This is a genomic window from Actinoplanes sp. NPDC023936 (genome assembly GCF_040639325.1).
In the GTDB taxonomy this organism is placed as follows: domain Bacteria; phylum Actinomycetota; class Actinomycetes; order Mycobacteriales; family Micromonosporaceae; genus Actinoplanes.
On sequence record NZ_JBEZZR010000054.1, the window covers coordinates 1 to 48,063 of the forward strand.

The 48,063-nt window shown below is 69.9% G+C and carries 47 protein-coding genes, 3 tRNA genes and 1 pseudogene; 24 read left to right on the forward strand and 27 right to left on the reverse strand.

Annotated features, from left to right (window positions below):
* Positions 1-434: 434 nt before the first annotated feature.
* Together AB0F72_RS38780 and AB0F72_RS38785 are read right to left on the reverse strand one after the other, a co-directional pair.
* Positions 435-737 carry a hypothetical protein gene (locus AB0F72_RS38780; protein WP_360443043.1) on the reverse strand — a complete coding sequence of 101 codons (303 nt, stop codon included), beginning with the start codon at positions 735-737 and terminating at the stop codon, positions 435-437.
* A 28-nt stretch (positions 738-765) separates the two neighbouring features.
* The gene (locus tag AB0F72_RS38785) at positions 766-1,953 is read right to left on the reverse strand and encodes a hypothetical protein (RefSeq protein ID WP_360443046.1); all 1,188 of its coding nucleotides are present in this window, start codon (positions 1,951-1,953) and stop codon (positions 766-768) included.
* Positions 1,954-2,007: 54 nt separating this feature from the next.
* On the opposite strand from AB0F72_RS38785, the gene AB0F72_RS38790 reads away from it, so the two are divergent.
* Both AB0F72_RS38790 and AB0F72_RS38795 read left to right on the forward strand, forming a co-directional pair.
* Positions 2,008-3,000 (forward strand): ADP-ribosylglycohydrolase family protein, encoded by a 993-nt coding sequence (locus AB0F72_RS38790; RefSeq protein WP_360443049.1) that lies wholly within the window; start codon positions 2,008-2,010, stop codon positions 2,998-3,000.
* A gap of 68 nt (positions 3,001-3,068) precedes the next feature.
* A complete protein-coding gene (locus AB0F72_RS38795; protein WP_360443052.1) occupies positions 3,069-3,491 on the forward strand; it encodes a DUF3151 domain-containing protein in 423 nt (140 codons plus the stop codon).
* 4 nt (positions 3,492-3,495) lie between these two features.
* On the opposite strand, the pseudogene AB0F72_RS38800 reads toward AB0F72_RS38795, so the two are convergent.
* From AB0F72_RS38800 to AB0F72_RS38810, 3 genes and pseudogenes are all read right to left on the reverse strand, one after another.
* Positions 3,496-4,422 (reverse strand): annotated as a pseudogene (locus AB0F72_RS38800) (ParA family protein); the annotation flags it as partial.
* Positions 4,423-4,736: 314 nt separating this feature from the next.
* Positions 4,737-5,702 carry a diacylglycerol kinase family protein gene (locus tag AB0F72_RS38805; protein ID WP_360443055.1) on the reverse strand — a complete coding sequence of 322 codons (966 nt, stop codon included), beginning with the start codon at positions 5,700-5,702 and terminating at the stop codon, positions 4,737-4,739.
* A 20-nt stretch (positions 5,703-5,722) separates the two neighbouring features.
* Positions 5,723-7,012 carry an adenylosuccinate synthase gene (locus AB0F72_RS38810; protein WP_360443058.1) on the reverse strand — a complete coding sequence of 430 codons (1,290 nt, stop codon included), beginning with the start codon at positions 7,010-7,012 and terminating at the stop codon, positions 5,723-5,725.
* Between the two features lie 92 nt (positions 7,013-7,104).
* Between AB0F72_RS38810 and purD the strand changes: the two genes are divergently transcribed.
* A complete protein-coding gene (gene purD / locus AB0F72_RS38815; RefSeq protein ID WP_360443061.1) occupies positions 7,105-8,346 on the forward strand; it encodes a phosphoribosylamine--glycine ligase in 1,242 nt (413 codons plus the stop codon).
* A 176-nt stretch (positions 8,347-8,522) separates the two neighbouring features.
* On the opposite strand, the gene AB0F72_RS38820 is transcribed toward purD, so the two are convergent.
* Complete coding sequence (locus AB0F72_RS38820) at positions 8,523-8,975, reverse strand: SCP2 sterol-binding domain-containing protein (RefSeq protein WP_360443064.1); 453 nt, start codon at positions 8,973-8,975, stop codon at positions 8,523-8,525.
* Between the two features lie 159 nt (positions 8,976-9,134).
* Here AB0F72_RS38820 and purB point away from each other — a divergent pair, with 159 nt between their 5' ends.
* Complete coding sequence (gene purB / locus AB0F72_RS38825; protein ID WP_360443067.1) at positions 9,135-10,556, forward strand: adenylosuccinate lyase; 1,422 nt, start codon at positions 9,135-9,137, stop codon at positions 10,554-10,556.
* Positions 10,557-10,625: 69 nt separating this feature from the next.
* Here the strand turns inward: purB and AB0F72_RS38830 are convergent, their stop codons facing one another.
* Complete coding sequence (locus AB0F72_RS38830) at positions 10,626-11,303, reverse strand: trypsin-like serine protease (RefSeq protein WP_360443070.1); 678 nt, start codon at positions 11,301-11,303, stop codon at positions 10,626-10,628.
* Between the two features lie 257 nt (positions 11,304-11,560).
* On the opposite strand from AB0F72_RS38830, the gene purS reads away from it, so the two are divergent.
* The 3 genes from purS to purL are packed head-to-tail and all read left to right on the forward strand — an operon-like array spanning position 11,561 to position 14,975.
* Positions 11,561-11,818 (forward strand): phosphoribosylformylglycinamidine synthase subunit PurS, encoded by a 258-nt coding sequence (gene purS / locus AB0F72_RS38835; protein WP_360443073.1) that lies wholly within the window; start codon positions 11,561-11,563, stop codon positions 11,816-11,818.
* Positions 11,815-12,528 (forward strand): phosphoribosylformylglycinamidine synthase subunit PurQ, encoded by a 714-nt coding sequence (purQ, locus tag AB0F72_RS38840; protein ID WP_360443166.1) that lies wholly within the window; start codon positions 11,815-11,817, stop codon positions 12,526-12,528. The genes purS and purQ overlap by 4 nt, the downstream gene beginning before the upstream one ends.
* Positions 12,525-14,975, forward strand: a complete 2,451-nt coding sequence (gene purL, locus AB0F72_RS38845) for a phosphoribosylformylglycinamidine synthase subunit PurL (RefSeq protein WP_360443076.1) — start codon at positions 12,525-12,527, stop codon at positions 14,973-14,975. Before purQ ends, purL begins: the two co-directional genes overlap by 4 nt.
* A 102-nt stretch (positions 14,976-15,077) precedes the next feature.
* Here the strand turns inward: purL and AB0F72_RS38850 are convergent, their stop codons facing one another.
* Positions 15,078-16,868: a carboxypeptidase-like regulatory domain-containing protein gene (locus AB0F72_RS38850; protein WP_360443079.1), complete on the reverse strand. Its 1,791-nt coding sequence runs from the start codon at positions 16,866-16,868 to the stop codon at positions 15,078-15,080.
* 182 nt (positions 16,869-17,050) lie between these two features.
* On the opposite strand from AB0F72_RS38850, the gene AB0F72_RS38855 reads away from it, so the two are divergent.
* The 5 genes from AB0F72_RS38855 to amcA all read left to right on the forward strand — a co-directional run bounded on the left by AB0F72_RS38855 (position 17,051) and on the right by amcA (position 21,716).
* On the forward strand, positions 17,051-17,383 hold the full coding sequence (locus AB0F72_RS38855) for a sterol carrier family protein (protein ID WP_360443082.1): 333 nt from the start codon (positions 17,051-17,053) through the stop codon (positions 17,381-17,383).
* Positions 17,384-17,499: 116 nt separating this feature from the next.
* Entirely contained in the window at positions 17,500-19,080 is a 1,581-nt protein-coding gene (gene purF, locus AB0F72_RS38860) for an amidophosphoribosyltransferase (protein ID WP_360443085.1), read from the forward strand.
* Positions 19,081-19,111: 31 nt separating this feature from the next.
* A complete protein-coding gene (gene purM / locus AB0F72_RS38865; protein ID WP_360443088.1) occupies positions 19,112-20,263 on the forward strand; it encodes a phosphoribosylformylglycinamidine cyclo-ligase in 1,152 nt (383 codons plus the stop codon).
* A gap of 153 nt (positions 20,264-20,416) precedes the next feature.
* Positions 20,417-21,523 (forward strand): cyclophane-forming radical SAM peptide maturase AmcB, encoded by a 1,107-nt coding sequence (gene amcB, locus AB0F72_RS38870; RefSeq protein ID WP_360443169.1) that lies wholly within the window; start codon positions 20,417-20,419, stop codon positions 21,521-21,523.
* The gene (amcA, locus tag AB0F72_RS38875) at positions 21,492-21,716 is read left to right on the forward strand and encodes a multiple cyclophane-containing RiPP AmcA (RefSeq protein WP_360443091.1); all 225 of its coding nucleotides are present in this window, start codon (positions 21,492-21,494) and stop codon (positions 21,714-21,716) included. The genes amcB and amcA overlap by 32 nt, the downstream gene beginning before the upstream one ends.
* 119 nt (positions 21,717-21,835) lie before the next feature.
* Here amcA and AB0F72_RS38880 read toward each other — a convergent pair whose 3' ends face one another.
* Positions 21,836-22,051: a DUF3073 domain-containing protein gene (locus AB0F72_RS38880; RefSeq protein WP_014440246.1), complete on the reverse strand. Its 216-nt coding sequence runs from the start codon at positions 22,049-22,051 to the stop codon at positions 21,836-21,838.
* Positions 22,052-22,308: 257 nt separating this feature from the next.
* The gene (locus AB0F72_RS38885) at positions 22,309-23,373 is read right to left on the reverse strand and encodes a Glu/Leu/Phe/Val dehydrogenase dimerization domain-containing protein (RefSeq protein ID WP_360443094.1); all 1,065 of its coding nucleotides are present in this window, start codon (positions 23,371-23,373) and stop codon (positions 22,309-22,311) included.
* A gap of 152 nt (positions 23,374-23,525) precedes the next feature.
* Between AB0F72_RS38885 and AB0F72_RS38890 the strand changes: the two genes are divergently transcribed.
* A complete protein-coding gene (locus AB0F72_RS38890) occupies positions 23,526-24,365 on the forward strand; it encodes a hypothetical protein (RefSeq protein WP_360443097.1) in 840 nt (279 codons plus the stop codon).
* A gap of 281 nt (positions 24,366-24,646) precedes the next feature.
* Positions 24,647-24,856: a BldC family transcriptional regulator gene (locus AB0F72_RS38895; RefSeq protein ID WP_014687221.1), complete on the forward strand. Its 210-nt coding sequence runs from the start codon at positions 24,647-24,649 to the stop codon at positions 24,854-24,856.
* 129 nt (positions 24,857-24,985) lie between these two features.
* Here the strand turns inward: AB0F72_RS38895 and AB0F72_RS38900 are convergent, their stop codons facing one another.
* The gene (locus AB0F72_RS38900; protein ID WP_360443100.1) at positions 24,986-25,357 is read right to left on the reverse strand and encodes a PPOX class F420-dependent oxidoreductase; all 372 of its coding nucleotides are present in this window, start codon (positions 25,355-25,357) and stop codon (positions 24,986-24,988) included.
* Positions 25,358-25,370: 13 nt separating this feature from the next.
* Here AB0F72_RS38900 and AB0F72_RS38905 point away from each other — a divergent pair, with 13 nt between their 5' ends.
* The 4 genes from AB0F72_RS38905 (at position 25,371) to AB0F72_RS38920 (ending at position 28,636) form a co-directional block, all read left to right on the forward strand.
* Complete coding sequence (locus AB0F72_RS38905) at positions 25,371-26,153, forward strand: methyltransferase domain-containing protein (RefSeq protein WP_360443103.1); 783 nt, start codon at positions 25,371-25,373, stop codon at positions 26,151-26,153.
* Positions 26,150-26,716, forward strand: a complete 567-nt coding sequence (locus AB0F72_RS38910; RefSeq protein WP_360443106.1) for an RNA 2'-phosphotransferase — start codon at positions 26,150-26,152, stop codon at positions 26,714-26,716. The genes AB0F72_RS38905 and AB0F72_RS38910 overlap by 4 nt, the downstream gene beginning before the upstream one ends.
* 82 nt (positions 26,717-26,798) lie before the next feature.
* Entirely contained in the window at positions 26,799-27,380 is a 582-nt protein-coding gene (locus tag AB0F72_RS38915; protein ID WP_360443109.1) for a hypothetical protein, read from the forward strand.
* The gene (locus AB0F72_RS38920) at positions 27,377-28,636 is read left to right on the forward strand and encodes a PrsW family intramembrane metalloprotease (RefSeq protein WP_360443112.1); all 1,260 of its coding nucleotides are present in this window, start codon (positions 27,377-27,379) and stop codon (positions 28,634-28,636) included. Before AB0F72_RS38915 ends, AB0F72_RS38920 begins: the two co-directional genes overlap by 4 nt.
* A gap of 660 nt (positions 28,637-29,296) precedes the next feature.
* Here AB0F72_RS38920 and AB0F72_RS38925 read toward each other — a convergent pair.
* The 5 genes from AB0F72_RS38925 to AB0F72_RS38945 form a co-directional block, all read right to left on the reverse strand.
* Positions 29,297-29,686, reverse strand: coding sequence for an AlpA family phage regulatory protein (locus AB0F72_RS38925; RefSeq protein WP_360443115.1), 390 nt, complete (start codon positions 29,684-29,686; stop codon positions 29,297-29,299).
* 9 nt (positions 29,687-29,695) lie between these two features.
* Positions 29,696-30,058 (reverse strand): hypothetical protein, encoded by a 363-nt coding sequence (locus AB0F72_RS38930; protein WP_360443118.1) that lies wholly within the window; start codon positions 30,056-30,058, stop codon positions 29,696-29,698.
* Positions 30,059-30,490: 432 nt separating this feature from the next.
* The gene (locus AB0F72_RS38935) at positions 30,491-31,624 is read right to left on the reverse strand and encodes a helix-turn-helix transcriptional regulator (RefSeq protein ID WP_360443121.1); all 1,134 of its coding nucleotides are present in this window, start codon (positions 31,622-31,624) and stop codon (positions 30,491-30,493) included.
* Positions 31,625-32,139: 515 nt separating this feature from the next.
* Entirely contained in the window at positions 32,140-33,741 is a 1,602-nt protein-coding gene (locus tag AB0F72_RS38940; RefSeq protein WP_360443124.1) for a calcium-binding protein, read from the reverse strand.
* 352 nt (positions 33,742-34,093) lie between these two features.
* The gene (locus AB0F72_RS38945) at positions 34,094-34,528 is read right to left on the reverse strand and encodes a permease-like cell division protein FtsX (RefSeq protein ID WP_360443127.1); all 435 of its coding nucleotides are present in this window, start codon (positions 34,526-34,528) and stop codon (positions 34,094-34,096) included.
* A 150-nt stretch (positions 34,529-34,678) separates the two neighbouring features.
* Here AB0F72_RS38945 and AB0F72_RS38950 point away from each other — a divergent pair, with 150 nt between their 5' ends.
* A complete protein-coding gene (locus AB0F72_RS38950; RefSeq protein ID WP_360443130.1) occupies positions 34,679-34,987 on the forward strand; it encodes a hypothetical protein in 309 nt (102 codons plus the stop codon).
* Here AB0F72_RS38950 and AB0F72_RS38955 read toward each other — a convergent pair.
* The 3 genes from AB0F72_RS38955 to AB0F72_RS38965 form a co-directional block, all read right to left on the reverse strand.
* A complete protein-coding gene (locus AB0F72_RS38955; RefSeq protein WP_360443133.1) occupies positions 34,974-35,648 on the reverse strand; it encodes a DUF2786 domain-containing protein in 675 nt (224 codons plus the stop codon). The genes AB0F72_RS38950 and AB0F72_RS38955 overlap by 14 nt on opposite strands.
* Before the next feature lie 36 nt (positions 35,649-35,684).
* Complete coding sequence (locus AB0F72_RS38960; RefSeq protein ID WP_360443136.1) at positions 35,685-36,074, reverse strand: hypothetical protein; 390 nt, start codon at positions 36,072-36,074, stop codon at positions 35,685-35,687.
* An 84-nt stretch (positions 36,075-36,158) separates the two neighbouring features.
* Positions 36,159-36,557 carry a hotdog fold thioesterase gene (locus tag AB0F72_RS38965; RefSeq protein ID WP_014440262.1) on the reverse strand — a complete coding sequence of 133 codons (399 nt, stop codon included), beginning with the start codon at positions 36,555-36,557 and terminating at the stop codon, positions 36,159-36,161.
* 132 nt (positions 36,558-36,689) lie between these two features.
* Here AB0F72_RS38965 and AB0F72_RS38970 point away from each other — a divergent pair, with 132 nt between their 5' ends.
* Complete coding sequence (locus AB0F72_RS38970) at positions 36,690-36,938, forward strand: hypothetical protein (RefSeq protein WP_360443139.1); 249 nt, start codon at positions 36,690-36,692, stop codon at positions 36,936-36,938.
* Between the two features lie 435 nt (positions 36,939-37,373).
* Here AB0F72_RS38970 and AB0F72_RS38975 read toward each other — a convergent pair whose 3' ends face one another.
* The 8 genes from AB0F72_RS38975 to AB0F72_RS39010 all read right to left on the reverse strand — a co-directional run bounded on the left by AB0F72_RS38975 (position 37,374) and on the right by AB0F72_RS39010 (position 42,989).
* Positions 37,374-38,162 (reverse strand): calcium-binding protein, encoded by a 789-nt coding sequence (locus AB0F72_RS38975; RefSeq protein WP_360443142.1) that lies wholly within the window; start codon positions 38,160-38,162, stop codon positions 37,374-37,376.
* Positions 38,163-38,406: 244 nt separating this feature from the next.
* A tRNA-Phe gene (locus tag AB0F72_RS38980) sits at positions 38,407-38,483 on the reverse strand.
* Positions 38,484-38,496: 13 nt separating this feature from the next.
* Positions 38,497-38,570 (reverse strand) — tRNA-Asp (locus AB0F72_RS38985).
* 41 nt (positions 38,571-38,611) lie between these two features.
* Positions 38,612-38,684: transfer RNA gene (locus AB0F72_RS38990), tRNA-Glu, on the reverse strand.
* A gap of 170 nt (positions 38,685-38,854) precedes the next feature.
* Positions 38,855-39,892 carry a MerR family transcriptional regulator gene (locus AB0F72_RS38995; RefSeq protein ID WP_360443145.1) on the reverse strand — a complete coding sequence of 346 codons (1,038 nt, stop codon included), beginning with the start codon at positions 39,890-39,892 and terminating at the stop codon, positions 38,855-38,857.
* A complete protein-coding gene (gene idi / locus AB0F72_RS39000) occupies positions 39,882-40,451 on the reverse strand; it encodes an isopentenyl-diphosphate Delta-isomerase (RefSeq protein WP_360443148.1) in 570 nt (189 codons plus the stop codon). Before idi ends, AB0F72_RS38995 begins: the two co-directional genes overlap by 11 nt.
* Positions 40,448-41,929 carry a phytoene desaturase family protein gene (crtI, locus tag AB0F72_RS39005; RefSeq protein WP_360443151.1) on the reverse strand — a complete coding sequence of 494 codons (1,482 nt, stop codon included), beginning with the start codon at positions 41,927-41,929 and terminating at the stop codon, positions 40,448-40,450. Before crtI ends, idi begins: the two co-directional genes overlap by 4 nt.
* A 31-nt stretch (positions 41,930-41,960) precedes the next feature.
* Positions 41,961-42,989: a polyprenyl synthetase family protein gene (locus AB0F72_RS39010; protein WP_360443173.1), complete on the reverse strand. Its 1,029-nt coding sequence runs from the start codon at positions 42,987-42,989 to the stop codon at positions 41,961-41,963.
* Positions 42,990-43,096: 107 nt separating this feature from the next.
* Here AB0F72_RS39010 and AB0F72_RS39015 point away from each other — a divergent pair, with 107 nt between their 5' ends.
* The 4 genes from AB0F72_RS39015 (at position 43,097) to AB0F72_RS39030 (ending at position 47,694) form a co-directional block, all read left to right on the forward strand.
* Positions 43,097-43,984 (forward strand): phytoene/squalene synthase family protein, encoded by an 888-nt coding sequence (locus AB0F72_RS39015; RefSeq protein WP_360443154.1) that lies wholly within the window; start codon positions 43,097-43,099, stop codon positions 43,982-43,984.
* Entirely contained in the window at positions 43,984-45,324 is a 1,341-nt protein-coding gene (locus tag AB0F72_RS39020; RefSeq protein ID WP_360443157.1) for a deoxyribodipyrimidine photo-lyase, read from the forward strand. The genes AB0F72_RS39015 and AB0F72_RS39020 overlap by 1 nt, the downstream gene beginning before the upstream one ends.
* 130 nt (positions 45,325-45,454) lie before the next feature.
* A complete protein-coding gene (locus AB0F72_RS39025; protein WP_360443160.1) occupies positions 45,455-46,804 on the forward strand; it encodes an NAD(P)/FAD-dependent oxidoreductase in 1,350 nt (449 codons plus the stop codon).
* A 35-nt stretch (positions 46,805-46,839) separates the two neighbouring features.
* Entirely contained in the window at positions 46,840-47,694 is an 855-nt protein-coding gene (locus AB0F72_RS39030) for a Rieske 2Fe-2S domain-containing protein (RefSeq protein WP_360443163.1), read from the forward strand.
* The last annotated feature ends 369 nt before the right edge of the window (positions 47,695-48,063 follow it).

Below are 48,063 nucleotides of genomic sequence, written 5' to 3' on the forward strand. Positions count from 1 at the left end.
GTCTTGGAGTGACAAACCTCTATACCGAGACCCCGCCGCCTTCGTCTCGCGACACTCTTGACACCCGCCGCGAATCCTTAACTACCCGGCATTGGCCCTAGCCTTGGGCGTGGGCGAGGTTCGACGGAAGCTCAGCGGCAAAGCGGGACGGCCCGGAAACCGGCCTGCGCTACGGCTCGCGTGACTCGGCCGTAGCTGGTGCAGGCAAGACGGCCCGGTTACCTGCGTGCGCTACGGCTCGCGTGACCCGGCCGTAGCTGGTGCAGGCAAGACGGCCTGGATACCTGCGTGCGCTACGGCTCGCGTGACCCGGCCGTAGCTGGTGCAGGCAAGACGGCCCGGTTACCTGCGTGCGCTACGGCTCGCATCCGCCGGCCGTAGCGCACGCATGTGATCAGGCGGGCGAAGTCAACCGGTGGTTGCCACCCACGGTTTCAGTCCCCGCCGCCACCACCGCCGCCTCCACCACCACCGCCACCGTCCCCGCCCCCACCGCCGGAGTCCGAGGAACCCCAGCCGCCGCCGGAATCCGAGCTCCCCGAATCCCACCAGCCCCCCGAGTCCGACGATCCGCTGCTCGAGTGCGACGACCCGCCGCTTCGCGACCGGGTGTGCCGCGCCGGCCCGTAGTCCCGCCCGCGCCGCGCGGCCCGGAAGACCAGGACCGATGCGGTGATCAGGATGCCGACGACGAAGAGCGCCACGAGGGCGATGAAGACGACCACGAAGCTCACCATGTCCGCAGTGTGCGGCATGCCCGCCAGGTCACCGGCGCAACGCCGCGGCGGCCTCGTCCAGCGAGTCGGTGACCACGATCAGACCGGACTGGTCGCCGTGCGGCGAGCGGGCCAGCAACGGCCGCAGCAGGTCCACCACCGGCAGCGCGGACCAGTGCTCGACGCCGAGGAACACGTACGCCCCGGAGGGCCCGTCGGTGGCGTAGAACGTCTTCGTCGCGGCCTGGAAGATCTCCTGAACGGTGCCGGCCCAGCCGGGCGCGAAGACGATGCCGCCGCGGGCCAGGCGCAGGATCGAGTCCTCGCGTACGGCGTTGGAGAAGTACTTGCCGATCTGCCCGGCGAACAGGTTGGCCGGCTCGTGACCGTAGAGCCAGGTGGGCAGGGCCAGCCCGCCGTGCTGGAGGCGGCCGGCCAGATCCAGTTCGGGCAGCGGGTACGTCGCGCGCACCGCCAGCGCCGCCGCCGTGTACGGGTCGTGGTCGAGGAAGTGCGGCGCCGCGGAAAGCGTGTCGATCGCCGCGGCGAGCTCCGATCCGGTACGGGACGCGAAGTACGCACCGAGGTTCGCCGCCTCCATCACGCCCGGCCCGCCACCGGTCACGATCAGCCGTCCGTCGGCGGCCAGCCGGTGCGCCAGCGAGGCCGCCATCCGGTACGCGTCGGACCCGCGCGGCGCCGCGTGCCCGCCCATGATGCCGATCGCGCCCTCGTGGCCGTGCACCGCTGCCCACGCCGCGAGCGCCTTGCCCAGCGCGTTGTCGATGCCGGCGTCGTGCAGCCGCTGCGCGAGCGCCTCCCGGATGTCCGGCACCGCGCCGCCGTGCCGGCCGAAATGGCGGTAGACCTCGGTGTCGTACATCCCGGCGAAGCCGGACTCGGCGAAGCCCGCGGAGAGGTCCTCGGGCGTGTAGAGGACCGCCGGGTGGGTGGGGTAGGGCAGGCCGTCGAGTGGCGGCACCACGTGCGCGCCACGGCGGATCAGGTCGGTCTCGACGTCCGGCCCGGAGAACTCGCAGCCGACGAAGAGCGTGTCGTGCACGTCGACGCCGGACAGGTCGGGTGGGTCGTGGTCCAGCCGCAGGCCGAGGACGACCAGGCCGGCGAGGCTGCGCTTGCGGAGCAGGGCGTCGAGTTCGGCGCGGGACTCGACCTCGGACTCGGTCGCGTCGAACGGTTCGTCGCCACCCAGGACGGGTTGGAGGGGATCGGGCATGTGGTCCATCTTCCGCGATCCCCACCTTGTTGACGGACTACCTAGAGTTGTCCCATGCGTGCTGCGTCGGGATCGCTCTTCGGGCTGGCCTACGGGGATTCACTCGGCAAACCGACCGAGTTCCAGAAGTACGCGGACATCGTGGCGAGGTACGGCCCGGCCGGCCCACGGCAGCTCGACGGCGAGCCGGCCCTGGTCACCGACGACACCCAGATGGCGCTGGCGGTCGGTGAGGCGCTGCTGGAGGTGCGTGGGGCGCTCACCCCGGCGACGTTCGAGCCGGTCCTGCGCCGCCGGTTCCTGGAGTGGGCGGCCAGCCCGGAGAACGACCGTGCCCCCGGCATGACGTGCCTGCGGGCCTGCGCGGCGCTCGCCGACGGGCGGCCGTGGACGAAGGCGACCCAGGCCGACTCGAAAGGGTGCGGCGCGAACATGCGGGTCACCCCGGTCGGTCTGATCCCGGGGCTGACCGGCGAGCAGCGGTCCGGCGCCGCCCAGCTCCAGGCCGCACTCACGCACGGCCACCCGACCGGACTCGCGGCGAGTGAGCTGACCGCGTACGCCTGCTTGTGGTTGAAAGACGGCCTGGCGCCGAATCGCCTGCTCGCCGCCCTGCGGGAGCGCTGCGCCGAGCAGCGTGAGGTCTACCACGGTGACTGGCTCGGCGAGTTGTGGCAGCGACCCACGGTGACCTCGCCGGAGGAGTTCATCGCCCGTGGGTGGGACGAGTGCGCGGCCGCGCTGGACCGGGTGGAGGCGGCGCTCGCGAGCGGCGACCATGACGGCGACCCCTGCCTCGTGACCGGCGCCGGGTGGATCGCCGAGGAGGCGCTGGCCACCGCGCTCTACGTCTACCTGATCTCGCCGGATGATCCGGTCGCGGTCCTCGGCCGCGGTGCGGCCTCGTCCGGCGACTCGGACTCGATCGCCTGCCTGGCGGGCGCGTTCGCCGGCGCTTCGCTCGGCCTGGCTGCCTGGCCGGCCGAGTGGCAGACCCAGATCGAGTACGCGGATCGGCTGTTCCGTCTCGGCAAAGCCTGGGATTGATCAGCGATTCACCGGCGAAACGCCTGTCGTAGCGGAATTAACCCCCGTGAGACGGGTTGAATGAGGTCATGCAGAACCTCCTTCCCGAGCCGCCGGCCACCCTCCTGCCCGCCGACGCGGAGGCCGACAAGGCCCTCGCCGCCGCCGCTGCGGCAGGCACCGCCGAGGCGCACAAGGCGGTCGCCGCCAAGTACCCCGCTTACAGCGCTGCCTGGGCGCCGCTGGCCTCCGAGGCGTTGGCCAAGGGCGACCCGGTGACCGCGTACGCCTTCGCCCGCACCGGTTATCACCGCGGACTGGACGCCCTGCGCCGCAACGGCTGGAAGGGCCACGGCCCGGTGCCGTGGGCGCACGAGGCGAACCAGGGTTTCCTGCGCTGCTTGCACGCGCTCGCGCTGGCCGCCGCCGCGATCGGCGAGGCGGACGAGGCGGCCCGCTGCGCCCAGTTCCTGCGGGACAGCGACCCGGCCGCGGCCGACGCCCTGACCTGACCCCCTACAAACCCTCCGCGACCGCTGCGGCGATCTTGAGCCAGGCGTCCCGGGTGTTCGTGGAGAGCGCGCTGTAGCGCAACGGCTCACCTGAGTCGATCAGCTTCTCGTACGGCGCCAGCAGCACCGAGCGGGTCCGCGCCGCGAAGTGCTGCTGGATCGCCGGAAGGTCGATGTCCTTGCGGGTCGGCGGCATTGTCACCACCGTCACCGCCTGGCGGACCAGGCGCCGCCGGCCGCTCTGCTCCAGATGGTCGAGCATCCGGGCGGCGGTCTCGGCCGAGTCGTTGCGGGCCGACATGGTGATCACCAGCTGATCGGTGGCGTCCATGGCGGCCTGCCAGTTCTCCGCCCGGACGTTGTTCCCGGTGTCCACGAAGATGAGCTTGTAGAACCTGCTCACCACGTCCCGGATCTCGGCGAAGGCCCCGGCGGTCAGCATCTCGCCGGCCGTCGCGGACTCGTCCGAGGCGAGCACGTCGAACATCCCCTCGCCCTGCGAGCGGACGTACTGGGAAAGATCGCCGACCCGGCCCTGCGCACCCTCGAAGAGGTGCAGGTCGCGCATCATGTCGCGGACCGTCCGGGAGTGGAAGTCCTGCTGCGCGCGCATCCCGAGGGTGCCCTGCGTCTCGTTGTTGTCCCAGGCCAGCACGTAACCGCCGCGCTTCTGGCCGAACGTCATCGCGAGCAGCAGCACCGCGACTGTCTTGCCGGCGCCACCCTTCGGATTCACCACGGTGACCTGGCGCAGGCCGCCGAAGTTGCGCCGGACCGTCTCGACGTCCTGTCTGTACTCCAGCTCACGCTTGCCGGGTGGCAGCTTGACCAGGCCGAGCGTGCCTTTCTGGAGCAGCGCCCGTGCGCCCATCGACGCGGTCTGCTGCGCCGGCCGGACGAGCCGGCGACGGGCGAACTCGTCCGCGGTCGGTGTCTCGCCGTCGCCGTCACCCAGCTCGGGGAACGGGTCGTCCACTGGGGACGGTTTGCCGGGCGGCGCGGGTGCCGGCCGCTGCAACGGCTGGGACCACGGTGAGGCCGCTGCTGGGGGCCGCTGAGCGGGCACGCCCGGCCGGTACACCCCGGGCTGCGCCTCCGGCGCTGCGGGATCGGGCTCCCCGGACCAGAACGGTTCGACGTCCCGGGCCTGAGGAGCCTTCTCGGTGAGCTCGTCCTCCACGGATGCGACCTCCCGTACAGACAGTCGGAATCTTCACCGAATGTCCGGTCAGCGTCGCACAGAGATCAGCCCGCGTACACCGCCCAGGCGCCCGGTTCGGTCCACCAGGATCGCTTGCGGCTTGTCGATCCCGCCACCCCGTCGTCGAGAAACTGCAGGTCACCCTCGCGAGGAAGGACCGAGACAGCCCGGCCACGAGCGCGACGAACCTCGATGCGTACGGTCGTGCCCTTGAACCGTTTCTTCACCACGACGGGAACGGCGACCGCGACCTCGACCCGGCCGTCGGTGGGGTCGCCGTCGGCCAGCAGGCGGAAGCCGTCGAACTCGGCGTAACCACCCGCGTTGCCGACCGCGCAGGCCAGCACCGGCTCCTCGCCGTTGGTGAGCAGAGCGTCGTCGACCTCGACCCGGCCACGCCACGGGACGGCGCGGCCGTTGTCGTCGGAGCCGCCGAGCAGGGCGCCGTCCAGCGTGACCGAGCCACCGTCGTTGCGCAGCAGGTCGAGCCGGCGGACCGGGCCGTTCAGAACGGCCGCCGCCACCTCCTCCGGCGTGCGGGGCAGGCCCAGCTGAGCGGCGAGGTCGCCGGTGTTGCCCGGATCGAGCGGGAGGATGGCGAGCGGCGGCAGGTCCGGGACGGTCCGGGCCATCGACAGGTCGGCCGGTCGCTTGCTGGGCGGCGGAGCGTACCTCCGGACCAGCCGGCGCACGACGGCGCGCAACTGGCCGTCAGTGGCGCTCGCCACCACCAGCCTGAGCTTGGTGTCCGGGTCGGGCCAGGTGAGGCCGTCCGGCCGGGCCGGGCCGTCGAAGCGGGCCAGGACCGCGTCGATCTCCTGGTCAGAAGCGGCCATCACCGTCTCGACCCGAGCGCCGGCCTTGCGCAGCGCGTCGGCGCAGGCCAGAACCGGGGTCCGCGGAGCGCAGACGGTCGAGGAGGCGGCCGAACCGCAGCCGCCGCACCCGCCACCGCAGGCGTCCGCCGAGCCGGATCCCTCGACCAGGCTGAGGAGCACCACGTCGTACATGTCAGGCCCCTTCGTACTCGTCAGGACCCGAGGACCGAGTGCCGCTCGATGACCGCCTCGCGGCCGGGGCCGACGCCGACGATCGAGATCCGCGCGCCGATCCGCTGCTCGACGAACTCGACGAAGCCCTGCGCCTCCTTGGGCAGCTCGTCGAAGGTGCGGCAGCCGGAGATGTCCTGCTTCCAGCCGGGCAGCGTCTCAAGGATCGGCTTGGCGTGGTGGAAATCGGTCTGGTTGACGGGCATCTCGTCGTGCCGCACACCGTTGACCTCGTAGGCGACGCAGACCGGGATCTCGTCCAGCCCGTCGTAGTTGTCCAACTTGGTCATCGCGAAGTCCGTCACGCCGTTGATCCGCTGGGCGTACCGGCCGATCACCAGGTCCAGCCAGCCGATCCGGCGCGGGCGGCCGGTGGTCGTCCCGTACTCATGGCCGACCTTGCGCAGGTAGTCGCCGATCTCGTCGTGCAGCTCGGTCGGGAACGGGCCCTCGCCGACGCGGGTGGTGAAGGCCTTGAGCACGGCCACCACCCGGTCGATCCGGGTCGGCGGGATGCCGGAACCGGTGCAGGCGCCGCCGGCCGTCGCGTTCGAGCTGGTCACGAACGGATAGGTGCCGTGGTCGACGTCGAGCAGCGTGGCCTGGCCGGCCTCGCAGAGCACGACCTTGCCGTCGTCGATCGCGTTCGCCAGCTCCAGGGCGGTGTCCGCCACGTAGGGCCGGAGCCGGTCGACGTAGGACAGAAGCTCCTGGACCACGTCCTCGGCCTTGACCGCGCTGCGGTTGTAGATCTTCGACAGCACCTGGTTCTTCAGGGCGAGCGCCGCCTCGACCTTCTGCCGCAGGATCGACTCGTCGAAGAGGTCCTGGACCCGGATGCCGACCCGGTTCATCTTGTCGGCGTAGGTCGGGCCGATGCCCCGGCCGGTGGTGCCGATCCGCCGCGCGCCGAGGAACCGCTCGCTGACCTTGTCGAGCGACCGGTTGTAGGACGCGATGACGTGCGCGTTCGCGCTGATCCGCAGGCGCGACGTGTCGATGCCGCGGGCCTCCAGGACGTCGATCTCCTGGAACAGCACGTTGAGGTCGACGACGACACCGTTGCCGATCACGGGTACGACGCCGGGGGAGAGAATTCCGCTCGGCAGAAGGTGGAGCGCGTACTTCTCGCCGTCGATGACGACGGTGTGGCCCGCGTTGTTGCCACCGTTGAACTTGACCACGTAGTCCAGCCGGTCGCCCAGCAGGTCCGTGGCTTTGCCCTTGCCCTCGTCGCCCCACTGGGCGCCGACCAACACGATCACCGGCACTTTGAGTGATGCCCTTCCTCAAGGTTGTACCTGGAGGAGACCCGGGTACTGCCGAAGTTTACGCGACGGTGACACCGGTAGGATGGGCCGTCGTGCGCGTACTTCTGATCGGCTCCGGTGGGCGCGAGCACGCGCTTGCCGTCGGGCTTGCCGCCGACCCGTCCGTCGACTTCCTGGCCGCCGCGCCGGGCAACCCGGGCATCGCCGGGGTTGCCGAGCTGCACGAGGTGAATGCCACCGACCCCGCCGCCGTCGCCGCGCTCGCCGTCGAGCTGAGCGCCGACCTGGTCGTGGTCGGTCCCGAGGCCCCGCTGGTGGCGGGTGTCGCCGACGCGGTCCGGGCCAAGGGGATCGCCGTGTTCGGCCCGTCCGGCGCCGCCGCGCAGCTGGAGGGGTCGAAGACGTTCGCCAAGGACGTGATGGCCGCCGCGGGTGTGCCGACCGCCCGCTCCTTCACCTGCTCCTCGCCTGAGCAGGCGCGGGCCGCTCTCGAGGAGCTGGGCGCGCCCTACGTGGTGAAGAACGACGGCCTGGCCGCCGGCAAGGGCGTCGTGGTCACCGACTCCTTCGACGCGGCGCTGAAGCACGCGGAGGAGTGCGGCAAGGTCGTCATCGAGGAGTACCTGTCCGGCCCTGAGGTCTCCCTCTTCGTGGTCACCGACGGCACCGCCGTCGCGCCGCTGATGCCGGCACAGGACTTCAAGCGCCTCAGGGACGGCGACGAGGGCCCCAACACCGGTGGCATGGGTGCGTACGCGCCGCTGGACTGGGCGCCGGCCGACCTGGTCGAGCGGGTCGTCCGGGAGACCGTCGAGCCGACGCTGGCCGAGATGCGCCGCCGGGGCACGCCGTTCTCGGGCCTGCTCTACGTCGGGCTCGCGCTCACCCCGGCCGGGCCGAAGGTGATCGAGTTCAACGCCCGCTTCGGTGACCCGGAGACGCAGGTGGTGCTGGCGCTGCTGGACACGCCGCTCGCCGGCCTGCTCACCGCGGCGGCCACCGGCCGGCTGGCCGAGCACCCGCCGCTGGCCTGGAAGCCGGGCGCGGCGATCACGGTCGTGCTGGCCAGCCACAACTATCCGGGCACGCCGCGTACCGGCGACGTGATCGAGGGCGCCGAGGCGCCCGGAGTGATCCACGCCGGCACCGCCCGGCGCCCCGACGGGGCGCTGGTCTCGGCCGGCGGCCGGGTGCTCAGCGTGACGGCCGCGGGCGCGGACCTGCGTGCGGCACGCGAGGCGGCATACGCCCTGGTCGATCGGGTAGGCATGGAGGGCGCCCAGTACCGGACCGACATCGCCCTGAAGGCGGTCGAGGGCCAGATCACCCTGTGACAGCGCCGCGGCTCCCGGCCCAACCCTGAGCGTGTCGATTTCGGGTGCGGTGCGCACCTCAAGTCCACACGCGCGAAGTGCCGCACGCCCAGCACGCGACTTCGTAGGGGTTGGGTCTGCCGGGTCCGGCGGGGTGGGGTTCGGCCGGGTGCGCGACGGAACCCCACTCGCGTACGTCAGCTCTTGGGGAGGTCGAAGAGCTTGGCGATGCTGGCGGCCAGCGACAGGTCGCCCTTTGCCTTGATCTTGCCGGTCATGAACAGCATCATCGGGTTGCCGTCGCCGGAGACGGTCTTCAGGAACGTGACCGCGTCCATGGTCATGGCCAGCTTCGGCTCGCGCACCGGCTGGTTGGTGACGGTGCAGGCGCCGTTCTCGATCACGGTCTCGTAGGTGTCGCTCGCGCCGTCCGGGCCGCCGGTGATGATCCAGTGGATGACGGCCGAGGTGTTGCCGGCCTTGTCGGCGCGGAACAGCGTGGGCATCCGGTTGAAGACCTCGTCGAGGATCTTCGAGCGCGTGTCGGAGGCCATCACTTCAGCGATCTTGGCGTCCGGAGTGGACTTGACGAGCTGGGAGAACTCCTTGGGGCCGATCGACGAGAGCGACTCGGGGCTGAAATCAGTCATCAGTGGACCTTTCGGAATGATCGTCTACCTACTCGCCAGTAACCTTAGCGAGGTTGCTCGGCCTTGTGCAGTGTGCCACTCAAGAAGCGGCGGGCCGCCCCGGCCGGGTGCGGCGCAGGCAGGGATAACCGCCCGGGCGGCCGTGAAAGAATCGGCGGCGTGACCATCCCGAACGTGCTTGCCGCCCGCTACGCCTCCGCCGACCTCGTCGCGCTCTGGTCCCCGGAGGAGAAGATCCGGATGGAGCGGCGGCTCTGGCTCGCCGTCCTGAAGGCCCAGCGCGACCTGGGCGTCTCGGTGCCCGAGGGCGCCGTCGAGGCGTACGAGGCGGTGCTGGACCGGGTCGACCTTGCTTCCATCGCCGAGCGCGAGCGGGTCACCCGGCACGACGTGAAGGCCCGCATCGAGGAGTTCAGCGAGCTGGCCGGCTTCGAGCAGATTCACAAGGGGATGACCTCCCGTGACCTGACCGAGAACGTCGAGCAGCTGCAGATCCGGGCCTCGCTCGAGCTGATCCGCGACCGGGTGGTCGCGACGCTGGCCCGGCTCGCCGCCCTCGCGGTGGAGCACTCCGACCTGGTGATGACCGGCCGGTCGCACAACGTGGCGGCGCAGGCCACCACGCTCGGCAAGCGGTTCGCCTCGGCGGCGGAGGAACTGCTGATCGCGTACGAGCGGCTGGACGACCTGATCGGCCGGTACCCGCTGCGGGGCATCAAGGGCCCGGTCGGCACCGCTGCCGACCAGCTCGACCTGCTCGACGGCGCGGCGGAGAAACTCGCCGAGCTGGAGTCGCGGGTCGCCGGGCACCTCGGCTTCGCCCGGGTGCTCTCCAGCGTCGGCCAGGTCTACCCGCGCTCGCTCGACTTCGACGTGGTCTCGGCGCTCGCGCAGATCGTCGCCGGCCCGTCCTCGCTGGCCACCACGATCCGGCTGATGGTCGGCCAGGAGCTGGTGACCGAGGGCTTCAAGCCCGGCCAGGTCGGCTCCTCGGCGATGCCGCACAAGATGAACACCCGATCGTCGGAGCGGGTCAACGGGCTCGCGGTGATCGTCCGCGGTTACCTGTCGATGGTCGGCGAGCTCGCCGGCGACCAGTGGAACGAGGGCGACGTCTCCTGCTCGGTGGTGCGCCGGGTCGCGCTGCCGGACGCGTTCTTCGCCGCCGACGGGCTGTTCCAGACGTTCCTCACGGTGCTTGACGAGTTCGGGGCGTACCCCGCGGTGATCGGCCGTGAGCTGGACCGGTTCCTGCCGTTCCTGGCCACCACGAAGATCCTGGTGGCGGCGGTGCGCAAGGGCGTCGGCCGGGAGGTCGCGCACGAGGTGATCAAGGAGCACGCGGTCGCTGTGGCGCTGGCCATGCGGGAGAAGGGCGTGGCGGTCAACGACCTCTTCGACCGGCTCGCCGACGACGGCCGGCTGCAGCTCTCGCGCGCCGAGATCGACACCCTGGTGGCGGACCGGGCGGCCTTTGTCGGCGCCGCGCCGGCGCAGGTGCAGGCGGTCGCGGCCCGGATCGCGGAGATCGTCGCGGCGAACCCGTCGGCGGCCGGTTACGCCCCCGCGCCCATCCTCTGACGCGGATGGCGCCCGGCTGCTGCCGGGCGCCATCCCAGGCGCCGTGTACACGGCTGCCTCTCGCGAAGATCAGACGCCGGCGACAGACGTGATCCACGCGCGGTTGTAGGCCACCGACCCGTAGTACTGGCGGCTCGTGCCGTCAGCTGTCGACGCCACGCCGACCTGGGCCCCGTTGTAGACCTGGGGACCCCCGGAGTCGCCGCGCCAGGCGTTTCCGTTGATCCGGGTGCTGCCGATCGCCCGTCCGCCGTACGCGTCAGTCTGGTTCGTCGAAGTGACCCGGACCGTGGCGGTCTTCAGGACGGTGGAGGCGGAACAGCCCGAGTAGCAGGTCATGCCCCATCCGTAGATCGAGTTGGTGGAGCCGACCGGCGGGTACGCGCTGGAGAGCGGCATGTACGTGGTGCTGACCGACTGGCTCAGCCGCATCAGCGCGAGGTCGTAGCGGGTCGAGGTGGCCGCGACGGTACGGGTGACCCCGCCGCTCGTCCGATTCACGCTCCCGACCCGGACCGACATCGTGCCGCTGATGCAGTGCCGCGCGGTGAGCACGTAGTTCGCCGAGATGATCGTCCCGGAGCAGGTGAAGTTGCCGTTGCTGAGCACGGCAGCGGCCCACGGCGCGGAGGAGACGGTGCCCCCGCCGATGATGTACGGGGTGATGTCGTCGTCCGCGTGTGCGGCCGCCGGCGTGACTAGCGCGGCGGCGAGGCCCGTAACGGCGGCCAGGAGTCGAATGCGCACGTCGAGATTCCTTTCTGGGGATCGGGTCGACGGGGCGCGCGCGGTGGTGAATCGAATTCGATGGATGCACGGTAAGGCACCGTCAGGCTCCGCCCTACCATTCAATCGACACCTATCACAGTGTGATGACCCGCGGATCAGTGGGAGATTCCCTGCTCAATGACCGTTACGTCGGTTGTTCGGGACCGGCCCGTGGGTCGCGGGACGACTTGACCAGGTAGGCTTCGCGTGCTTACACCTATCAGTCAGGAGTGCCCGTGGCTCGCGTCGTGGTCGACGTCATGCTCAAGCCGGAGATCCTGGACCCGCAGGGTCAAGCAGTGGCAAACGCACTGCCCCGGCTCGGCGTCACCGATGTCTCCTCCGTCCGTATCGGCCGCCGAATCGAGATTGATTTCGCCGGCGAGCCCGACCTCGATCGGGCTCGTGAAATCGCCGACAAGCTGCTCGCCAACCCGGTGATCGAGGACTTCGAGATCCGTGTGGTCGAGAGCGCGGCGGCGGAGGTCGTCTGACCATGCGGATCGGTGTGGTGACCTTCCCTGGCTCGCTGGACGACGGGGACGCCGCCCGCGCCGCCCGGATCGCCGGCGCTGAGGCCGTGCGGCTCTGGCACGGCGACCCGGACCTGCACGGCGTCGACGCCGTGGTCCTGCCCGGCGGCTTCTCGTACGGCGACTATCTGCGCTGCGGCGCCATCGCGCGATTCGCTCCGGTCATGGAGTCGATCATCGACGCGGCCCGCGGCGGACTGCCCGTTCTGGGCATCTGCAACGGTTTCCAGGTCCTGTGCGAGGCGCACCTGCTGCCCGGCGCGCTGACCCGGAACCAGCACCTGCACTTCCGCAACCGGGACCAGTGGCTGAAGGTCGAGGCGACGAACACCGCCTGGACCAACCGGTTCACGCCCGGCCAGGAGATTCTCATCCCGGTGAAGAACGGCGAGGGTTGCTTCGTCGCCGACCAGCGCACGCTGGACTCGCTGGAGGCCGAGGGCCGGGTGATCGCGCGCTACGTGCGCGGCAACCCGAACGGCTCCCAGCGCGACATCGCCGGGATCACCAACGAGGCCGGCAACGTCGTCGGCATCATGCCGCACCCGGAACACGCCGTGGAGGCGCTGACCGGCCCGTCGCTCGACGGCCTCGGCTTCTTCACCTCCGTCCTGCAGGCCCTGGCGGGGGCGTCCGCGGACGGTCAGCTCGCAGGGGGACAACAGCGATGACCACGCAGCCGGAGACTGTCTCCAGCGACGCGGCACCGACCAAGCAGAGTGGCTTCGCCGCTACAGACGTGCTGGTCAACGAGTTCTCGGACGGTCCGGACACGGTCGAGAAGGCGCAGGCCTCGCCCGACGAGTTGCAGCCGCACGCCGAGCTCGGCCTCAAGGACGACGAGTACGAGCGGATCCGTCAGATCCTCGGACGGCGGCCCACCGCGTCCGAGCTCGCGATGTACTCGATCATGTGGAGCGAGCACTGCTCCTACAAGTCGAGCAAGGTGCACCTGCGCCAGTTCGGCGAGAAGACGCCGGCCAACACCCGGATGCTCGCCGGCATCGGTGAGAACGCCGGTGTGGTGCAGATCTCCGACAAGCTCGCGGTGACCTTCAAGGTCGAGTCGCACAACCACCCCAGCTACGTGGAGCCCTACCAGGGCGCCGCGACGGGCGTCGGCGGCATCGTCCGGGACATCCTGGCGATGGGCGCCCGGCCGATCGCGGTCATGGACCCGCTGCGGTTCGGCGCGGCCGACCACCCGGACACCGCCCGGGTGCTGCCCGGCGTGGTGGCCGGCATCGGCGGGTACGGCAACTGTCTCGGCCTGCCGAACATCGGTGGCGAGATCGTCTTCGACCCGTCCTACCAGGGCAACCCGCTGGTCAACGCGCTCAGCATCGGCGTGCTGCCGGTCGAGCGCCTGCAGAAGAAGGAAGCCACCGGCACCGGCAACATCGTCGTGCTGCTCGGCGCGCGGACCGGCCGGGACGGCATCGGCGGTGTCTCCGTGCTGGCCTCGGCGACCTTCGACGAGGAAGCCGAGCAGCGCCGCCCGTCGGTGCAGGTCGGCGACCCGTTCATGGAGAAGCTCCTGATCGAGAGCTGCCTCGAGCTGTACGACGCCGGCCTGGTCAGCGGCATCCAGGACCTCGGTGGCGCGGGCCTCACCTGCGCGCTCACCGAGACCGCCGCGGCGGCCGGCACCGGCATGCGGGTCTGGCTGGAGCGGGTCCCGCTGCGCGAGGCCTCGATGTCCCCGACCGAGATCCTGGCCAGCGAGTCGCAGGAGCGCATGCTCCTGATCGTCACGCCGGAGAACCTCGACAAGGTGCTCGCCATCGCCGAGAAGTGGGGCGTCTGGGCCACCGCGATCGGCGAGGTCACCCCGGCCGGCGCGGACGGCACGCCGGGCCGCCTGGTGATCAGCTGGAACGACCACGTGGTGGTCGACGTGCCGCCGGGCTCGCTCGCCGACGACGGGCCGGTCTACGCCCGCCCGCTGCGCGAGCCGGGCGACCTGATCCTGCTCCAGGCCGACCGCGCGGAGACCCTGCCGCGCCCGTCGACCGGTGACGAGCTGCGCGAGACCGTGCTGCGGATGGTCGCCTCGCCGAACCTGTGCGACAAGACCTGGGTCACCGAGCAGTACGACCGCTACGTCCTCGGCAACACCGTCCTGGCGCAGCCGGAGGACTCCGGCGTGCTCCGGATCGACGAGGAGACCGGTCTCGGTGTGGCGCTCTCCGTCGACGGCAACGGCCGGTTCGCCCGGCTCGACCCGTACGAGGGTGCTCGTCTCGCCCTCGCCGAGGCGTACCGGAACGTCGCCGTCACCGGCGCCGAGCCGGTCGCCGTGACCGACTGCCTGAACTTCGGTTCGCCCGAGGACCCGGCCGTGATGTGGCAGTTCGCCGAGGCCGTCCGTGGCCTCGCCGACGGTTGCCTGCAGATGGGCACACCGGTCACCGGCGGCAACGTCAGCTTCTACAACCAGACCGGCGCCGCGGCGATCCACCCGACCCCGGTGGTCGGCGTGCTCGGCGTCTTCGACGATGTGTCCCGGCGCATCCCGATGGGCTTCGCGTCGCCCGCCAAGGCCGGCGGCGACCTGGTCTACCTGCTCGGTGAGACCCGCAACGAGCTCTCCGGCTCGGAGTGGGCGTGGGTGACCCACGGGCACCTCGGTGGCAAGCCGCCGAAGGTCGACCTCGCGGCCGAGCAGGCGCTCGGCGCGCTGATGGCCCGCGCCTCGAAGGCCGGGCTGGTCAGCTCCGCGCACGACCTCTCCGACGGCGGCCTGGCTCAGGCGCTGGTGGAGAGCTGCCTGCGCTACGACGTCGGCGTGAAGGTGAGCTTCCCGCAGGACGGTGTGTCGCCGTTCGTCCAGCTGTTCAGCGAGTCGGCCGGCCGGGCCGTGGTCGCCGTTCCGCGTGGGCACGACAAGGCGTTCCACGCCCTGGCCGCCGAGTTCGGCGTGCCGGTGACCGCGCTCGGTGTGACCACCGAGGAGCAGTCGCTGCAGGTGCAGGACCAGTTCACGATCGGCCTCGGCGAGCTGCGCGAGGCGTGGTCGGGAACGCTGAAGAAGCTCTTCGGCGGCCCGGCGGAGGCGACTCCGGCCGGGGGCGAGGTCCGCTCGGTCACGCTGGAGCTGACCGACCCGAACGGCTGATCGATCGTTGCCGGGGGCCGCGAGCCCCCGGCAACATCAGAACGCGACATCAAGAAAGGCCCTGTGCGAGTGATCGCACAGGGCCTTTCTCAGTACTGCGGGTCAGCCGTTCCAGTCGCGGTTCTGCGGCGGACGCTGCTGGCCGTAACCGTTGTAGCCGTCCGGGTCGTCGTCGTACGCCGGGGGCTGCTGGTCGTATCCACCACCCGGCTGGGCGCCGTAACCGCCCTGAGGCGGCTGCTGGTTGCCGTAGCCACCCTGCGGCTGGTCGTACCCGCCCTGCTGAACCCCGTAGCCACCACCGGGCTGGTCGTAGCCGCCGTAACCGGTGCCCTGGTCGTACCCGCCCGGCTGGGCGGGGTAGCCACCGGCCGGCTGGTCGTAGCCGCCGTATCCGGCCTGCTGGTCGTAGCCGCCGTAACCGCCGCCCTGCTCGGGCTGGTAGAGGCTGGTGTGCTCGTCGTAGCGCTGGGGCTGCTGCGGCTGCTGCGGCTGCTCCGGCTGGTACAGGCTGGTGTGCTCGTCGTACCGCTGCTGCGGTGCGGCCTGGCCGCCGGCGCCGTAAGCGCCGGGCTGCTGCCCGTACTGCTGCTGCTGACCGCCGTACGCCCCGCCGCCGTAACCGCCGCCCTGCTGCTCGGCGGCACCCCACTGGCTGGTGCCCGCGTATCCGCCCTGCGGCGGGATCGGAGCGCCGTACGGGTCCGGGAACTCGTCCTCGACCACCGGCCGATGCACCATCGTCGGGGCGTCGCCGATACCGCCGCCGCCCATCGGGGCGACCATCGTGGCGTCCCCGGGGCGACCGGCTCCGACCGGAGCGGCCACCCGGGTCGCGTCGAACGGGCTGCCGCCCGGCGGGCCACCGGCTGCGCCGGCGCCGCTGAGCGGGCCGTCCGGGTCGTCGGCGCCGGCGGCGTTCTTACGCCGCATGATCACCAGGACGATCGCGCCGATACCGGCGGCCACGAGCAGCACGCCCATGACGATGAGCAGCCAGTTGATGCCACCGTCGGACTCGTCGGAGACCGGGGCCGCGGCGACCGGCGCCTCGGTCTCGGCGGTCTCCTCGTCGGTCGGGTCCTCGGCGACCTCCTCGGTCGGCACGGCGCTCGCCGAGACGCTTGCCGACGGGCTCGGCGACGGGCTCTCGGCGGCCAGCTTCTTCAGCGTGATCGGCACGTTGACCGACCCGCCGGCCTTGCCCCGGACCGTGACAGTGGTGGAGGCGTAGCCGTCCTTCAGCGCGCCGACGGTGATGCTGCCGGGCTCGATCGGCTTGTCGTCCGAGGAGATGAACGAGTAGCTGCCGCTGCTGTTGGTCGTGGTGCCGTACGAGTGGCCGGCCGCGTCCTGCATGGCCACGTCGACTCCGGCGATCTTGTCGCCGTCGCCGTCCTTGATCTTGCCGGAGACCCGGGTGACGAGCTGCGGCTTGTCGGCGCCCTTGACCGTGACGGTCTGGCTCGCCGAGTTGGACACGCCGTTGATCGTGGCGGTGACCTGGACGGTGACGTCCTTGCTCTCGCCGGCGGCCACCGACGGGGCGGTCAGGTTCGCGGTGAAGCTGGCCGGCTCACTGCCGATCTGCTTGACCGAGCTGCAGTCACCGCTGCAGCTCATCCCGCTGACCTTGATGGTGGCGCTGCCGGCCTGCTGCTGGCCGCCACCCTCTTCTTCGCCTTCTTCGCCGCCACCACCGGACCCGGGGTTACTGATGGTGTACTGCATGGTTACAGTACTTCCCGTGGCCACCTCGGTTGACGAGAGGTTCGTGATCTGCACGTCCGGTGGTTCTGCCAGGGCAGCCGTCTGCACGCCGGCAACGAGGCCGACGACCAGGGCCAGGAACGCACCGGCCTGGGTCGTCCTGGCGCGTAGGTGCGTTGTCACATCCACCACCTTCCGGGTCGCGCGGTCCCCGGTTTCGGCGACCGGCAGATCCCGCGACTTGAACACCGTCGGCCACTATGCCTTGTCGCACGTCACTTTCGCGACCCAGGGCGGTGTGCCGTTGTCTACAAACCGAGTCGTATCGTCCCGACGTGTCCCCTGCGCACTCTAAATCCGAGTCGGTGAACCAGGCCCTGGACGCGCTGGACCAGGGCCTCGAACCTGATCGTCCGGTCTTGCGTGATGCTGTCCGAGCACTGCTGGCCGAGTTGTCCCAACGAGCTCCTGGCCGTTCGGTCGAGGTGCGAATTCCACCTTTCGGCGCGATTCAGTGCGTCGCCGGTCCCCGGCACACCCGCGGCACACCGCCCAATGTGGTCGAAACGGATCCGTTGACCTGGCTGCTCCTGGCTACCGGACGCCTGGAGTGGGCGGAAGCGGCGCGTGACGGTCGTCTCCGGGCGAGCGGAATCCGCACCGATCTCTCCGAGTTCCTGCCCCTCGGCGGGGAATGAGCAAGGGGTCGCTGTCCTTTACCTCGCGTACACTGGTCCGTCGGAGCGGACCAGCTAGTTCGAGCAGATCAGCGCTTCGAGCGTTTCAAGCAGATCCGACACGAGGGAGCAAGCAGGTGCCCCGAGGCGACGGCCTACTGACCGACGATCTCGACCCCCAGGAGCGCGGCCCCCAGGATGCCTGTGGCGTCTTCGGCGTCTGGGCTCCCGAGGAAGAGGTCGCGAAACTCACGTACTTCGGGCTCTACGCCCTGCAGCACCGAGGTCAGGAAGCTGCCGGCATCGCGGTGAGCGATGGCTCCGGCGTGGTGGTCTACAAGGACATCGGCCTGGTCTCCCAGGTCTTCGACGAGCCGACCCTGGCGAGCCTGCGCGGCCACCTGGCGATCGGCCACGCGCGCTACTCGACGACCGGCGGCTCCAACTGGGAGAACGCGCAGCCCACCATCCGGGCAACGCCGGCCGGCACGACGATCGCGCTCGCGCACAACGGCAACCTGGTGAACACGGCGGAGCTCGCCAAGGAGGTGGCCGACCGCGGTCTCGAGGTCGGCGACTCGACCTCCGACACCGCGCTCGTCACCACGCTGCTCGCCGGCCGGCCCGACCTCTCGGTCGAGGCCGCCGCGCTGGAGCTGCTGCCGACCCTGCGGGGCGCCTTCAGCTTCGTCTTCATGGACGAGCACACCCTCTACGCCGCCCGTGACCCGCAGGGTGTCCGCCCGCTGGTCCTGGGCCGGATGGAGCGCGGCTGGGTGGTCGCCAGCGAGACCGCGGCGCTGGACATCACCGGCGCGAGCTTCGTCCGCGAGGTCGAGCCCGGCGAGATCATCGCGATCGACGAGCACGGTCTGCGTTCCAGCCGGTTCGCCGCGCCGGAGCCCAAGGGCTGCCTCTTCGAGTACGTGTACCTCGCCCGCCCGGACACCACGATCGCCGGTCGCAACATTTACTCGGCCCGCGTCGAGGTCGGCCGCAAGCTGGCACAGGAGCACCCGGTCGAGGCCGACCTGGTGATCGGCGTCCCGGAGTCCGGCATCCCGGCCGCGATCGGGTACGCGGAGGCCTCCGGCATCCCGTACAGCGCCGGCTTCATGAAGAACGCGTACGTCGGCCGCACCTTCATCCAGCCGTCCCAGACGATCCGCCAGCTCGGCATCCGGCTCAAGCTGAACCCGTTGCGCGAGGTCGTCCGGGGCAAGCGGATCGTGGTGATCGACGACTCGATCGTGCGCGGCAACACCCAGCGCGCCCAGATCCGGATGCTGCGTGAGGCCGGCGCCCTGGAGATCCACGTCCGGATCTCCTCGCCGCCGGTGAAATGGCCGTGCTTTTACGGCATCGACTTCGCGACCCGCGCCGAGCTGATCGCGAACGGGCTGGAGATCGACGGCATCCGCCGCTCGATCGGTGCGGACAGCCTGGGCTACGTCTCGCTGGACGGCCTGGTCCAGGCGACTGAGCAGCCGAAGACACGGCTCTGCATGGCCTGCTTCGACGGGCAGTACCCGATCGAGCTCCCGGCCGGGGACCTGATCGGCAAGCACGTGCTGGAGGGCGTCGGCAAGCGTGCGAGCATGCCCAACGCCACACCGGACCAGGCGACTGCGGCAGTGGCCGACCTCGAGTCGGACTATGAAGGCCCGAGCCAGCTGCTCACCAGTCCAGGCGGCGCGAACGCGCTGCACCACCCGTGATTCGATACACAGAACCGCTAAGGGGAGAACCGTGACGCACGTGTCCGAGCGCAACAGTGCCGGATCGAACGGCGCCGAAGGCGCGGACCGCCAGCCGTGGACGGCCGGTGCGGGCCGCGGGCCGCGCAAGCGCTCGGCGACGTACGCGGATGCGGGTGTCTCGATCCACGCGGGTGACCGTGCGGTCGAGCTGCTCAAGTCGAAGGTGAAGAAGACCACCCGGCCCGAGGTGATGGGTGACCTCGGCGGCTTCTCCGGCCTGTTCAAGCTGAACACGGCGAAGTACAAGAGCCCGGTCCTGGCCTCCTCGACCGACGGCGTCGGCACCAAGCTGGTGATCGCGCAGCAGCTCGACATCCACGACACGATCGGCATCGACCTGGTCGCCATGGTCGTCGACGACCTGGTGGCCTGCGGCGCCGAGCCGCTGTTCCTGCTCGACTACATCGCCTGCGGCGAGGTCGTGCCGGACAAGGTCGCCGAGATCGGCGCCGGCATCGCGGACGGCTGCCGGTACGCGGGTTGTGCCCTGCTCGGTGGCGAGACCGCCGAGCACCCGGGCGTGCTTCGCCCGGACGAGTACGACGTCTCCGCGACGGGCGTCGGCGTGGTCGAGGAGAGCGAGATCCTCGGCAAGGAGCGGGTCGAGATCGGCGACGCTGTGATCGCGATGCGCTCCTCGGGTCTGCACTCCAACGGTTACTCCCTGGTCCGGCACGTGCTGCTCGGCGCCGGCCGGATGCGCCTGGACACCGTGGTCGACGACTTCGGCACCCAGCGCACCCTCGGCGAGGAGCTCCTCACGCCGACCAAGATCTACGCGAAGGACTGCCTCGGCCTGATCGAGGAGACCGACGTCCGGGCGTTCTCGCACGTCACCGGCGGCGGCATCCCCGGCAACCTGAACCGGGTCCTGCCGAGCAACCTGGACGCGGTGGTCGACCGGTCGACCTGGCGCCCGCAGCCGATCTTCGACCTGATCCAGGCGAAGGGCCGCATCGAGGACTCCGAGATGGAGGCCACGTTCAACATGGGCGTCGGCATGTTCGCCGTCGTCTCGTCGGACGACGCGGACCGTGCGATGGCTTACCTGACCGGCCGTGGCGTCGAGGCCTGGCAGGTCGGCGAGGTCATCGAGGGCTCCGGCGAGGTGCAGATGCTCGGCTCCTACACCCGCGGCTGATCGCAAACAGGACAAAGACCGCAACGGGACAATTACCGCAACGGGACAAAACGTGAAATGATCCGCGTGTGTCGATGTCCGGCACATGCGGATCTTTCGTATTGGTAGACCGCGAGGCCTAGTGTGCGTGACATGACCGGTGCGTGGAGCGGGATGCGCGGCATCTCCACGGTGCCCAGCTACGTCGTCATGCAGCCCACTACTCTCTGCAATCTCGCATGCGGGTACTGCTACTTACCGTTCCGGCGGGACAACCTGAAGATGCCGGTCGAGGTCGCCGAGCGGGTCGCTGAGTCGGTGGCGGGCCTCACCCGTACCCAACAGAGGTTCTCGGTGGTCTGGCACGGCGGTGAGCCGCTGGCGGCGGGCCTGGACCACCTGGGCGCGCTCTTCGCGCCGTTCGGCGCGTCGGTCGAGCATCACGTGCAGACGAACGCGACGCTGATCGACGACGCCTGGTGCGAGTTCTTCCGGAAGCACGACGTGCGGGTCAGCGTGAGCGTGGACGGGCCGCGCGAGCGCAACGGCGACCGGGTGGACCGGGGCAGCCGCCCGGCCTACGACCTGATCGTCAAGGGGATCGACGCGCTGCGCCGGCACGACATCCCGTTCTCGGCACTCTGCGTGGTCAGTGATCCACGACCCGGCGTGGCGACCGAGCTGTACGACTACTTCCTCGACCTCGGTTGCGAGGTGCTCGGGATCAACGTGGAGGAGCTGGAGGGTGTCAACACCCGGCTCAACCGTCGCGACCCGGCAGCGGTGAGCGCGTTCTGGGCCGAGCTGGTCGGCGCCTGGCGTCAGGCGCCGAGGATCCATCTGCGCGAGGTGGAGTGGTCGCTGCGGTACGCCGCGGCGGTCCTCGACGGCACCGCTGACGAGCTGCTGCCCCGCCAGCTGGACCCGATCCCGACCGTGGCGCACGACGGCTCCGTGGTGCTGCTCTCGCCCGAGCTGGCCGGTTTCTCCGACCCGCGGTACGGCGACTTCGCGAGCGGCAATGTGCTGCGGACACCACTCACCGAGATCCTGGCCGGCGCGGCCGGCACACCGTGGATCAGCGAGTTCCTGCGCGGCATCGAGGCGTGCCGGAACAGCTGCCCGTACTTCGGGTTCTGCGGTGGCGCACACGCGGCCAACCGCTACTTCGAACACGGCAGGTTCGACGTCACCGAGACGGACCACTGCCGGAACAGCAAGATTCGCCTACTGGAGGGAGTGCTGGACCATGCCCGAGATCATGAAGCCACGGCTGTCTGACGGCGTGGAGGATCCGGTCACGGCGCGGGTGCACGAGACCCGGGCAGGGTTGACCGCGCTCCTCGCGGAGGCGGATGTCGCCCGGCAGCAACGCGCTGAGCAGGCGCCCTCGGACAGTGGCACGGCGGTGTGCGCCTGGAACCACTTCGAGAACATTCCTACGTTCTACAACTGGAACAACCGGCCACGCTGAAGCCCGCCCGGTCGAAGCCCACGCGGGGATCACCCGCGTGGGCTTCGGTTCAACCGTAGAAATGTGACCGCGACTCACCGGAGCACGCGGTCAGGCCGCGTGCTCTGTGCTACTGCGGGTCAGCGCCTTGTCGGCGACCAGGTATCCCGGTCGTCATCCGCGTCGTCGTCCTCATCATCATCGACGAACTCGTCGTTGTCGTCGTCGAAGTGATGATTCGACTTACCGGCACTCGCCAGTTCGCGCTGCAAGGCGGTGAGGTCGGTGTTGGGGGAGTGATACTTCAACTCCCGCGCCACCTTCGTCTGCTTGGCCTTAGCACGGCCGCGCCCCATGGCTCGACCCCCTCGCACAGAATTCGGGGCAGCCCGAAGGCGGGCCCCGATGACGTCAGGCATCTCTCGTGGGTCTTACGGTACATGGACGATGGCGCGTTCGGCACCTCGGGTTGCGTGTGACACTGCCGCGCGTCGCGGTTTGGCCTCTTGCGGGCCGATCCGCGACCGCGCGGCAGCCAATTCGGGTCTGTTTCGGGAGGGATTGCCGGGCTGCGGCGTGGTCCAGCACCCCTCCCGAAACAGACCCGGCCGGCTCAGTTCAGGTAAATCGCCCGCAGGCGGCCGACCTCGGCCATCCGCCGCTCGGCGAGGCGATCGGCGGCCACGGCCGGCGGGACGCCCTCGTCGCCGGCGAGCGCGAGGATCCGCCGGGTGGTCTCGAAGATCCCGGTCGCCCGCAGTTTCGCGCGCTCGAAGTTGAAGCCCTCGATCTCGTCGGCCACCTGGATCACACCGCCCGCGTTCACCACGTAGTCCGGCGTGTAGAGGATGCCGCGCTCCTCCAGGAGCTTGCCGATGCCCGGGTGGGCGAGCTGGTTGTTCGCCGCGCCGGTGACCACCTTCGCCCGGAGGACGCCGACGGTCTCGTCGTTCAGCGCGCCGCCGAGGGCGCAGGGCGCGTACACGTCGATGTCGGACGTGATCAGCGCCGCGGTGTCCGGCACCAGCTGGACCGCCGGGTGGGTGGTCCGGGCCCATTCGAGGGCGGCCTCGTTCACGTCGGTGGCGACCACCGTCGCGCCGTCCTCCACCAGATGGCCGGTGAGGTACTTGCCGACCTTGCCGAGGCCGGCCACACCGACCGTGCGGCCGCGCAGCGACGGGGTGCCCCAGGTGTGCTCGGCGGCGGCGCGCATGCCCTGGAAGACGCCCCAGGCGGTGAGCACCGAGGAGTCGCCGGCGCCGCCGTGCTCGACGCTGCGGCCGGTCACGAACCGGGTCTCACGGGCGATCACGTCCATGTCGGCGACGTAGGTGCCGACGTCACAGGCGGTGTAGTAACGGCCGTGCAGCGACTCGACGAAGCGGCCGTACGCCCGGAGCAGGCCCTCGGACTTCACCCGGGCCGGGTCGCCCCAGATGACTGCCTTGCCGCCGCCCAGGTCGAGACCGGCCAGGGCGTTCTTGTACGCCATGCCGCGGGACAGCTTCAGCACGTCGGCGAGCGCGGCGGCCTCGTTCTCGTACGGGTAGAAACGAGTCCCGCCCAGTGCCGGGCCGAGGGCCGTCGAGTAGATACCGATGATCGCCTTCAGGCCGGTCACTCGATCCTGGCAGAAGACGACCTGTTCGTGCCCGTCGGTGTCGAACACGTCCATCGTTTGCACTCCTGATTCTGGTGTGACCCTCGTGGGGCCGTGACTCCGGCGGGGGTCTGCCGGATTGCAAACGAGCCTATCGGTGTGAATGCCGCACCGATTACGTCCGCGCGGGAAGTTCCACCCGGGCGGATTCGTGAAAGGATCGCGCCGTGCCGTCACTGTTCGCGTCGTACCTACGGGTCTACGAGCCACTGACCGCCTTCGACCGGGACCGGCAGTCCTTCTGGCGCCGTTACGCGAAGGAAGGCCGTGACCTCGGCCCGGTCGAGGGGCCGGTTCGCCAGCGCACCGCTGTTCTGGAGGCCCTCGGCGCCGGCTGGACCCGGCTGCCGGACCTGCCCGACGAGGCGTACGTGCTGGAGTGGGACAACTCGATCCTGGTCTGCCCGTGGAACCTGCGCCTGCGGGTCGCCGAGGCGGCTCTGACCGCCCGGGACGGGGTGCCGGCCGTGCTCGCCGACGCGTTCGTGCCGCCGATCCTGGCCGGCCAGGCGAAAGCGGTCGTGGAGGACTGGCGCAGCGGCGCCAAGGTGCTGGAGCAGGGTGTGCCCCGGGTGCACGAGCAGGTCTCCACGTGGGGCGTGCCGCTGCGCTGGTTCGCCTTCGTGGACTCCGAGGAGCGGGACATCGCGCTCAAGGCCCGGCGCCGGACGCTGCGTTACCGCACGGAGATCTCGAAGGCCCGCCGCCGGGCGCACCGGGCGGTGTCCGTGCTGCGCAAGTCGCTGGGCGACGCGCCGATCACCGAGGCGGTCGAGGAGGGCACCCGCTGGCTCGAGGAGTTCCATCCACGGTCGGTGGTCGAGCTCGACTACGGCGGCCTGGTCAACCTCCTTCCGGAGGACAAACTGACCGAGGACGATTCCCCCGGACTGGTGGCAGCCGGACTTTCTGCGCTTTCTCGCGGTGACGCTGAGTCAGCAAGTGAGGCTTACGAGAAGCTCGTGGCGCGGTGGCGTGCCGTCCAGCTTCTCGAGCGATGCAACTGACCAGCGGAAATGGGACAGACGCGTACGTATCTCAGTGAACGGGAGCGCTCCCGAAGCGAACACTCTTCGTGATCGCCGGTTACCGAACCGTCATAATCGGACTAAACGCGGCACTATCTGGCGTATAAAACACGCAAAAATCGGGCATGCTTCATCCATCTATCTGGGGACGTTCGTCCGTTCGGCCCATGTCGGACATCGGGGACTAGCCGGACCATGAGAGACGCACCGGCCGGCGGGACCCCGGCCGATGTTTTTAGGCACCTGTGGAGGAGTGACCGATGGCATCGCGTACGCACGATCCTGAGCCGCTACTAACGCCGGCCGAGGTGGCGTCGATGTTCCGAGTCGACCCGAAGACCGTTACTCGGTGGGCGAAAGCTGGCAAGCTCAGCGCAATTCGCACGTTGGGTGGCCACCGTCGCTACCGGGAGTCGGAAGTCCGCGCCCTGCTGCAAGGACAGATTCCGACGCAGCGTCAGGGCGACTGACCGCATTCGACCGACATCGTTGCAAGGGGCGAGCGCTGGGGAAGGCGATCGCCCCTTCTTCGTACCATCTTGAGTTCTTGTCCTGTCCTCAAGAACAACGAAAGACAAGATCTTCGGGTACGGGCGGGGTCAGTCCACCAGGACGACGACAGTGCCGTCCGCTCCGCGCCGGAGCCGGCTGCCGAGCACTGTCAGGCGCCCCATGAACCCGTACTTCTTCTTGAGCGTTCCCGCGACCCGATGGAAGTCGGCCCGATCGCCGATCCGGGCGGTCCCCTCGACCGCCTCACCCGTCGGTTTGCCGCGCATGTCGCAGGGCGCCACGGTGACCCGGCCGCTGTTGCGGATCCGCTTGACCTTGCCGCTGTCGGCCACGGTCCAGAACCCGAGGCCGGTGCCGTCGGGCACGACCCACAGCGGAGTGGCAACCGCGCGCCCGTCCCTGCGGAACGTCGTCAGCAGGGCGTATTTCTCGGATCCGAGTTGCTCCAGTCCGGCCATTCCTCAAGAGTAGATGACCATGGAGCAGCCGACGATCGGCGACGCCTTCGGTGAGATGATCCGGGACGCGTACGCGGTACGAACCGGAATCGGGCCTCGTCCCCTCGCCGGCGGAAAGTACTACCGGCCGGTCATCGAGGTGATCGAGCGGGACGACGGTCTGATCAACGGCGCTCCGGCCGACCACTACCTGAACGAGCCGGACGACTGGCAGGCCTACGATCGCCGGGCGCTGAAGCTCTGCCGTGGCCGGGTGCTCGACATCGGGACCGGCGCCGGCCGGATCGCGATCGAGCTTCAGCGTCACGGCATCCCGGTGACCGGCTTGGACACCTCGCTCGGAGCGATCGAGGTGGCCCGCAAGCGCGGCCTGCGCGACACCGTGCTGAACACCGTGGACGAGTTCTCCCGAGCGGCCGTCCGATACGACACGTTCCTGCTGCTCGGCAACAACCTCGGCCTGCTGGAAGGCCCGGAGCGGGCGCCGGTCATGCTGGCCGCGCTGGCTCGGCTGGCCGCTCCCGGCGCACGGCTCGTGGCGCAGGGCACCGATCCGTACGGGACGCGGGACCCGGTGCACGTGGCCTATCACGAGCGCAACCGGCAACGCGGCCGTCTCGGGGGACAGCTCCGCCTGCGCCTGCGGTACCGGGAGATCGCCTCCGACTGGTTCGACTACCTGAACTGCTCTCCGGCCGAGATCGAGTCGTTGCTGCCGGGCACCGGGTGGCGGCTGAAATCGATCGACGACCGGGATCACCCCTACTACGTTGCGGTCATGGAGTTGCACACTTGACCGAACTCACCCGCGACCAGGTCCGCCTCAGCCGGCGGATGTCGATGGTGCTGCGGCACCGGCCGGAGACCGCCGGCCTCACTCTGGACGCGAACGGATGGGTTGCCGTCCCCGCCTTCCTCGCCGCTCTCGGGATCAGCCGCGAGGAGCTCGACGTGGTGGTGGCCGGCAACGACAAGCAGCGGTTCGCCGTCGAGCCCGGCCCGGACGGCGTGGACCGGATCCGGGCCAGCCAGGGCCATTCCCGGCGGGTCGCCGTGGACCTCTCGCTGCCGCCGGCGACGCCGCCTGACGAGCTCTTCCACGGCACGCCCCGGGCGAACCTCGACGCGATCCTCCGGGAGGGGCTGCGCCCCGGGAGCCGGCATCACGTCCATCTCTCCGTCGATGTGCCGACCGCGCTGAAGGTCGGCCGCCGCCGGTCACCGGACGTGGTGGTGTTCCGGGTGGCGTCCGGGACGATGGTTACGGAGGGCCACGTCTTCCACCGCAGTGACAACGGAGTATGGCTGACCACTGTCGTGCCAGCTTCGCACCTATCGGTAAAACGGACAAATCCGTAATCTGCCAGGTTGATCGTCTATCCACTGTGGGCGGCCAAAGGTTCTCCGGACAACGGCCCGGAAGCGCCGTTAACTTGGACGGATGGGGAGGGTTACGCGCAGTCAGCACACCGACCTTCCCAGCACTCTCGGTCTTCCCATCGCGCTCGTTCTCGTCCTCGTGCTCGCCGGCCTCGCGTTCGGCCTGCCACTGCTGGACCGGGCCGTTCCGGCTCAGCGAGCCATCCCGGCCGGGGCGCCCTACGAGGTCGGTGCCGGGGTCACCATCGTGCCGCCACCCGGAGCGACGCTGGACGTCACCGGGACCCGGCCCGGCGATGACCGGGGCAGCGCGCTGTTCCGCATCGGCCCGGTGCGGTACGCGGTGGCGGTGCAACCCTTCGACGGCGACCTGACCGCGGCCGCGGTCCGCCTGCGTCAGCGCATCACCGGCACCCGTGGTTACCAGGTGACCGGCACCCAGCTCGCCGTCTCCACCGCCGGTGGGCTCGCCGGGGTCCAGGGCGGATACACCGCCGGCGACCGAGGCGGGCGCTACGCCGTCTTCGTCGTGCACGGGCTCACCATCGAGGTCACGGTCATCGGCGGCGACCTCGACCTGGACGGCACCCTGCCGGCGATCGACGCGAGCACCCGCACCCTGCGTTACGAGGGGCGCCGATGAGTGAGGCGGTGCGCCCCGGTGGCGCCCGGGCGATCACCCTCGCCCGCAACCCGGCGTTCTGGGTGGTGTTCGTCCTGATCACCGCGGGGGCGCTGCGCATCGCACAGATCGGCGTGCGGTTCTTCGGCGCCTACCCGGTCGCCACGCTCACCGCGATCGGCCTGTTCGCGCTCCTCGCCGTACCCTTCTGGCTCTTCGTCTCCGAGCTGGACTTCCTGGAACAGGAACCGCCGAGCCTGCGGGTGGTGGCGTTCGCCTGGGGCGGCCTGGTCGCCACCACTGTCTCGATTCCGGGCAGCACCGCGCTGGAGAACCTGATCGCGAAACTGGGCTCGCCGCACCTCGCCGCCGACTGGGGCGCCGCGCTGGCCGGGCCCACGGTCGAGGAGATCGCCAAGACCCTCGGTGTGGTTGCCATCGTGCTGATCGCCCGCGCCCAGGTGAACAGCGTGCTCGACGGCGTGGTCTACGGCGCGCTGGTCGGGCTCGGCTTCCAGATCGTCGAGGACGTGGTCTTCGCGATCGGCGCTGTCGCGCTGGCCGGTCAGGGCGACCAGATCCAGCCGGTCGTCACCACGTTCCTGGTCCGCGGCTTCCTCGCCGGCGTCTGGAGCCACACCCTGTTCGGCGCGCTGGCCGGCGCCGGCATCGGTTACCTCGTGGTCAACCCGGACCGCACCCGACGCCACCGGCTCACGATGGCCGGTCTCGCCCTGTTCGGCGCGTGGGCCTCCCACGTGCTGTGGAACTCGCCGCTCTTCCGGGACGGCCTGGGCAACGGCGCGCTGGCCCTGCTCGCGGTCCTGGTCTTCAAGGGCCTGCCGCCGTTGCTGCTGATCCTCTGGCTGGTCCGCCGGGCCCACGACCGCGAGGCGGCGTACTACGTCGCGAAGCTCGCGACGCTGCGTGACCCCGCTCTGATCACCGACAACGAGCTGCGGGTGCTGGGGTCCGGGTCACGGCGGGCGGCGGCCCGCCGGCATGCTGCCGCGCGAGCCGGATACCGAGCCCGAGCGACGGTACGGCGGTTGCAGCGTGCCCAGGCGCGCCTGGCGGTCGACCTGAGCCGTGCTTCCACCGAGGTCCCCGAGACGGCCGCCGAGGTACTGGCACATCGCGCCCGCCTGGAGAGCCTGGGCCACCCGGAGGCGGTCGAGGGCGTCCCGTTCTGGCGGCACACCGCCTCGACGGTCGGCACGGCCGCGCTCGCGATAGCGGTCGTCTGGGTGGCGCTCTCCGCCCTCGGCGGCGGTTGATCCGCCCAACCCTGTCAGCCCAACCAAGCTGAGCGTCGCGGTCCACCGACATGCGGACCACTAGCCCCAGCAAGAATTTCCGAGATCTTGTCTTCGGCGCCATGCGACTGCGCGTCGGCAGAGGCGTGGGCGGTGAGCACAGCTGCGATCACCTTCGTAAGCTCGGACGTCGTGGTAGGCCGTCCGACATCATGCCTGCCTGCACCGAATCACCTTGTGTGCCTCGGCGCATGCGGCACAGCGGACGGTGCCGTTGCTGGCCATCTACCGGACCGCACATCGTCCTGTTGCCAGTACTCGAACTGTTCTACGACGACGAACGGCATGATCCGTGTATCTCGCAACCCGTCCTCAAAGCGATGAGGCGCGTGGAGTCCAGGCAAGCCGGATAGTCACTCACCGTGCTGCAGCACGGGAAGGCTACTCATGACAGCGGTATTGAGCCGGACGTGATCCGGCCCGCTGGCGGCGCTCTCCGCCGACGCAGGTGAGTTCGAGCCGTCGGCCGCCTGCTCGCCAGGGGATCCGCATCCGCCCAGAAGGAAAGCACCCACCAGGCCGACCCCGATAAGACCGCGCTACCAATGCCCCCTCGGGATGCGGCGAACTTGACCATACTGATCGGTGGCGCGACGACTCGACTGACACGGGTGAGGGTGATTACTCCCCGTTCGCTACGAGCCTGCGGCACCCGTTCTGGCTACCGATCGGCTGATCTGGGGAGCGGGTAGGCCGGTGCACCTGGATCCACGCCTCCACCGCCGATTCCTCCCAGAACCGGCCAGCGACCATCACCGCGTAAGGCTCCGGGAAGTCCGGCCTGTTGATCAGCTGATAGACCCGTTGGCGTGAGACGCCGAGGCGGGCCCGGACCTCGGCAGCGCCCATCAGGCGCTGCTTCCCGTGGCCCTTGATCACCTCTACGGCGATCGTCGCGATTTGGGCCACCGACAGGTGAATCACCGGACCGCCGGTGCCATGCGGCTGCCCGTCAGTAGAGGTGTGAGCGGTCAGCGCGGCAGCGATCAGCCGCTCGAGCTCGACTGTCATGGCCGACGCCTACGGGAGAAGGTTCGGACGCTGCGGCAGGCCGCTCGGCGTCTTGGCGGCTGTCGGCACCGCTTCGCCATGTGTGCCTTGGCACGTGCGGCATAACGGACGGGTAGCGTCATCCGGCCAGCTGCCGGACTGTACATAACCGTGATGTCCGTACTCGATCTGCTCCACGACGACGAACGGCATGATCTCTTTCAGCGTGTGCGCGTCCATCAAGCCGGGCGGCACCATGCCACCGAAGCAGAAGTGCAGCTGCCGCGACGGGTACGCCTCGTAGGCCGCGTCGATCGGTGCGGCGGGGGAATTGCCGCCCTCGACGCAGTGCGGTGCGTGGAGGACCACGCCTGCCGGGTATTCCCTGCGCATCACCGCCACCTGCCCGCGTTGACGGGTCGCCGCCCGTAGTCTGGGACCGGCTCGGAGAGTCGGGCACGGTCGGCGCGCTTGCGTTCCGCCAGGCACGGATACACGTCGACGCCGCAACGGCAGTCGACCTTCCATGGCTTACCGTGCCGCCAGAGCCGTCGACGTCCATGCTCGATCGGGTGCTGCTGCCGTCTGGTCACGCTTCTCGCCTCCGCTCGCCGAGCCGATCCGGGAATCTGGGCGGTGGCGAGTCAGATCGGTGCCTGCCGGGGGATTGCCCGCCGCCGCTAGCGCGATGGCGGGCCGCTGAAGATGTCCAATCGACGCCGGCCGCCATCGGTGCTACCGAACGTAGATCCGATGATCACGCAGCGGAAGGGACGACGGATACCCTTTCGCTCGATACGACACTCGGCGAGGGGACGGAGCGTCCTATCTGACACCGAGCCGGCGTGCCAGTCCGCGCAGCTTCGGCGACGGGCGCCGACCGTTCAGCAGCGAGCCGACCACCGCGCGGGGAAACGGCTGGTAACGCATCCATTGGCTCGCCTCCTGCTCGATCTCCAGCAGGATCCGCTCCGCATCGGCGTACCGGCCGAGGCCGGCGTGCGCGTGCGCCAGGTCGGTCTTGTGCCGGGAACGCGCGGCCAGCGGCATGGGGTTGTCTCTGGGCATCGCCCGAGCGACATCCAAGGCACGCGCGTAGTCGCCAGCCACCACAGCCGCGTCGACCCGCTGCATGACCACCTGGGTGACGCCGAAGGTCGTGTTCCAGTCGTTGCGGTCCTGACCCAGCCGGACTGCCGCCCCGTGTGCCACCTGGAGTAAGTCCTGGGCCTCGTCGTCGTTCCCGGCTCGGGCCGCTGCGGTCGCCCCGGTTATCAGCAAATTGCCCCACATGCTGACGGCCTCCGGCGCAGCCTTGCGATTCGGCTCGATCTCGTCGGCTTCCCGCACCGCTATCGCCGCGGCATCGTCGGCGCGGGCCTGGTTGAGCAGCACCCAACTGCGGGTGCCGACCACCGCGGCACGCAGGTTCTGATTCTCTGCGGCGTCCAAGGCCCGGTCGACAGCCACCAGAGACAGATCGGGGTGGCCGAGATGCACGAGTGTGGAGGCGGCGAGCTGGCTGGCCTCGGCGTGAATATCGGCGGCCCCAATGCGGCGTGCATCGGTGATCACCGTCGGCAGGAATGTGGTCAGCAAGTCGTAGTCACCAGACCAGTACGCCTCCCACGCGCGCCGCATGGAAGCACGGAGCTCGTCGGCGGTTGCCGGCTCGCCGGGATCGTCGACAACGGGAGTCAGCGCTCGACGCAGGGCGAGGATGCCGCCAGCATCCGGCACGGATTCCAGATGCGTTGGCTTACCGACAAGCACGCCCAGGTCGACGTCGAGAGCTTTAGCGATCTTGGTCAAGTAGGGCAAGGATCCAGACTTGACTCCCTGCTCGATCTTCTTGATCAGATCGAGCGATACGCCGGCGCGTTCGGCAAGGTCCTGCTGGGTCAGCCGGGGCTTACGCTCGTTGCGCAGTTCGAAGATGCGGTCACCGATCTCAGACATTGCGGCGGCTCCCCTGGTAGAGGTCAGGGTGCGGCGGCTGGCCTCTACTCCGGCCGCCGGCATCGACGGTACGTCAACAGCCTCAACGCCGGCGGTAAGCGAATTCCTGTCGGTCGACCGGATCGAGATGTGTGCCGATCATCCGAGCGGTGTCTTAGTGCTGCTGGCTGCCCAGGCGGCGAGGGCACCACGGGCGTGGAGATGCACCTTCCCGCGCTGGCCGCGTAGTTCCGAGCACCCGGCCGACGCCCCGCGACATGCGCTGTGTCGCATGCCTTCGGCTGCCAGGGCGATGCCCCCGGATCCCGCAACCTCGTACCCATACCCGTGCGTGCGGTGGAGGACGTAAAACGGCCCGCGCTGTCACGGGGGAGACGGCGCGGGCCTGGACCCAACGATAGCGAGGAATCCCGAGTTGATCGAGGGCCAGCCCCGGATCCATAGCAAAACCACAGGAATGACAGCGACGGCCCGGCCGCTGGAAAGCGACCGGGCCGTCGAACCGCAGCCAGGTGTTACCGGCGGGCGTCCGCCAGCTTCTTCGTCGCCTCAGCGATGGTCGCGGCGGTGTCCGCCGGAACCGCCGACGCCGACGAGGAGCGGAGAGCGGAGACCGACACGCCGGTCAGGTCCGGGTTGATGAACTCGGTGTTGGTCACGCTGGCACCGGCCATCACGAAGCCGATGTCGACCGTGCCCTCGCCGCCGTCCACGACGTCCAGAGCGGCGTCGCTGCCGATCGGGGCGCCGGTGTCCACGTTGACGTCCTCGCTGATCAGGATGTCGTCGCCGGCGTTGCCGAGGAGGGTGTCGTTGCCGGTGTAGCCGACCAGGAAGTCGTCCTCGGTGCCGCCGTGGAGCCGGTCGTTGCCGACGTCGCCGGAGAGCATGTCCTCGCCCGCGTCGCCCGCGAGAACGTCGTCACCCAGCTCGCCGTACGCGACGTCCTCGCCCGCACCGCCCCAGATCTTGTCGTTGCCGGTCTCGCCGAAGAGGAAGTCCCCGTCGGCATCGCCGTAGAGGGAGTCGTTGCCGCCCATGCCGTCGACGAAGTCCTCGCCGGCGCCGCCGCTGATGCCGTCGTCCCCGGCGCCACCCTCAAGGACGTCGTTGCCGGCTTCGCCCCAGATGCTGTCGTTGTCCGCGCCACCCTGGATCTGGTCGACGCCGTCGCGGCCGTACACCTTGTCGGCCCCGGCGCCACCGGTGATGGTGTCGTTGCCGGCGTCGCCGTAGATGGTGTCGTTGTTGATGCCACCGTCGACGATGTCGTTGCCGATGCCGCCGCTGACGGTGTCGTTGCCGGCTTCGCCCCAGATCTTGTCGTTGCCGGCGTCGCCGTAGGCGGCGTCGTTGTGCGCGCCCGCGTAGATCAGGTCAACGCCGTCGCCCCCGCGCGCCTGGTCGTTGCCGTCGCGGCCGTACAGCTTGTCGTTGCCCGCGTCGCCGTAGACGAGGTCGTTGCCGGCGCCCGCGTCGGCCGTGTCGTTGCCGGCGCCGCCGGACACGCGGTCGTTGCCGACGTTGCCGTAGAGCACGTCGTTGCCGACCTCGCCGTACGCCTTGTCGTTGCCCACGCCGGCGTCGATCCAGTCGTTGCCGGTGCTGCCGTAGACGGTGTCGTCACCGGCCTCGCCGTACACCCGGTCGTTGCCCGCCAGGCCGTTGATCTTGTCGTTGCCCGTGCCGCCGCGCACGTTGTCGGCGCCGGAGCCACCGGTCAGGGTGTCGTTGCCCGCGCCACCGTTCGCGACGAGCGCGACCTTGGTCTTGTTGTTCACCGAGTCGTTCTTGTCGCCCAGCGACACGGTGAGCTTCGCGGTCGCCTTCGACGTGGTGCACTTGACCTTGGTCGTGTCGACCTTCTTGCAGCCCTTGCCAGGCTTGAGCGCCACCCGGTCGTCAAGCGTCACGGTACGGCCGGAGATCGTGATGGTGAGCGCGTTCGTCGCACCCGCCGCGGCCGAGAACTGCACCGCGTTGGTGCCGACGACCTTGGCGCTGCCGGCCGCGGCCGCCTGTGCCGGCGAGGAGAAGAGCGCTGCCGAGACGACGGCGGTGGCCAGCAGGCCGATCGACGTCATCGCCCGGCGGCGGGCGAGCTGGTTGAGAAGCATGTGATCTCCAGGAATCGGTGTTACTTCGTGGGCGCGGACTCGAGACGGGCGTTCGTCTGGGTCAGGGCTGAGTTCAGATCGCCGGGCGAAGCGGCAGATGCCGACGCGGCGGAGAGAAAGCTGTGGTGTGACAAGCCGAGGTGGCGAGAAAAGCGGCCAGAGTCATCCGCTCGAACAGGAACACGCGAATACCCCCCGTTGGGCATACAGCCGAGAACGGAGGCGCGCTAATTCGCGCGACCTTCCCCCGTGACCCACATTTCAACGCACATTGATGGCTGTGCCAAGGCCCAACCTACAGAACGGGACCGTACCGACGCAATGTTCATCTCGCAGTAAGACCAGGTACTCCTCAGCACCCGATCTCGGCTCCCGGGCGGCTCGCGGTGGGCTCCATGACGACCCAGAGCCGTTCCACACCGGGCAATTCGCGAATCCTCGGAATCGGCGCACAGTCGAACTCACGCCCTTCTGAGGTCAATCGGAACGACTCGGACATGCTTTCCACCTGTACGCCGGCAACCCGTTCCGGATCGTCCTTCCATTCCTTCCGGAACCGGGCCAGGGCCTCCTCGCGGTTTTCGAAGACCACTTCGCCCGGCGCATCGTCCAGTTCGGACCGGATCGCCGACTTGTGCTCCTCGGTGGCTGACTCACTCAGCTCCACGGTCACCTCGTACGAGCGCACCGGCGCGTACCGGTAACCCGCGACGAGCAGCACGGTGGTGGAGGCGGCCGCACCGGCGAGAAGCGCGGCAGCGGTGAACGCCAGAAGACGTCGGAACAAGGGGAATCCTCCGGCATGATCGGCCGCACGCTGTCGTGATCATAGACCGGTGCCGCTACACAGGGCATCCACAGGCGAGGGTGAGCCCCTTGATGGTCGCCGACCGTTCCACGAGAGTGATAGCGGTCGACTACCGAGGAGGGCGACGTCGTGCAGACTTTCACGAACGAAGCGGAACAGGCGGCCTACACCCTGGCGGAAGCGCTGAGCGACAAGGCGATGTCCTGCATGAAGAGCGCCGAGGAAGCGGGCGAGGCGTTCCGCTCCGGCAAGATGGCGATGCGCCGGCAGTTCAAGGCGCGCGGCCTGTCCGAGGCGGAAGCCGACATCCGCTGGTCCGGCACGTCGCAGGCGGCCCGGGCGATCGCCGACAACCAGTTCTTCATGTCCCAGGCCTCGATGTACAACAACGCCGCCGTCACCCAGTACGCCAAGGCCCTCTACCTCAAGAAGGGCTGACCTCCGGCCCGCCGAGGTGGGCCTGCTGACCGGCACGGTAACCACGCACCCGCCCGCTGCCCTGCAGCCGGCGCGGCGGCATCTTCGCCAGTTTGGGGTACGTCTCGTCGCGTCGCCGCTCCACCAGATCGGTGCGGTCGACCAGGACCAGTTCGGCGCCGGGCGTCTCGGCCGCGGCGGCCTGTTCCGCGAACCGCAGACGCGCGCTGACCGCCTGGCTGTACCCGACCAGCCAGGACCGCCGATAGGCCGCCGGATGCTCACCGAGCGGCACCGGGGTCGCCGCCAGCCCGTGCGCCGCCTGCACCAGCAGCGACGTGAAGAGCAGTTCCACCCGTTCCAGGTCAGCGGCGTGCCCGAACAGGTGACTCCGAGCCAGCCCACCCCGCTCCAGATGGACGACCCGGCAGCGCATCGGGGCCGCCACGGCAGCCAGCAGGCCCGCCTTGTCCCGGGCGTAGGGCGGGTCGATCGTGACGATGCGATCCCCGACCGGATCGGCCGCCGGATCGCCGACGGCGAGCATGGCCTGGTCGACGCCGTACTTCGCGATCAGCGCGGCGGCCTTCGCGGTGAACGCCTCGGCTTCGCCGGGCGTGCAGGCCGGGTCCTCGGCCATCGCGAGCAGCTTGCGCACGCGCGCCAGCAGGCTGTCATTCATCGGGCACGGCAATTCATGGGTACGGGTGGAGCCCTGTCACGCGGCCCGGCGGCGCAGGGTCGCGACGGTGGATCCGGCGAGCGCGAGCAGGCAGTCCGGAAGCTGGCCGTCGGCGATTGCCGCACCGAACAGCGCCTCACCGGTCGGGAAGTCGCCGTTCACGTACGCGCTGACGAAACGGGCCACCCACCGTTTGTCGTACTGCGCGTCGTCGATGCCGGGGAACTCCAGGGTCCAGGCGCCGCTGCCGGGCAGCTGCCCGACCATGGTCGCCGCCAGGCACCACGCAACGTCCCACGCGCCGACGACACCCTCACGGTCGACGACCGCGTCGAAGGTGTCGGCCACAGCAGCGCTGTCGCCGCTGATCGCACACTGGAGGATCTGCGCGGCGTCGTCGAATGCGTGCTGTGGTACTTCGGTCACGCAAGAAAAGGTACGTCCAGCCGTCAAGGAGCGCTCGCGGACTCCGGGATTTCACACACCACCGGGATTTCACGCACCGGGATTTCACGCACCACGGAGTAAGCAGGTGATCCGCGCCGTGCAGACCCGCTCGCCCGACTCGTCGGTGAGCACCACCTCGTACGTCGCCACCGCACGCCCCCGGTGCACCGGCAGCGCCACGCCGGTGACCAGCCCGGATCGGGCCGCCTTGTGGTGGGTCGCATTGATGTCGACGCCCACCGCGAACGGCCGGTCCACGGTCTGCCCGTGCATCACGGCGCCGACCGACCCGAGCGTCTCGGCGAGCACGCACGATGCGCCGCCGTGCAGCAGCCCGTACGGCTGGGTGTTGCCCTCCACCGGCATGGTCCCGACGACCCGCTCGGCACTCGCCTCGGTGATCGCGATACCCATCCGCTCGGCGAGCGCCCCACCGCCGTTGCTGGTGAACAGATGCTGCATGCCGTCTTCCGCTATATCCACGACGGCGTACGTTACCGCTGCTCCTCGTGCGGCCCCAGCGACACCCGTCACAGGAACAGGAGTGACCCGCCGAGGCCGGGGGTACGTGTAGGGCCCGACGAGAGGAGCACCATGAGCGAGCCGCAGGAGATCATCGAGACTCGGGGCGAGTACCGGGTGGACCTGCTCAAACAGGATGCGAACGGTGACGGCCTCACGGACGTCTGGGTCTCCGACACCGACGGCGACGGCAAGCCCGACCTCTACCAGTTCGACACCGACGGCGACGGCCTGGTCGACATCACGATGGTCGACCTCGACGAGGACGGCACCCCGGACAAAATCGTGGACGGCGACGGCGGCCTCCCCCCGGTCGCCTAACCCCCGCGAACCGAACCACTCACCCGCCTCCAGGGGGCCGGCGGCCTCGTCGCCTCACCCGCCCCGCCCGCCTCCAGACGGCCGGCGGCCTCGTCGCCTCACCCGCCCCGCCCGCCTCCAGACGGCCGGCGGCCCCGTCGGCTCACCCGCCTCCGGGCGGCCGGCGGCCGCGTCGGCTCAGCGGCCCCCGGGCAGCCGGCGGTCCCGTCGGCTCAGCGCGGATGAGGTCACACGCATCGTCATCGTGGACCCTCGTCCACGCCGGGGCAGCGATGAACGCACACGTACCGCTTCGGTGTGACCTCATCGCCGCCCGGCAGACCGCAGGGGCCGGCCCTTCTCTGCGCGGACTCCTCCAGAAACGCATCCACCGCTGCGTTCACCCTGTGCCGACGGCAGCGCCCCCACCGGATCGGTGAGGGCGCTGCCGTCGGATTACCAGCCCTGCCTGATCCGGTCCTTGCCGGGGCCGCCGTAGATCTGGTCATGTCCGGGGCCGCCGGCGAGGACGTCGTCGCCGGCGTTGCCCCAGATCTTGTCGTTGCCGGCGTCGCCGCCCACGTGGTCGTTGCCGGTGCCGCCGTACAGCAGGTCGCCGCTGTCCGGGATGTCGCCGTCGAGTTCGCTGCCGAGGACGAAGTCGTTGCCGCTGTCGCCGTAGACCTTGTCGCGGCCCGAGCTCCCGGCGAGCATGTCGTTACCGGAACCGCCCCGGATCGTGTCGTTGCCGGTGTCACCGTGCAGTTCGTCGCGGCCCTTGTTCCCAAGGATGGTGTCGTTGCCGCTTCCGCCGAAGACGGTTTCCACGCCCGAGCCGCCGTGCACCCGGTCGTTGCCCGAACCGGCGAAGACAGTCAGGGGCACCGAGGTCTTGTTGACGATCTTGTCGTTCCGGTTACCGAGCTCGGCGGTGACGAGCCGGGGCTTCCCCGGCGTCGTGCACTTGACCTTGGTGCGGTCGCCCTTGACCGCCTTGCAGCCCTTGCCGGCCTTGATGGCGACCCGGTCGTTGAGCGTGATCGTCCGGCCCGAGACCGTGATGACCAGCGAGTTCGTCTGACCCGAAGCGGCGATGAACTCGATGACGCTGCTGTCCGATGTGAAGAGTTGAGCCTTGGCCGGCGTGGCCGCCTGCGCCGGAGAGGCGACCAGGGCCGCCGCGCCCGACATCGCCACGGCCGCCGCGCCGATCGCCGCCAACGCCCTGCGGTTGAACAAGAACATGAGAGATCCCCCGTCGTCGATGGCGCCCCGCTGTGATGATCCTATGAGGACGGCTCACGAAAAGGTGTCCCGGTTTCGTGTCACGCGGACCTCCAGCAGGGCGACGCACCACGTCGTCCAGCACGGCGGAGGGTCAATTCCGCGGCAGAGAAGCGGCAGAGAAGCGGAGGAGAAAGGGCCGGAAAGCAAAACGTCCACCGTGCGTTTCCGCAGGTGGACGGTGCTCAGTGCCCGGCGAGAGGCCTGGTGGCCAGGGGCGGGGTCGAACCGCCGACCTTCCGATTTTCAGTCGGACGCTCGTACCAACTGAGCTACCTGGCCGTGCTTGGTGTTGCGGTCCTGACGGGACTTGAACCCGCGACCTCCGCCTTGACAGGGCGGCGAGCACTCCAACTGCTCCACAGGACCTTGCTTCGGTTCGTCAGCAACTTGCGCCGCTAACTTACCAGTACCCCCAACGGGATTCGAACCCGTGCTACCGCCTTGAAAGGGCGGCGTCCTAGGCCACTAGACGATGAGGGCAACTCCGCCATCATTGCACACCTCGCTGGTGGCGAGATCGCAACGCTGGTGGCCTTCGCCTCAACCGCGTCCCGTTGAGTGCTCGCAAAGCATATGTGATCCCCCGGGCGGTCTCCAAATCGGTACCCCCCTTTTTCTTCGCACGCGTCTGACCTGCGGAAACGTGGACCTCAATCGGAGGTCGCCCGGGCAATGAGGCGGACTGCGCTTGCAAGATCACTAAGGGTGGTGACGGTGGGCGGGAGGCCTTCGACGGGCCAGCCGGGACCGGCCGCGGCGAGGATCAAAGGCGGTTTGGGTACGCCCAGAATCCGCTCCAGCTGATCGACACCTGCGGTACCGGGCAGCTGGGACCAGAGCACCACCACGGCCGGCCCGGTGCGGTTCACGGCGTCCAGCAGAGCCTGTGCCGGCACCCGGGCGCCCAGCAGCCGGGTCGGCACTCCCTGCTCGGCCAGCGCGGCGGCGAGCGCCTCCAGCGGCAGCGTGTGCTGTTCCTCGTCGGCGGCGGCGAGCAGGGTCCGCGGTTCGCGGTCACGGGGCGGCCGGGGTACGGCGGCGAGCACCTCGGTGACGGTCCGGGACAGCAGGTGTTCGACCTCGACGAACCGTTCGGTGGCTTCGTACCGTTCCCCGATGCCGATCAGCACCGGCATGATCACGTGGAGCCAGGCGAGGATCACGCCCCGGCCGGTGACCGCCGCCTCGATGATGTAGCGCATCGAGGGCCCGTCGAGCCGCATCGCGGCCCTGGCCAGTCCCCGAGCGGCCGGATTGGCGCGGGGCCCGAGCGCGATGGTCTGCCCACCCCCGGCCGGAGCGGCGCCGGAGAGATCGGAGACATCGGGAGAAGCGCCGGAGAGATCGGTAGACCCGCTCGAGAGATGCGGAGACCGTCCCGCGAAATCGGGAGAAGCGCCCAGGAGATCCGGAGAAGCGCCCGAGAGCTCGGGGGACCCACCGGACAGCGAAGCGTCCGACGGGGCGCGCCGCGCCCAGGCAGCCGCCTCCGCCGGCGACACCCCCTGAGCGGTGAGCCGCTGCATGACCTGCAGACGGACCATGTCCTCGACGGTGTATCGCCGGTGATGCCCGGGTTCGTGCCGGCTCGGCCCGAGCCCGTACCTCTGATGCCAGGTTCGCAAGGTGGTGACCGCGACGCCGAGCCGGCGCGCGGCGGCACCCGCGCTCAGGCCCTCATTTGCCACCTGACCGCTCCGGGGACCTTTCCGACAGATGGGCCACCAGGCGGTCCGTCACACCGCCGAGCCAGGGCGCGTACGTTTCCGGATCGCTCTCCAGCCGGGCGAGAAGATCCGGCACGGACACCCAGAGCAGCCGCGCCACCTCGGCCGGGTCCGGCCGGAACTGGGTGCCGACCGGCAGCAGGCCGATCAGCACGTGGTCGTACTCCCGCTCCACCCGGCCGGTCATCGGGTCCTCCGCGAAGTACGAGTACACGCCGGCTTCCAGGAGCGGCACCCCGGCGACGCCCAACTCCTCGCCGAGGCGCTGCGCGGCGGCGTCGGCCACCGTCATTCCCGGCGCCGGATGCCCGCAGCAGGTGTTGCCCCAGCGCAGCGGGAACCGGGTCTTGGTCGCGGCCCGCTGCTGCAGCAGCACCCGCTCCTGGTCGTCCACCAGGAAGACCGAGAACGCCCGGTGCAGCTGTCCCGGCGCGGTGTGCGCGTCCGCGACGGTCGCCGAGCCCACCGTGCTCCCGGCCTCGTCGACGAGCTCGACGAGATGCGTTTCCCGAGAGCTCACCGGCCACCCCCGGTGACGCGCGCGGCGGCCAGCTTGCCGGAGATCAGCACCATCGGCACGCCGACGCCGGGCTGGGTGCCGGAGCCGGTGAACACGACGTTGGGCAGTGTCGGATGCATGTTCGACGGCCGGAACGGTCCGGTCTGCGCGAACGTGTGCGCGGCCGCGAACGGGGTGCCGGCGGCCATGCCCTCGTCGGCCCAGTCGGCGGGTGTGACGATCCGCTGGACTTCGACGCCGTCGCGGAACCCGATGTAGCCGCGGTCCTCGAGCACCCGCAGGATCTCGTCGGCGTACCGCTTGCCGAGGCCGCCGCGCCAGTCCATCGGGCCGGCCACGAGGTTGGGCGCGGGCGCCAGCACGTAGTAGGTCTGCTTGCCCTCAGGCGCGTACGCCGGATCGGTGCGCGTGGGGTTGGTCACCAGCAGGGACGGGTCGCTCATCAGCAGACCCTTGCGGATGACCTCGTCGAACGTACCCTTCCAGGCTTTTCCGAAGTGAATGTTGTGGTGGGCGATCTTGGAGTAGGCGCGGTCCGAGCCGATGTGCAGGACCACGCAGGACGGCGAGTAGCGCAGCGGGCGGCGGCGCTTGCCGGGCAGCAGATCCCGGTACGCGATCGGCAGGTCCGGGTTGAGGACGACGACGTCGGCGGGAATGTGCTCGCCACCGGCCGTGACGACGCCGGTAGCCCGGCCGTTCGTGGTGAGCACACGCTCGACGGTGGTGTCGTACCGGATCGTCACGCCGTGCTTCTCGGCCACCGCGGCCATCGCTTTCGGCACCGCGTGCATGCCGCCGACCGGGAAGTACACCCCGGCCACCGAGTCGAGGTACGCGATGACGGCGTAGATGGCGAGCGCGTCGTGCGGCGCGAGTCCGGCGTACATCGCCTGGAACGAGAATATCCGCTGGGTACGCGGGTCCCGGAAGAACTGCTCGATCTTGGGCTGCATGCGCCGGAACGCGCCCATCCCGAGCAGCTTCAGCAGGCCCACGTTCACGAGATCGAGCGGGGTGTCGAGGTTCTTGTCGATGAAGTCGTTGCGTTCCAGCTGCCAGAGCCGCCGGGTGTAGTCGACGAACCGCAGGTAACCGTCGGCCTCCCGGGCGCCGCAGACCCGCGCGATCTCGGCGGCCATCCGGGTGGTGTCGGTGCGGATGTCCAGGGTGGAGCCGTCCGGGTAGTACGCCCGGTATGCCGGGTCGAGCGGCCGCAGCTCCAGCCAGTCCTCAAGTTTCTCGCCGACCGCGGCGAGCGGCTCGGCGATCAGTTCCGGCATGGTCAGCACGGTCGGCCCGGTGTCGAACTCGTAACCGCCGATGGAGAGACGGCCTGCTCGGCCGCCCGGTATCGGTTCGCGTTCGACGACGGTGACCTGCCGGCCGGCCGCGGCCAGATGAAGAGCGCAGGCAAGGCCGCCGAGGCCGGCGCCGACCACGACGACCCGGTCGGTGGGTCCGGTCACTACACGCACGAGGGGAGCTCCAAAGAGAGGGGGGAGAACATCATGCCGGTCGGTGCGTCGCGACGGTTGCCAAGTCGATGAGGGCGGCGCGCGCGTCCGGGTGAATCGGGGCTTCGGAGAGAGCCGCCAAGCCTTCGTCCACCCGGACCCGGATCATCTCCTCGATCCGGCGCGGCGCGCCGGTCTCCGCGATGATCTGCGCGCGCCGCGCTATGTCGCCGCCGGCGAACGCGGCGAGCTGCGCGTCGGTGGACAACCGCCGGGCGAGCATGAGCAGGGTGGTGGGCTTGCCGGTCCGCAGATCGTCCGCGGCCGGCTTGCCGGTGACCGCGGGATCGCCGTAGACGCCGAGCATGTCGTCACGGAGCTGGAAGGCCTCGCCGATGGTGATCCCGTAGACCCGGAACGCCTCGTCGAGCCGCCGGTCGCCGCCGGCCAGCGCGGCGCCGAAGGAGAGCGGCCACTGGATCGTGTAGCTCGCCGTCTTGTGCCGGGCCACGGTCAGCGCCCGCTCCACCGACCACGAGGCGGGGTCGCTCTCGCCGAGAACGTCGAGGTACTGCCCGGCGATCGCCTCGACGCGCATCCGGTCATACCGATCGCGGACCTCCAGCAGGGTGGCGGCGGGCAGCCGGGTGCGGCTCAGCAACTGGTCGGCCCAGACCAGGCAGAGGTCGCCGACCAGGATCGCGGCCGATCCGCCGAAGTGCTCGCCGTGCTGCGAGGCGAAGATCCGATGAGCGGTGGGACGGCCGCGCCGGGTGTCCGACTCGTCCATCAGGTCGTCGTGCACCAGCGCGAACGTGTGCATGAGTTCGAGGGCGCCGAAAGCGGGTAAGACCGGCTCGACCGGCTCGGCGGGGCCGACGACTCCACGCCACCCCCAGTACGCGAACGTCGGCCGCAGCCGTTTGCCGCCGGCCATGACCAGGTCGCGGGCGGTGCGGGCGAAACCGCCGAGCGCCGGGTCGACGGCATCCAGGGCAGCGATCTGAGAAGCGAGGAAGTCGGCGAGGGTGCCCTCGACGGCGCCGATCAGCGCTCGTTGCGAGACCGACTGGCGCGGGATCGCTTCACAGCGACTTCCCTCGAGGGTGTGATTGGCCACGCGGAATACCGTACCCTAACTTTTGAAGTTGCGTCGATTCGTGCGTCGATTTTGCCGGGAGGCCCGGGATGGATACCGATTTGGCGGCTGCCTATGCGCGCTGCCGTAAACTGCATCGAGAGCACGGCCGGACGTACTACCTCGCGACCCGGTTGCTACCGGCATGGAAGCGTCGGCACGTCCACGCTCTATATGGATTCACCCGATATGCGGACGAAATTGTCGATCGCACCGAATCCCGGCCGTCCGCCGAGCGCGCCGCGCTGCTCACCGAGTGGTCCCAGGAGTTCCTGGCCGGGCTGCGCGGGGAGCCGACCGCCGACCCGATCCTGCCCGCGGTGCTGCACACCATCGCGGTCTTCGACCTCGACCTCGAGGACTTCGAGAAGTTCCTGCGCAGCATGGCGATGGACATCACGGTCACGGCGTACCAGACCTACGACGACCTGCTGGATTACATGGAGGGTTCGGCCGCCGTCATCGGCACGATGATGCTGCCGATCCTCGGCTCCTCCGATCCGGCCGCCGCCCGCGAGCCGGCCCGCCAGCTCGGGTTCGCGTTCCAGCTGACGAACTTCATCCGGGACGTCGCCGAGGACCTCGACCGCGGCCGTGTCTATCTGCCCGAGGAGCACCTGGACGAGTTCGGCCTGTCCCGCCGGATCCTGCAGGGCCGGATCGCCACCCCGGCGGTGAAAGCGCTGATCAAGGCGGAGGTGCGCCGGGCCCGGGAGCACTACGCGGCCGCCGCGCCCGGCATCCCGATGCTCGAACCGGCCTCGCAGGCCTGCATGCGCACCGCGTTCCAGCTCTACGGCGGCATCCTCGACGAGGTCGAGGCAGCCGACTACGACGTCTTCGCCCGCCGCGCCACGGTGCCCAACCGCCGGCGGGCCGCCGTCGCGGTCCGCAGCCTGCTCACCCGGCCGGGGACGCCGATCCCGAGCGCGGCCTGATGAACACGGCAGTCGTCCTGTTCACCCGGGACCTGCGCCTGCACGACAACCCGGCGCTCGCCGAGGCATGTGCGCGGGCGGACCGGGTGATCCCGCTCTACGTCCTCGATCCGACGCTGGCCGGGCTCTCCGGCAACCGGTCGCGATTCCTCCACCAGTCGCTGGCCGACCTGCGGGAACAGCTCCGGGAGCGCGGTGGTGACCTGGTCGTCCGCAGCGGTGACCCGGTGGCCGAGACGATCCGGCTGGCCCGCGAGCACGGCGCCGGGACCATCCATCTGGCGGCCGACGTCAGCGGGTACGCCCGCCGCCGGGAACGCCGCCTCACCGACGAGGGCGAACGGCACCGGATCGCGGTCCGGCTCCATCCCGGCGTCACGATCGTGGATCCGGGCGTGCTCCGGCCGGGTGGCGGAGGCGACTGCTACAAGGTCTTCACCCCGTACTTCCGGGTCTGGTCACAGACGCGGTGGCGCGTGGCGGCGCCGGTGCCGCAGCGGGTCACGCTTCCGGACGGCATCGCTGCCGGGCTCCTCCCCGCGATCCCGGACGGCGACTCCCCCCATGCCGCCGAGGGCGGCGAAACCGTCGGCCGGCGCCGGCTCACTGCCTGGCTGAGCCCGATTGACGGGTACGGGATGGACGGGTACCCGGACGTGCACGATGACCTGCCCGGCGACCGGACGAGCAGGCTCAGCCCGTACCTGCGCTGGGGTTGTCTCTCGCCACTGGCCCTCGCCGAGGCAGCCCGGGCGCGCGACGCCGAAGCCTTCGTCCGCCAGCTCTGCTGGCGTGACTTCTACTACCAGGTCGCGCGGGTGTTCCCGAAGCTGTCCACCGAGCCGCTCCGCCCGGGCGGCGACCGGGACTGGCGGTACGACGAGGACGCGCTCGCGCACTGGCAGGACGGGCTCACCGGCGTCCCGGTCGTCGACGCCGGGATGCGCCAGCTGCGCGCCGAGGGCTGGATGCACAACCGGGCCCGCCTGATCACCGCCGCGTTCCTCACTAAACACCTCGGCCTGGACTGGCGGGCCGGCGTCGACTGGTTCTTCCGCTGGCTGCTCGACGGGGACGTGCCGAACAATTCCGGCAACTGGCAGTGGGTGGCCGGCACCGGGAACGACACCCGGCCGCACCGGCGGTTCAATCCGATTCGCCAAGCGCTCCGATTCGATCCTGAAGGCGTGTACGTTCGGCGCTACGTACCCGAGCTCAAAGGCATCGACGGCCCGGCCGTGCACCAGCCATGGCGTCTGCCGGTGCCGGTCCGCCGCACCCTCGACTACCCCGGACCGCTGGAATCGCACCGTGACGAGGCGGTGTGGCTGCGGAATTGAGTCGCCGGTGGTGATGAGTTCCCGCCTGGTTCGCCGGGTGGGTTGAGCGGGGCTCGCCGGAGTTGCGTCCGTCAAAACGTTCACCGGTGGGCCCCGCGACGCTGCCGCCCGGAGTGCTTAGCTGGACCGCATGGGCGAAGCACGGCAAGTAGATGTAGTGGTACTCGGTCTGGGCGTCGGCGGCGAGGAGGTCGCCGGGCGGCTGGCCGCGGCCGGTCTGAACGTGGTCGGCGTCGAGAACAACCTGGTCGGCGGTGAGTGCCCGTACTGGGGTTGCATCCCCACGAAGATCATGGTCCGGGCCGGTTCGGCGCTGGCCGAGGCGCGGCGGATTCCCGGCCTGGCCGGCTCGGCGACTGTCGACCCGGACTGGGCGCCGGTCGCCAAGCGGATCCGCGACGAGGCGACCGACAACTGGAACGACAAGGTCGCCGTGGATCGATTCACCGGCAAGGGCGGCCATTTCGTACGAGGGACAGGCGTCATCACCGGACCGGGGCGGGTCCGGGTCGGTGACCAGGAGTACACCGCCACCCGTGGCATCGTCGTCGCCACCGGCACCGCAGCCGTCATCCCGCCGATCGACGGTCTCGCCGGCACGCCGTACTGGACGAACCGGGACGCCGTGGAAGCCGCCACCCTGCCCGGCTCGCTGCTGATCCTCGGCGGGGGTGCGATCGGCACCGAGTTCGCGCAGGCCTTCGCGCGCTTCGGTGTCCAGGTCACGATCGTCGAGGGCTCCGATCGGATCCTCGCCATGGAGGAGCCGGAGTCGTCCGCCGTGGCCGCGACGGTGCTCGCCGCGGACGGTGTGACGCTCAAGCTCGGCGTCCGAGCCTCCTCGGTCGCGCACTCCGCCGCGGGTTTCGCTGTCACCCTCACCGACGGCTCGACGGTGACCGGGGAGAAACTGCTCGTCGCGACCGGCCGCAAAGCCCGGCTCGGCGAGATCGGCCTGGACCCCGCGGAACGCTTTCTCACCACCGACGAGCGGATGCGCGCCGGCGACAAGCTCTGGGCGGTGGGCGACGTCACCGGCAACGGCGCGTTCACCCACATGGCGATGTACGAGGCGGACATCGCGGTTCGCGACATCCTCGGCCAGGGCGGGCCCGGCGCCGACTACCGCGCCCGGCCGCGCGTCACCTTCCTCGACCCGGAGATCGGCGCGGTCGGCCTCACCGAGAAGCAGGCCCGCGACGCCGGCCTCGACGTGCGGGTCGGGCACGTCCCGCTCTCCGCCACTTCCCGGGGGTTCATCCACGGCCCGGGCAACGAGGGCTTCATCAAGGTGATCGCCGACCACGCCAAGGGTGTGCTCGTCGGCGCGACCACGGCCGGGCCGGCCGGTGGCGAGATGATCGGCGCGCTGTCGGTGGCCGTGCACGCCGCGGTGCCGCTCGACACGCTGCGGAGCACCATCTGGGCGTACCCCACGTTCCACCGCGGCATCGGCTCCGCAATCGAGGCGCTTGGCTGAGTTTGGGGTGTCCCGGCCGGGGAACGCCTTCTGGCATGTTGCGGCAGGCGATCACCCGGCTCGAACAGACCGAAGCACTCGACGGCGTCAGCGACACCATCCAGTCGGCGGTGAGTTCCGCGGTCCGCCCACGCGGACTGCGGGACATCCTGCACGGCACGAAGATGGGGCACCCGCTGCACCCGGCGCTGGTGCAGGTGCCGGTCGGCGCGTTCCTCTCGGCGGCGGTGCTGGATCTGGTGCCGGGCGCCTCCAAGGCGGCCACCACGCTCATCGCGGTGGGGACCGCCGCTGTGCCGCCGGCCGCGATCGCCGGCTGGGTGGACTGGTCGGAGATGACCAAGGATCGGCGGCGGGTCGGGCTCGTCCACGCCGCTACGAACCTGGTCGCGACGGCCCTCTACGCGAGTTCGCTGGTGGCACGGCTCACCGGCCACGCCGCCCGGGGGCGGGCGCTGGCCTATGCCGGACTGTCGGTTGCGGGAGCGGGCGCCTATCTGGGCGGACATCTCGCGTACGCGCAGGGTGCGGGCATCAGCCATGCGGCGCCCGAGGTCGCTCTCGTTCCGGAGGAGTGGACCGCGGTGAGCTCGCTGTCGTCGTTGCCGGACCGGAAGGTCACCGTCCGGAAGGCCGGGGACGTGCCCGTGCTGCTGTACCGGCGCGGGGATCAGGTGTCCGCCCTGATCGAGCGGTGTTCGCACGAGGCGGGACCGCTCGGTGAGGGCGAAGTGATCGGAAGCGGTCCGAACGCGTGCGTGGTGTGCCCCTGGCACGGGAGCACCTTCCAGCTGAGCGACGGACGGGCCGTGCACGGGCCGGCCGGGAACGATCAGCCGGTACTGCCGGTCCGGGTCCGCGAGGGCATGGTCGAGGTCCGCCGACCCTAGATCCGCTATACACCTGCGCTGACCTGCATGAACGCGAGATACTAGGACCCGATTTGGAGAGCGGGAAACCAGCGGGTAATGTTTTCCGAGCCGGCAGGGAAACGGGCGAGCAAGCGGATCGAAACTTTGGATCACGCAGCGGCCGTCCTGCCAAATCCTTCGAATCAGATCTACGGCCTAGCCGTGGGCTGTGCCGGGGGACGTACTGGGCTAGATCGGCACCAACCGGGATTAACCGGTTGACAACGCCAAGAAGGCCTAGTAAAGTAGAGCGAGTGCCCCGGGGGCGGGCCGCGAAAGCGGTTCGAACGATGGTGTGCGGTTGTTCTTTGAGAACTCAACAGGGTGCTTGAAAAGCCAGTGCCAATT

What these genes read in the sequence shown, in the direction of transcription:
- AB0F72_RS38780 (WP_360443043.1), bottom strand. Translation starts at nt 737, where the DNA reads ATGGTGAGCTTCGTGGTCGTCTTCATCGCCCTCGTGGCGCTCTTCGTC.
- AB0F72_RS38785 (WP_360443046.1), bottom strand. Translation starts at nt 1,953, where the DNA reads ATGCCCGATCCCCTCCAACCCGTCCTGGGTGGCGACGAACCGTTCGAC.
- AB0F72_RS38790 (WP_360443049.1), top strand. Translation starts at nt 2,008, where the DNA reads ATGCGTGCTGCGTCGGGATCGCTCTTCGGGCTGGCCTACGGGGATTCA.
- AB0F72_RS38795 (WP_360443052.1), top strand. Translation starts at nt 3,069, where the DNA reads ATGCAGAACCTCCTTCCCGAGCCGCCGGCCACCCTCCTGCCCGCCGAC.
- AB0F72_RS38805 (WP_360443055.1), bottom strand. Translation starts at nt 5,702, where the DNA reads ATGTACGACGTGGTGCTCCTCAGCCTGGTCGAGGGATCCGGCTCGGCG.
- AB0F72_RS38820 (WP_360443064.1), bottom strand. Translation starts at nt 8,975, where the DNA reads ATGACTGATTTCAGCCCCGAGTCGCTCTCGTCGATCGGCCCCAAGGAG.
- purL (WP_360443076.1), top strand. Translation starts at nt 12,525, where the DNA reads ATGACCACGCAGCCGGAGACTGTCTCCAGCGACGCGGCACCGACCAAG.
- amcB (WP_360443169.1), top strand. Translation starts at nt 20,417, where the DNA reads ATGCGCGGCATCTCCACGGTGCCCAGCTACGTCGTCATGCAGCCCACT.
- amcA (WP_360443091.1), top strand. Translation starts at nt 21,492, where the DNA reads ATGCCCGAGATCATGAAGCCACGGCTGTCTGACGGCGTGGAGGATCCG.
- AB0F72_RS38880 (WP_014440246.1), bottom strand. Translation starts at nt 22,051, where the DNA reads ATGGGGCGCGGCCGTGCTAAGGCCAAGCAGACGAAGGTGGCGCGGGAG.
- AB0F72_RS38885 (WP_360443094.1), bottom strand. Translation starts at nt 23,373, where the DNA reads ATGGACGTGTTCGACACCGACGGGCACGAACAGGTCGTCTTCTGCCAG.
- AB0F72_RS38895 (WP_014687221.1), top strand. Translation starts at nt 24,647, where the DNA reads ATGGCATCGCGTACGCACGATCCTGAGCCGCTACTAACGCCGGCCGAG.
- AB0F72_RS38900 (WP_360443100.1), bottom strand. Translation starts at nt 25,357, where the DNA reads ATGGCCGGACTGGAGCAACTCGGATCCGAGAAATACGCCCTGCTGACG.
- AB0F72_RS38905 (WP_360443103.1), top strand. Translation starts at nt 25,371, where the DNA reads ATGACCATGGAGCAGCCGACGATCGGCGACGCCTTCGGTGAGATGATC.
- AB0F72_RS38915 (WP_360443109.1), top strand. Translation starts at nt 26,799, where the DNA reads ATGGGGAGGGTTACGCGCAGTCAGCACACCGACCTTCCCAGCACTCTC.
- AB0F72_RS38920 (WP_360443112.1), top strand. Translation starts at nt 27,377, where the DNA reads ATGAGTGAGGCGGTGCGCCCCGGTGGCGCCCGGGCGATCACCCTCGCC.
- AB0F72_RS38925 (WP_360443115.1), bottom strand. Translation starts at nt 29,686, where the DNA reads ATGACAGTCGAGCTCGAGCGGCTGATCGCTGCCGCGCTGACCGCTCAC.
- AB0F72_RS38930 (WP_360443118.1), bottom strand. Translation starts at nt 30,058, where the DNA reads ATGCGCAGGGAATACCCGGCAGGCGTGGTCCTCCACGCACCGCACTGC.
- AB0F72_RS38935 (WP_360443121.1), bottom strand. Translation starts at nt 31,624, where the DNA reads ATGTCTGAGATCGGTGACCGCATCTTCGAACTGCGCAACGAGCGTAAG.
- AB0F72_RS38940 (WP_360443124.1), bottom strand. Translation starts at nt 33,741, where the DNA reads ATGCTTCTCAACCAGCTCGCCCGCCGCCGGGCGATGACGTCGATCGGC.
- AB0F72_RS38955 (WP_360443133.1), bottom strand. Translation starts at nt 35,648, where the DNA reads ATGAATGACAGCCTGCTGGCGCGCGTGCGCAAGCTGCTCGCGATGGCC.
- AB0F72_RS38965 (WP_014440262.1), bottom strand. Translation starts at nt 36,557, where the DNA reads ATGCAGCATCTGTTCACCAGCAACGGCGGTGGGGCGCTCGCCGAGCGG.
- AB0F72_RS38970 (WP_360443139.1), top strand. Translation starts at nt 36,690, where the DNA reads ATGAGCGAGCCGCAGGAGATCATCGAGACTCGGGGCGAGTACCGGGTG.
- AB0F72_RS38975 (WP_360443142.1), bottom strand. Translation starts at nt 38,162, where the DNA reads ATGTTCTTGTTCAACCGCAGGGCGTTGGCGGCGATCGGCGCGGCGGCC.
- AB0F72_RS39015 (WP_360443154.1), top strand. Translation starts at nt 43,097, where the DNA reads ATGGATACCGATTTGGCGGCTGCCTATGCGCGCTGCCGTAAACTGCAT.
- AB0F72_RS39020 (WP_360443157.1), top strand. Translation starts at nt 43,984, where the DNA reads ATGAACACGGCAGTCGTCCTGTTCACCCGGGACCTGCGCCTGCACGAC.
- AB0F72_RS39025 (WP_360443160.1), top strand. Translation starts at nt 45,455, where the DNA reads ATGGGCGAAGCACGGCAAGTAGATGTAGTGGTACTCGGTCTGGGCGTC.
- AB0F72_RS39030 (WP_360443163.1), top strand. Translation starts at nt 46,840, where the DNA reads ATGTTGCGGCAGGCGATCACCCGGCTCGAACAGACCGAAGCACTCGAC.